General features: G+C 63.6%; 46 protein-coding genes (1 of these 46 running past the window's edge). 27 read left to right on the forward strand and 19 right to left on the reverse strand.

Annotated elements, in window-relative coordinates:
• Window positions 1–85 precede the first annotated feature (85 nt).
• From ABEI27_RS10295 to ABEI27_RS10310, 4 genes are all read left to right on the forward strand, one after another.
• Window positions 86–1,636, forward strand: coding sequence for a class I adenylate-forming enzyme family protein (locus ABEI27_RS10295; protein WP_375799317.1), 1,551 nt, complete (start codon window positions 86–88; stop codon window positions 1,634–1,636).
• A gap of 283 nt (window positions 1,637–1,919) precedes the next feature.
• Window positions 1,920–2,654 (forward strand): DUF2270 domain-containing protein, encoded by a 735-nt coding sequence (locus ABEI27_RS10300; RefSeq protein WP_375799318.1) that lies wholly within the window; start codon window positions 1,920–1,922, stop codon window positions 2,652–2,654.
• 211 nt (window positions 2,655–2,865) lie between these two features.
• The gene (gene katG, locus ABEI27_RS10305; protein ID WP_375799319.1) at window positions 2,866–5,013 is read left to right on the forward strand and encodes a catalase/peroxidase HPI; all 2,148 of its coding nucleotides are present in this window, start codon (window positions 2,866–2,868) and stop codon (window positions 5,011–5,013) included.
• A gap of 243 nt (window positions 5,014–5,256) precedes the next feature.
• Window positions 5,257–7,173 (forward strand): beta-CASP ribonuclease aCPSF1, encoded by a 1,917-nt coding sequence (locus ABEI27_RS10310; RefSeq protein WP_375799320.1) that lies wholly within the window; start codon window positions 5,257–5,259, stop codon window positions 7,171–7,173.
• 48 nt (window positions 7,174–7,221) lie between these two features.
• On the opposite strand, the gene ABEI27_RS10315 is transcribed toward ABEI27_RS10310, so the two are convergent.
• The gene (locus tag ABEI27_RS10315) at window positions 7,222–7,623 is read right to left on the reverse strand and encodes a helix-turn-helix domain-containing protein (protein ID WP_375799321.1); all 402 of its coding nucleotides are present in this window, start codon (window positions 7,621–7,623) and stop codon (window positions 7,222–7,224) included.
• A gap of 460 nt (window positions 7,624–8,083) precedes the next feature.
• Here ABEI27_RS10315 and ABEI27_RS10320 point away from each other — a divergent pair, with 460 nt between their 5' ends.
• Complete coding sequence (locus ABEI27_RS10320; RefSeq protein ID WP_375799322.1) at window positions 8,084–8,233, forward strand: hypothetical protein; 150 nt, start codon at window positions 8,084–8,086, stop codon at window positions 8,231–8,233.
• A 29-nt stretch (window positions 8,234–8,262) separates the two neighbouring features.
• Window positions 8,263–9,273 (forward strand): sulfite exporter TauE/SafE family protein, encoded by a 1,011-nt coding sequence (locus ABEI27_RS10325; protein ID WP_375799379.1) that lies wholly within the window; start codon window positions 8,263–8,265, stop codon window positions 9,271–9,273.
• 103 nt (window positions 9,274–9,376) lie between these two features.
• Here ABEI27_RS10325 and ABEI27_RS10330 read toward each other — a convergent pair whose 3' ends face one another.
• The 3 genes from ABEI27_RS10330 to ABEI27_RS10340 all read right to left on the reverse strand — a co-directional run bounded on the left by ABEI27_RS10330 (window position 9,377) and on the right by ABEI27_RS10340 (window position 11,103).
• Entirely contained in the window at window positions 9,377–9,538 is a 162-nt protein-coding gene (locus ABEI27_RS10330; RefSeq protein WP_375799323.1) for a hypothetical protein, read from the reverse strand.
• Window positions 9,539–9,699: 161 nt separating this feature from the next.
• Window positions 9,700–10,119, reverse strand: coding sequence for a VOC family protein (locus ABEI27_RS10335; RefSeq protein WP_375799324.1), 420 nt, complete (start codon window positions 10,117–10,119; stop codon window positions 9,700–9,702).
• A gap of 75 nt (window positions 10,120–10,194) precedes the next feature.
• On the reverse strand, window positions 10,195–11,103 hold the full coding sequence (locus ABEI27_RS10340) for a bifunctional 5,10-methylenetetrahydrofolate dehydrogenase/5,10-methenyltetrahydrofolate cyclohydrolase (protein WP_375799325.1): 909 nt from the start codon (window positions 11,101–11,103) through the stop codon (window positions 10,195–10,197).
• A 275-nt stretch (window positions 11,104–11,378) separates the two neighbouring features.
• On the opposite strand from ABEI27_RS10340, the gene ABEI27_RS10345 reads away from it, so the two are divergent.
• On the forward strand, window positions 11,379–13,085 hold the full coding sequence (locus ABEI27_RS10345; protein WP_375799326.1) for an anthranilate synthase component I family protein: 1,707 nt from the start codon (window positions 11,379–11,381) through the stop codon (window positions 13,083–13,085).
• A complete protein-coding gene (locus tag ABEI27_RS10350) occupies window positions 13,082–13,648 on the forward strand; it encodes an anthranilate synthase component II (RefSeq protein WP_375799327.1) in 567 nt (188 codons plus the stop codon). The genes ABEI27_RS10345 and ABEI27_RS10350 overlap by 4 nt, the downstream gene beginning before the upstream one ends.
• Before the next feature lie 10 nt (window positions 13,649–13,658).
• On the opposite strand, the gene ABEI27_RS10355 is transcribed toward ABEI27_RS10350, so the two are convergent.
• Both ABEI27_RS10355 and ABEI27_RS10360 read right to left on the reverse strand, forming a co-directional pair.
• Complete coding sequence (locus ABEI27_RS10355; RefSeq protein ID WP_375799328.1) at window positions 13,659–15,524, reverse strand: BCCT family transporter; 1,866 nt, start codon at window positions 15,522–15,524, stop codon at window positions 13,659–13,661.
• Between the two features lie 11 nt (window positions 15,525–15,535).
• Window positions 15,536–16,876: an NAD-binding protein gene (locus tag ABEI27_RS10360; RefSeq protein ID WP_375799329.1), complete on the reverse strand. Its 1,341-nt coding sequence runs from the start codon at window positions 16,874–16,876 to the stop codon at window positions 15,536–15,538.
• A gap of 362 nt (window positions 16,877–17,238) precedes the next feature.
• On the opposite strand from ABEI27_RS10360, the gene ABEI27_RS10365 reads away from it, so the two are divergent.
• Both ABEI27_RS10365 and ABEI27_RS10370 read left to right on the forward strand, forming a co-directional pair.
• Window positions 17,239–17,619, forward strand: coding sequence for a Rid family detoxifying hydrolase (locus tag ABEI27_RS10365; protein ID WP_375799330.1), 381 nt, complete (start codon window positions 17,239–17,241; stop codon window positions 17,617–17,619).
• Between the two features lie 81 nt (window positions 17,620–17,700).
• Window positions 17,701–19,533: an aldehyde ferredoxin oxidoreductase family protein gene (locus ABEI27_RS10370; RefSeq protein WP_375799331.1), complete on the forward strand. Its 1,833-nt coding sequence runs from the start codon at window positions 17,701–17,703 to the stop codon at window positions 19,531–19,533.
• A 43-nt stretch (window positions 19,534–19,576) separates the two neighbouring features.
• On the opposite strand, the gene fdhF is transcribed toward ABEI27_RS10370, so the two are convergent.
• On the reverse strand, window positions 19,577–21,712 hold the full coding sequence (fdhF, locus tag ABEI27_RS10375) for a formate dehydrogenase subunit alpha (protein ID WP_375799332.1): 2,136 nt from the start codon (window positions 21,710–21,712) through the stop codon (window positions 19,577–19,579).
• 228 nt (window positions 21,713–21,940) lie between these two features.
• On the opposite strand from fdhF, the gene ABEI27_RS10380 reads away from it, so the two are divergent.
• Window positions 21,941–22,510 (forward strand): hypothetical protein, encoded by a 570-nt coding sequence (locus ABEI27_RS10380; protein WP_375799333.1) that lies wholly within the window; start codon window positions 21,941–21,943, stop codon window positions 22,508–22,510.
• 106 nt (window positions 22,511–22,616) lie between these two features.
• Here the strand turns inward: ABEI27_RS10380 and ABEI27_RS10385 are convergent, their stop codons facing one another.
• Window positions 22,617–24,338 (reverse strand): formate--tetrahydrofolate ligase, encoded by a 1,722-nt coding sequence (locus ABEI27_RS10385; RefSeq protein ID WP_375799334.1) that lies wholly within the window; start codon window positions 24,336–24,338, stop codon window positions 22,617–22,619.
• A gap of 369 nt (window positions 24,339–24,707) precedes the next feature.
• On the opposite strand from ABEI27_RS10385, the gene folP reads away from it, so the two are divergent.
• Window positions 24,708–27,164 carry a dihydropteroate synthase gene (folP, locus tag ABEI27_RS10390; RefSeq protein ID WP_375799335.1) on the forward strand — a complete coding sequence of 819 codons (2,457 nt, stop codon included), beginning with the start codon at window positions 24,708–24,710 and terminating at the stop codon, window positions 27,162–27,164.
• A gap of 2 nt (window positions 27,165–27,166) precedes the next feature.
• On the opposite strand, the gene ABEI27_RS10395 is transcribed toward folP, so the two are convergent.
• Window positions 27,167–27,586 carry a hypothetical protein gene (locus ABEI27_RS10395; protein WP_375799336.1) on the reverse strand — a complete coding sequence of 140 codons (420 nt, stop codon included), beginning with the start codon at window positions 27,584–27,586 and terminating at the stop codon, window positions 27,167–27,169.
• A 94-nt stretch (window positions 27,587–27,680) separates the two neighbouring features.
• On the opposite strand from ABEI27_RS10395, the gene ABEI27_RS10400 reads away from it, so the two are divergent.
• Both ABEI27_RS10400 and ABEI27_RS10405 read left to right on the forward strand, forming a co-directional pair.
• Window positions 27,681–28,250: a hypothetical protein gene (locus ABEI27_RS10400; RefSeq protein ID WP_375799337.1), complete on the forward strand. Its 570-nt coding sequence runs from the start codon at window positions 27,681–27,683 to the stop codon at window positions 28,248–28,250.
• 59 nt (window positions 28,251–28,309) lie between these two features.
• On the forward strand, window positions 28,310–28,528 hold the full coding sequence (locus ABEI27_RS10405; RefSeq protein ID WP_375799338.1) for a hypothetical protein: 219 nt from the start codon (window positions 28,310–28,312) through the stop codon (window positions 28,526–28,528).
• A gap of 245 nt (window positions 28,529–28,773) precedes the next feature.
• Here the strand turns inward: ABEI27_RS10405 and ABEI27_RS10410 are convergent, their stop codons facing one another.
• Window positions 28,774–30,540: a BCCT family transporter gene (locus ABEI27_RS10410; RefSeq protein WP_375799339.1), complete on the reverse strand. Its 1,767-nt coding sequence runs from the start codon at window positions 30,538–30,540 to the stop codon at window positions 28,774–28,776.
• A 494-nt stretch (window positions 30,541–31,034) separates the two neighbouring features.
• Between ABEI27_RS10410 and ABEI27_RS10415 the strand changes: the two genes are divergently transcribed.
• On the forward strand, window positions 31,035–31,196 hold the full coding sequence (locus ABEI27_RS10415; RefSeq protein WP_375799340.1) for a hypothetical protein: 162 nt from the start codon (window positions 31,035–31,037) through the stop codon (window positions 31,194–31,196).
• Between the two features lie 48 nt (window positions 31,197–31,244).
• On the opposite strand, the gene ABEI27_RS10420 is transcribed toward ABEI27_RS10415, so the two are convergent.
• Together ABEI27_RS10420 and ABEI27_RS10425 are read right to left on the reverse strand one after the other, a co-directional pair.
• Entirely contained in the window at window positions 31,245–31,688 is a 444-nt protein-coding gene (locus ABEI27_RS10420) for a universal stress protein (RefSeq protein WP_375799341.1), read from the reverse strand.
• 147 nt (window positions 31,689–31,835) lie between these two features.
• The gene (locus ABEI27_RS10425; protein WP_375799342.1) at window positions 31,836–34,037 is read right to left on the reverse strand and encodes a (Fe-S)-binding protein; all 2,202 of its coding nucleotides are present in this window, start codon (window positions 34,035–34,037) and stop codon (window positions 31,836–31,838) included.
• Window positions 34,038–34,302: 265 nt separating this feature from the next.
• Between ABEI27_RS10425 and ABEI27_RS10430 the strand changes: the two genes are divergently transcribed.
• From ABEI27_RS10430 to ABEI27_RS10450, 5 genes are all read left to right on the forward strand, one after another.
• On the forward strand, window positions 34,303–34,437 hold the full coding sequence (locus ABEI27_RS10430; RefSeq protein WP_375799343.1) for a hypothetical protein: 135 nt from the start codon (window positions 34,303–34,305) through the stop codon (window positions 34,435–34,437).
• 196 nt (window positions 34,438–34,633) lie between these two features.
• Window positions 34,634–37,168 (forward strand): FAD-dependent oxidoreductase, encoded by a 2,535-nt coding sequence (locus ABEI27_RS10435; RefSeq protein WP_375799344.1) that lies wholly within the window; start codon window positions 34,634–34,636, stop codon window positions 37,166–37,168.
• Between the two features lie 96 nt (window positions 37,169–37,264).
• Window positions 37,265–38,020, forward strand: a complete 756-nt coding sequence (locus ABEI27_RS10440) for an electron transfer flavoprotein subunit beta/FixA family protein (RefSeq protein ID WP_375799345.1) — start codon at window positions 37,265–37,267, stop codon at window positions 38,018–38,020.
• A 2-nt stretch (window positions 38,021–38,022) separates the two neighbouring features.
• On the forward strand, window positions 38,023–38,991 hold the full coding sequence (locus ABEI27_RS10445; protein ID WP_375799346.1) for an electron transfer flavoprotein subunit alpha/FixB family protein: 969 nt from the start codon (window positions 38,023–38,025) through the stop codon (window positions 38,989–38,991).
• A gap of 145 nt (window positions 38,992–39,136) precedes the next feature.
• Complete coding sequence (locus ABEI27_RS10450) at window positions 39,137–39,964, forward strand: bacteriorhodopsin (RefSeq protein ID WP_375799347.1); 828 nt, start codon at window positions 39,137–39,139, stop codon at window positions 39,962–39,964.
• Between the two features lie 215 nt (window positions 39,965–40,179).
• Here ABEI27_RS10450 and ABEI27_RS10455 read toward each other — a convergent pair whose 3' ends face one another.
• The 5 genes from ABEI27_RS10455 to ABEI27_RS10475 all read right to left on the reverse strand — a co-directional run bounded on the left by ABEI27_RS10455 (window position 40,180) and on the right by ABEI27_RS10475 (window position 48,392).
• Window positions 40,180–40,731, reverse strand: coding sequence for a rubrerythrin-like domain-containing protein (locus ABEI27_RS10455; RefSeq protein ID WP_375799348.1), 552 nt, complete (start codon window positions 40,729–40,731; stop codon window positions 40,180–40,182).
• Window positions 40,732–40,840: 109 nt separating this feature from the next.
• Window positions 40,841–42,109, reverse strand: coding sequence for a threonine ammonia-lyase (gene ilvA / locus ABEI27_RS10460; RefSeq protein WP_375799349.1), 1,269 nt, complete (start codon window positions 42,107–42,109; stop codon window positions 40,841–40,843).
• A gap of 64 nt (window positions 42,110–42,173) precedes the next feature.
• Complete coding sequence (locus tag ABEI27_RS10465; RefSeq protein WP_375799350.1) at window positions 42,174–44,723, reverse strand: FAD-dependent oxidoreductase; 2,550 nt, start codon at window positions 44,721–44,723, stop codon at window positions 42,174–42,176.
• Window positions 44,724–44,928: 205 nt separating this feature from the next.
• The gene (locus ABEI27_RS10470; RefSeq protein WP_375799351.1) at window positions 44,929–47,517 is read right to left on the reverse strand and encodes an FAD-dependent oxidoreductase; all 2,589 of its coding nucleotides are present in this window, start codon (window positions 47,515–47,517) and stop codon (window positions 44,929–44,931) included.
• A 137-nt stretch (window positions 47,518–47,654) separates the two neighbouring features.
• The gene (locus ABEI27_RS10475) at window positions 47,655–48,392 is read right to left on the reverse strand and encodes a creatininase family protein (protein ID WP_375799352.1); all 738 of its coding nucleotides are present in this window, start codon (window positions 48,390–48,392) and stop codon (window positions 47,655–47,657) included.
• 285 nt (window positions 48,393–48,677) lie between these two features.
• Between ABEI27_RS10475 and ABEI27_RS10480 the strand changes: the two genes are divergently transcribed.
• From ABEI27_RS10480 to ABEI27_RS10500, 5 genes are all read left to right on the forward strand, one after another.
• On the forward strand, window positions 48,678–49,649 hold the full coding sequence (locus ABEI27_RS10480; RefSeq protein WP_375799353.1) for a succinylglutamate desuccinylase/aspartoacylase family protein: 972 nt from the start codon (window positions 48,678–48,680) through the stop codon (window positions 49,647–49,649).
• A 143-nt stretch (window positions 49,650–49,792) separates the two neighbouring features.
• The gene (locus ABEI27_RS10485) at window positions 49,793–51,256 is read left to right on the forward strand and encodes a hypothetical protein (protein WP_375799354.1); all 1,464 of its coding nucleotides are present in this window, start codon (window positions 49,793–49,795) and stop codon (window positions 51,254–51,256) included.
• A gap of 147 nt (window positions 51,257–51,403) precedes the next feature.
• Window positions 51,404–52,261 carry a methylenetetrahydrofolate reductase gene (locus tag ABEI27_RS10490; RefSeq protein WP_375799355.1) on the forward strand — a complete coding sequence of 286 codons (858 nt, stop codon included), beginning with the start codon at window positions 51,404–51,406 and terminating at the stop codon, window positions 52,259–52,261.
• A 175-nt stretch (window positions 52,262–52,436) separates the two neighbouring features.
• Window positions 52,437–53,684 (forward strand): serine hydroxymethyltransferase, encoded by a 1,248-nt coding sequence (gene glyA / locus ABEI27_RS10495; RefSeq protein WP_375799356.1) that lies wholly within the window; start codon window positions 52,437–52,439, stop codon window positions 53,682–53,684.
• An 84-nt stretch (window positions 53,685–53,768) separates the two neighbouring features.
• Window positions 53,769–54,590, forward strand: a complete 822-nt coding sequence (locus tag ABEI27_RS10500) for a universal stress protein (RefSeq protein WP_375799357.1) — start codon at window positions 53,769–53,771, stop codon at window positions 54,588–54,590.
• 209 nt (window positions 54,591–54,799) lie between these two features.
• Here the strand turns inward: ABEI27_RS10500 and ABEI27_RS10505 are convergent, their stop codons facing one another.
• On the reverse strand, window positions 54,800–56,167 hold the full coding sequence (locus ABEI27_RS10505) for an aminomethyl transferase family protein (RefSeq protein WP_375799358.1): 1,368 nt from the start codon (window positions 56,165–56,167) through the stop codon (window positions 54,800–54,802).
• A 139-nt stretch (window positions 56,168–56,306) separates the two neighbouring features.
• Between ABEI27_RS10505 and ABEI27_RS10510 the strand changes: the two genes are divergently transcribed.
• A complete protein-coding gene (locus ABEI27_RS10510; RefSeq protein WP_375799359.1) occupies window positions 56,307–56,564 on the forward strand; it encodes a hypothetical protein in 258 nt (85 codons plus the stop codon).
• A gap of 86 nt (window positions 56,565–56,650) precedes the next feature.
• Complete coding sequence (locus ABEI27_RS10515) at window positions 56,651–57,460, forward strand: MOSC domain-containing protein (RefSeq protein ID WP_375799360.1); 810 nt, start codon at window positions 56,651–56,653, stop codon at window positions 57,458–57,460.
• A 75-nt stretch (window positions 57,461–57,535) separates the two neighbouring features.
• Here ABEI27_RS10515 and ABEI27_RS10520 read toward each other — a convergent pair whose 3' ends face one another.
• Window positions 57,536–57,671 carry the 3' end of a helix-turn-helix domain-containing protein gene (locus ABEI27_RS10520; protein WP_375799361.1) on the reverse strand. The gene runs 521 nt beyond the window's last position, so the window shows 136 of its 657 coding nt (coding positions 522–657); the start codon falls outside the window, past its right edge; it ends in the stop codon at window positions 57,536–57,538.

The raw sequence follows: 57,671 nt of genomic DNA on the forward strand, positions 1-57,671 counted from the left end.
CGATGGTGCAACTGCACCCATCCCCACGGCCGTTTGGGGCGAGTAGCCATCCGATCGAGACGGCGCGAACATCAGGCCCGAACCGATGAGAGATTTACGCGCATTCCGGCGAGTTGTCGACCGATTCGGTGAGCGCACAGCACTCGTAACGACGGCAGGAACCGAGAGAACGTACGCGGAACTGGGCCGCCGGACAGACGCGCTAGCGAACGCACTCGACTCCCGGGTCAGCGACGCCCGGACAGCATCACTGCTTCGAAACGGTACGGCGGCAATCGAGATGATGCTGGCCGCACAGAAACGCGGACGGGCGAACGCGCAGTTGAGTTTCCGTGGCGCTGTGGGCGAACTGAGACGGATGGTCGAGACCGCGGAGGCTGAGACGCTCGTCTACGACGAGGCGAACGCCGAGATGGCGGAGGCCGTTCTCGACGAGTTGGAGTTCGACGTCGCGCTGTACACTGGCGACGACGTCCCGGAGCGTCCGAACGTCGAGTCATACGAGCAGGCGATCCAATCGGCCGGTCGCGACTACGACGCAGTCGAGGACCCCGACGGAGAGACCGGGGTTCTCTACACTAGCGGGTCGACGAGCGAACCCAAAGCGATCCTCGAAGACCAGAGACGCGTCTGGATGGGGGGAACACAGGCCGTGATGGAGATGAGCCTCGATCCCACCGACGTTGCGCTGGTGACGACGCCGTGGTACCACGACGTCACGACCGTCGCGTGGATCTACCCGCACCTCCAGGTGGGGGCGACGCTCGTTCTTCAACCGGAGTTCATCCCGCCGGAGTCGCTGACGCTGATGGACGAACACGACGTCACGGGGCTACTCGCGGTCCCGGCACAGCTCGAAGCGCTACTTGATCTTTACGATGAGGAATCGTACGATCTCTCGGCGCTGTCGTACGTCCGGACCGGTGGCGCTGTGGTCCCGCCTTCGCTGGTCGAGCGCGTCCGCGATCGGATGACCGAAGGCGTTCACAACACCTACGGACTGACGGAGGGGATCGCAAATCTGACGCACGCGTACCCCGACGAGCAACTCGAAAGTCCGGGCACCGTGGGGAACGCGACGTTTACCTGGGATCTCCGAGTCGTCGAGGCGGCACCCCCCAACGAGGATCCCGACCCGATGGCGACCGTTGGTCGCGGAAAGACCGGCGAACTCATCGGCAAGGGCCCGTCAGCCAGCGGCTATCTCGACAGTCCCGAGGCCGAGGCACGACTCTTCATCGAGGGAGGGTGGCTTCGGACGATGGACGTCGCGTACATCGACGACCACGGCCGACTCCACATCGTCGACCGCGTAGACAATATGCTCGTGAGCGGCGGTGAGAACATCTATCCCCAGGAAGTCGAACTCGCGCTCGAAGACCACACGGACGTTCGGGAAGCGGCGGTGGTCGGTGTTCCGGACGACAAGTGGGGCGAACGCGTCTCTGCCGTCGTCGTCGGCGACGTGAGCGCGGATGCCCTCGACGAGCACTGTCGCGACCACGACGAACTGGCCGATTTCAAGCGGCCCCGGTCGTACGTCGTCACCGACGAACCGCTCCCCCGATCCGATACTGGAACGCTCCTGCGTGATGACATCCGTTCGGCGCACTTCGACGACAAAATTCAAACATAATCAGAATCGTGCTATACTTCTTATCTTTATTGTATTAGGCATCCGTCAAACAGTACCGTCTGAAGTTGACAATCAGATCTGTTCCACTGGTCTCAAATAATATGGATACAGATAAGCCAAATTTTTGTTGTTGAGGAAATTAATCGTATTTCGGATATTATCCAAGCAGACCAATCAGTCGGTGATCCCCAGTGCGCAACCGTTAAACCCGTTTGTAGTAATTCACGAATATGACTCGATTGCACAAAATACGGTTCACGAACGACCGCCGCCTTCGTCACAGATGACGGGAAAACCGGACGACATCTCGGAGGACGAGATCACCGACGGAGGGTCGACAGACTCGGAGGCGGACGCGTCCCCGTTCGTCGGCAGCGGGTTGCTCGACGCGGAGATGGGGCCGAGTTCCGCGCTGGCGCATCTGTACCGCGGGGAGCTCCACCGGATGAAACTCTGGCGGGAACGACTCGACCAGACGACCAACTGGGCGGTCGTGGTGATCGCGGCCATCCTCACCTGGGCGTTCTCCAGTCCCGACAATCCACATTACATCATCCTGATCGGGATGGCGACGCTCAGCGTGTTTCTGGTGATCGAAGCGCGTCGCTATCGCGGTTACGACATCTGGCGGACCCGCGTGCGGACCCTGCAGGAGAACGTGTGGGCCTACGGGCTTGACCCCGACGGCGGCATCGGCGACGAAGACTGGCGGAGCGAACTCGGCAACGACTACCGGGTCCCGACGCTGAAGATCAGCGCCGATGAGGCCATCGCCCACCGATTACGCCGAGTGTATCTCCCACTCTCTTGCGTTCTGCTCGCCGCCTGGTTCGTTCGAATCACCGCGTTCTCCCCGGAGCGATGGCTGGAGACAGCGTCGATCGGGATGGTCCCAGGCGTCGTCGTCGTCGGTGGAGTCGCCGGGGTCTACGTCGCGGCCGCGGTCGTGGCATTTCGGCCGCGGACCTGGCACGCGGAGGGTGAACTCCGTACCGAGGACCTTCGAGGGCGGCAGTAAAGATTATCCGAGCCACGACCGCCTCCAAGCAGAATATATAAATTTTCATTCACGATGTGTCGAGTCCTCGACGCGTCGATACTGTGAGTTCCGCACGGATTTGTCCTCGTAACTGGAAATAATTTCATAAATCCGAAAGAGTGATTGGTCACAGCAGAGGGTACATTCCCGATTAGACAATCTTAACAGCGAAGGTGATATAGCGGCGAATATGGGTAGGACCACTCAGGACTGGTGGCCGGACCAGTTGGACCTGGAACTTCTCGATCAGAACGCTCGGGACGTCGGTCCGATGGACGAGGACTACGACTACGCGGCGGAGTTTGAGAAACTGGACTACGACGAAGTGAAAGCGGATATCGAAGAAGTACTGACTGACTCTCAAGACTGGTGGCCGGCGGACTACGGCACCTACGCGCCGTTTTTCATTCGGATGGCGTGGCACAGCGCGGGCACGTACCGCACGACTGACGGCCGCGGTGGTGCGGCCGGTGGACATCAGCGTCTGCCCCCAATCGACAGTTGGCCGGACAATGTGAATCTCGACAAGGCGCGCCGACTGCTCTGGCCCGTCAAGCAGAAGCACGGCCGGAAACTCTCGTGGGGCGATCTGATCGTGCTGGCCGGCAACGTCGCTCTCGAATCGATGGGATTCGAGACGTTCGGCTTCGCTGGCGGCCGCGAGGACGACTTCACGCCCGACGAGGCCGTCAACTGGGGTCCCGAAGACGAGTGGGAGACGACGTCCGAGGAACGGTTCGACGAGGAGGGTAGTCTCAAAGACCCGCTCGGCAACACCGTGATGGGCCTCATCTACGTGAATCCCGAGGGCCCGAACGGCGAACCGGACGTCGAAGGTTCGGCGAAAAACATCCGTGAATCGTTCGGTCGGATGGCGATGAACGATGAGGAGACGGTCGCGCTCATCGCCGGTGGACACACCTTCGGGAAGGTCCACGGTGCCGCCGACCCCGAGGAGAACGTCGGTCCCGACCCCTCGGACGCACCTATCGACGCACAGGGCTTCGGCTGGGAGAACGAGTTCGGCGAGGGCAACGGCCCCGACACCATCACCAGCGGAATCGAAGGCCCGTGGAACACTACGCCGACCCAGTGGGATATGAGCTACGTCGACAACCTGCTCGGGCACGAGTGGGTCCCCGAGAAGGGTCCCGGTGGCGCGTGGCAGTGGACCACTGAGGAGGGCGAATTACAGGAGGCTGCACCGGGCGTGCAGGATCCGTCGAACAAAGAGGACGTGATGATGCTGACGACGGACGTCGCCCTGAAGAAGGACCCGGACTATCGGGAGGTCCTCGAAACGTTCCAAGAGGACCCCCAGCGCTTCCAGGAGTCCTTCGCGAAGGCCTGGTACAAACTCATCCACCGCGATATGGGCCCGCCGGATCGGTTCCTCGGCCCCGAAGTCCCCGAGGAGACGATGATCTGGCAGGACCCCTTGCCGGACGCCGACTACGACCACATCGACGAGGACGACGTCGCTGAACTCAAAGAGACGGTGCTCGGATCGGACCTGTCAGTTGCCCAGTTGATCAGGACCGCCTGGGCGTCGGCATCGACCTACCGTGACAGCGACAAGCGCGGCGGCGCAAACGGCGCTCGCATCCGTCTGGAGCCCCAGCGAAGTTGGGAAGTCAACAACCCCGAAGAACTCGAAACGGTCCTCTCGACGCTCGAAGAGGTTCAGGCAGAGTTCAACGCCTCCCGCTCTGACGACGTGCGGGTCTCGCTCGCGGACCTCATCGTGCTGGGCGGCAACGCGGCCGTCGAACACGCGGCGGCAGAGGCAGGCTACGACGTGACTATCCCGTTCGATCCGGGCCGGACTGACGCCACGCAGGCACAGACCGACGAGGAGTCTTTCGAGGCGCTCGAACCGAAGGCGGACGGCTTTCGGAACTATCTCGGCGACGGGTACGAGGAGAAGCCCGAAGAACTACTCGTCGACAAGGCCGATCTGCTGGGTCTGTCGGTCTCCGAGATGACGGTGCTTCTCGGCGGAATGCGCGCGCTGGGCGCGAACTACGACGGGTCCGACCTCGGGGTCCTCACCGACCGGCCGGGCACGCTGACGAACGACTTCTTCGTGAACCTACTCGATATGGATTACGAGTGGGAGTCGGTGTCGACCGACGAGGACGTCTTCGAGATTCGCGACCGCGAGACGGGCGACGTCGAGTGGGAGGCGACCCGCTTCGACCTCATCGTCGGATCGAACTCCCGACTCCGGACGACCGCCGACGTCTACGCCAGCGAGGACGGCGAGGAGAAGTTCGTCCACGACTTCGCCGACGCCTGGAGCAAAGTGATGCGGCTCGACCGCTTCGACCTCGACTGAGTCGGCGCGCATCCACCGCCGACGGTTCTCTTTTGCTGGAGCCACGAGCGGCGCGTCTCGACCTGATCAGCCCGCGGACCACCCGCCCACAGCGAAAAACGTTTATATACACTGTCGGATAGGTACGAACGAACGACTTCGTCCGTTCGGTCGCGTCGGTGCAGTCGACGCGACTCATCAACACGATCCGGAGGTACGGGCCACTGGTTTTGGTGGTTCCTGCCCACGGCGTTCCAGATATGTATGAGCACTAACGACACCACGGACCCGCTCGAAGCGGTCAAATCACGACTTGAAGACGAGATCCCCGAGGACCTCGTCGTCTCTCGCGTCGCCTACGAAGGACCGGAACTGGTTGTCTACACTGAAACCCCACGGAAGTTCGCCGAGCGCGACGGCCTGATCCGCCGACTGGCCAGCACGCTCCGCAAGCGGATCACAGTGCGGCCGGCCGCCGGTACCCAGCTGGCCCCTACCGAGGCGAAGCCCCGGATTCTCGAACTCATCCCCGACGAGGCGGGGATCACGAATCTGCAGTTCTATCCCGCGACCGGCGAGGTCCTGATCGAGGCGGAAAAGCCCGGCCTCGCGATCGGCCGACGAGCGAGCACGCTCCGAGAGATCACCCAGGAAGTCGGCTGGACGCCCGAGGTGCTGCGGACGCCCCCGATGGAATCTTCGACGGTCGACAACGTCCGGAATTTCCTGATGCAGGAGCGCGACGACCGCCGCGACTTCTTAGAGCGGGTCGGCCAGCAGATCCATCGCGACCCCGATACCGAGACCGACTGGGTCCGCGTCACGACGCTCGGGTGCTGTCGGGAAGTCGGCCGCGCGAGTTTCGTCCTCAGTACGCCAAACAGTCGCGTCCTGATCGACTGCGGAGACAAACCCGGCGCGGAAGGCGAGGTGCCGTATCTCCAGGTCCCCGAAGCGAATCCGATCGCCGATCTCGACGCTGTCGTCCTGACGCACGCGCACCTCGACCACAGTGCGTTGCTGCCGCTTCTGTTCAAGTACGGATACGACGGCCCAGTGTACACTACCGAACCGACACGGGATCTGATGGGGCTGCTCCAGTTGGACTACCTCGACGTCGCCGCCAAAGAGGGACGGACGCCGCCGTACGAGTCCGAGATGGTCCGCGAGGAACTGAAACACACGATCACACTGGATTACGGCGACGTGACCGACATCGCGCCCGACATCAAACTCACCTTCCACAACGCCGGGCACATTCTGGGCTCTGCGGTATCGCACTTCCACATCGGCGACGGCTTCCACAACGTCGTCTTCTCTGGGGACGTTCACTACACCGACACGCGCCTGTTCAACGGGGCCTCGAACGACTTCCCGCGCGTAGAGACGCTCGTGATGGAGTCTACGTACGGCCAGCGCGACGATTATCAGACCGACCAGGCGGACTCGGAGCGCAACCTGATCGAACTCATTCAGGAGACATACGACCGCGACGGCAAGGTTGTTATCCCTGCGTTCGCGGTCGGACGCTCACAGGAACTGATGCTCGTCCTCGAGGAGGCAATGCGCGAGGGCGACCTGCCGACGGTGCCGATCTACCTCGACGGGATGATCCGCGAGGCGACCGCCATCCACACCGCCTACCCCGAGTTCTTGCGTGACGGCCTCCGCGATCGAATTCTCCACGAGGACGAGAACCCGTTCCTCGCCGAGCAGTTCCAACAGGTCGACGGCGGCCAGGAGATGCGCGAGGAGATCGCCGGTGCGGAGCCCTGTATCGTGCTCTCGACTTCGGGGATGGTCACTGGCGGGCCGATTATGTCGTGGCTCGAACTCCTCGGTGGCGAGGCGGAAAATCGGCTCATCTTCGTCGGCTACCAGGCACAGGGAACGCTCGGGCGACGCATCCAGAGCGGTCGACGAGAGATTCCGTTTAGCGACCGCGGCCGGAGCGAGCAGTTGACGCTGCGGCTCGACGTCAAGTCCGTGAGCGGCTTCTCCGGACACGCCGATCGCAGCGGCTTAGAGAACTTCGTCGGCACGATGAACCCCCGCCCGGAGGAGATCCTCTGTGTCCACGGCGACGAAGCCGCAACGGACCAGCTCTCGTCGGGGCTCTATCAGAAGTACGACGTCAGAACCTACGCGCCGCGAAACTTGGAGACGTTCCGGTTCGACTGACTGCGAGATCCAATCGATTCTCCACAAGCGTCGATTCGACGGCGGAGATCAGCTTTCGACGGCGACTTCGCCGCCTTCCTGCTCGTACTTGTCTTCGAACTCCTGGATGAGTTGCCCCATCTTTGCGTACCAGTCGTTGAGCATCCGCTGCATGTTGTCGGAGATGCGCTCGGCGTCGGTCGGAGAGTACACGTGATAGTAGCCACCCTGCTCGTAGTTGACCTGTTCTTTCTGGATGAACCCCGCCTGGAGCAGTCGCTGGATCGACCGGTAGGCCGTCGACCGTTCGCGTCCAACGATATCGGCGATCTCGTCGACCGTGAGCGGCTCTTCTGCTCGGACCAGCACCTGGAAACACTGTTTGTCGAGTTGCTTGAGGCCGTGGAAGCACTCCAGGAGCCCTTCGCACTCCATATCTCGTCGAAGCTGTTCGGACATCGAATCGGGCATCTTACTGATTCGGCATACGTGCTGTGTGCTTATAAGATTTGTTCAGACACTCCACAATTCTGCTGATCTGTATCCGACTGTGACACGGGACCAGAGATGGTAAGGCCGGGGAGGAGCGGCAGTAACCTGACTTCGGCCGCTCACAGGGATGGACGGCCAGGTTATCGGGATTACACGGGGATAGGGTCCTGACTACGTGTGTAGTATTTTGGTATTATTGCGATATATTTCTCACCGTCTTTTCGCTCCTGATGCCAGCGTAGCACCGGTTGCTACGCACGCAACGCATACCCGTCGGCCCTTCTGGTAGTAAACCAACGCATAACGTATCACCAACCATACGTGAGATATGTGGATATTGTATTGCACTGCAATCCCAATACTAATAAGTGATCGCACCGGCTGTGGCCAGTTACGCAGAAATCCATAATGCACGCAATATTCAGCGAGGAGGAGACCGATGTTCGGGTTTGAACCCGTTTCCGGGCCGGCGGGTGCGGCGACCCTGATCGGGGTGGTACTCGGCGAGGCGCTGGCGTTGTACGTCGGGTACGGACTGATAGAGAGCGCGCTCGGGCCGAAGGTTGCTCGCGTGCTCCGGGGTGAGTGAGTGTGGAAGTCCTCGGCGTCGCCGTGAGTATGCTCGGGATGTTCGCGGGGTTTGGCGTACTGATTGGCCTCCTGTTCGGATTCTTCGGAATGGGCGGCTCATTTCTGGTCACGCCCGCACTTCTCGTAATGGGGTACAAGACTGACGTCGCCGTCGCATCCGGGCTCGCGTTCGTCTTCGGGACCTCAGTCATCGCGACGCTGAAGCACCGCGACCTCGGCCAGGTCGACTACAAACTCGGCGTTTTGATGATCGCTGGCACGACCGCCGGCATCGAAGTCGGAAAGATCGGGTTGCACTGGCTGCAGGACATCGGACTGGCGAACACGGTCGTCAGCGTCGCGTACGTCGCGCTTCTCGGTGGGATCGGCGTTTTCATCACCTACAGTGCACTGACGAGTGATGGCGGCGGCATCGACCACGACACGGAGAGTATGGACGTCGAGGAGGCAGCCGGGGACATTCCCGAGATTGCGAAGAAGATCCAATCGTATCGTATTCCGCCGATGATGTCGATCACGGGCGGGCTCAGGGTGTCTCTCTGGATGATCCTCGGAGTCGCCTTCGCGACGGGGCTACTCTCGGGCTTCCTCGGAGTTGGTGGGGGCTTTATTCGGATGCCCGCCCTGTTCTACCTGATCGGTGTGCCCGTCCCCGTCGCCGTCGGAACCGACCTGTTCGAGATCGTGTTCTCGGGTGGAATCGGAAGTTTCCTCTACGCGATGGACGGCGCCGTCGACCTGGCTATCGTCGTCCCGCTGCTGGCGGGGAGCGCATTCGGGGCTCGTCTCGGTGCGGCCGCCACCAGTCTCGTCGAGGAGGAAGCAATCAAGATCTACTTCGGTGTGATGCTGCTCCTCGGATCGGTGGCCGTCGCTATCCGCGAGATCGGTGGAGCGACTGAGACGCCCCTGCTGAATATGGTGTCGCTCGCGATCATCGTCGGGGCCGCGATGCTCGTGAGTGGGGCTGTCGTGGTGAGTTCTATCCGCGAACTGCGTTTGGAGACACCTTCTGCTGCGCCACCGTCGGATGACTGACGCTCACGCGCCAGTCAACCGGCACAGGTACACCCGGTGCTGTCGATCCGAAGAACCGAATCGGAGAACGAAGTCCGTAGAAAACCCGGAGAAGACAGAGACGTTACTTGTTGTACGACGAGGGGATCAGCACGCGACCGTGGCGGCCGAGGACCGCGATGATCTTGTCGCCCACGCGGTCGTAGATCGTCGAGATAGACGTGCCGGGGAGGTAGAATTCGGTTTCGCTCGTCTGGTTGTTCTCGAAGTTGCTTGCGGTTGCCATTGTATTTGTACGGAGGTACCGGACCCATATGAGGGTTTATTAGGACTGGTTCGGGTATTTTTATTCTTCATTCATATGAACCGATTTCTCTTGCAGAAACGTCCTATGTTCCATCGAATAATCGAAAGACGCTGCCTGACGATCGTTAACGACACTCCGTCTCACGGGGAGAGTATTTCGACGAGATTCTGCTCCGGATCGCGGACGAAGAAGATGGTCGTCCCGCTTTCGGTGGTCTGTGGTTCCGATACCGTCTCGACTGAATCGGGCAGGGCGTCGTAACACGTCTCCACGTCGTCGACCGTGAGGCCGACGTGCGTCGCGCCGGCGGTGTCGATCCGTGGACCGTCCACGCTGTCACCGGTGGAATCGTAGGAGACGAGTTCGAGTCGCACGTCGCCGGCGTCCAAGTGAACGAAGTCCGCGCGCGCGTCTCCGGCGTCGACAGCAGTCGCAAAGGCCTCGCCGCCGACCGAGAATTCAGCAACGACGTCGAGTCCGAGCGCATCACTGTAGAATTCCGCAGTCTCATCGAGATCCGAGACGGTGATGCCAACGTGGTGGGCCGTGATTGCGTCCATACACCCGCTCGTGTGAACGTGATAAAAGAGGTACCGACAGGAGTCGGTGACTTCCGCTCGCCATCGGACTCGGGCCTACGGAAGTTCGACCGATACGTCGGCGCGGCGACTCGCCGCCTTCACCGTGTTGTAGAGGAGCATCGCGACGGTCATCGGCCCTACGCCGCCTGGAACGGGCGTGATGGCGCTCGCCTTCTGCCTCGCGCTCTCGAAGTCCACGTCGCCGACGAACTGGGACTCGTCGCGGGCGGCCGTGTCGACGCGGTTGATCCCGACGTCGATCACCACTACACCCTTCGTGAGCATCCCCGCATCGATCAGTTCAGGCACCCCAGTGGCCGCGATGACGATGTCCGCGTCACGTGTCTTCTCAGCGAGGTTCCTCGACTTTGAGTGACAGACAGTCACGGTCGCGTTACTCCCTGGCGCGCGCTGCAAAAGCAGATTTGCGGCCGGCCGTCCAACGATGTTGGAGCGACCGACGACGACCGCGTCACGACCCTCGATATCGATGTCATACGCGGAGAGCAGCTGTTGGATACCGTGCGGCGTGCACGGTTTGTACCGCGGATCGCCGGCCACTAATCGGCCGACGTTAGCGGGGTGGAAGCCGTCGACGTCCTTCTCGGGATCGATCCGACGAAACGGCTCGCGCTCGTCGATGTGGTCCGGCAGCGGTCGCTGTACCACGATCCCGTCGATGTCGGGATCGGCGTTCAGTTCGTCGATTCGATCGAGGAGCGTCGCGGACGACTCGTCGGTGTCTACTTCGTGATGCTCGCTCTCGATTCCGAGATCCGAACACGCACGCTGTTTTATCGACACGTAGGTTTTACTCGTCCCGTCGTCCCCCATCCGGACCATCGCCAGTCGCGGCGTGACGCCATCGGCCCGCAGCCGTACTACGGCGTCTCGAAGGGTGTCGCGAATTCGGCCGCTGACCTCGTTGCCGTCGATCAGGGTCGTCTGTGATTCTTGCTTCATCGTTCGTGTCTGACCTCGCACCGCCGCGTCCGTTCCAAGGACGACTCTACTGAGTAGCAGTAGGTTATTCCTGATATTCGGTTCCCGGGAATACGCAACCTATTAAAGTTCAACGCAATTACCCGGATGTCTCTCGGCCGGTGAAGCGACGCTCTTACTCCGGGCAAGTATCCCGTGAAATGGCCGTTCACGCAAGCCTTTTGCCGACCTCACTGCTATCTTCGGCAAACCAACGCCGGAGCACTCTGTGCCGCCGGGAGAGGAAATCGTTCCAGATGAATGAGATAACAGTCATTACCCAGAAAGAAGCGTTCGTCCGGACAGCGACGGCGGCCCCAGCAACCGCTCGCGTCCCGGTCGAGGTACGAATCACCGTGTCGGACCCCTTCGAGGCGTACCGTCGCGTCCGCACGTCCGACACCGACGGCGTGTACCTCGAGACCACCGGCGGGCAGTCCGGATGGGGATACTTCGCCGTGGATCCGATCGAGCAGATCCAGGTGGACGAACCCGAGGAGTCAGATCCTCCGGAGACCACCACCGAGAGCGAAGTGAGCGGCGAAGCCGGATCGACACGAACCGGGCCCGGGAGCAACAGTCAGACGCTCGCGGCCATCGACGAACTGCTCGATCGAGAGCAGTTGGTTCGCGGGAACTGCGACGTCCCGTACCCCTGTGGGGCGTTCGGATGGCTCTCCTACGACATCGCGCGGGAACTCGAGGATCTCCCGGACACGACCGAGTCCGACGGCCTCCCGCGGCTCCAACTCGGCGTGTTCGACCGCGTAGTCGCGTGGGAGGAACCGCATACCGCCGCAGAGGGCGAGGCTGACGCGGTCGAACTGCACGTAACTGCGTGCCCGACCGTCGGCAGTTCCTCGGCAGAGGCCGCAGAGGCCTACGAGACTGGACTCTCTCGGGCCAGAGCGCTCGCTGAAACCGTACTGACCGGAACGCCGGCAGACGTGTCGCCGCCGGTCGTATCGGACAGCGCGGTCTTCGAGAGCGAGTGTGGCGAAGACGAGTTCGCAGACCGCGTCCGAACAATCAAACAGTACGTCCGCGACGGCGACACGTTCCAGACGAACGTCTCTCACCGACTGACCGCGCCGGCCGCGGTCCATCCCGTCGAGGCGTTCGACGCAGTTCGCCGTGTCAATCCCGCGCCGTACTCTGGGTTGCTCGAATTCCCCGGCGTCGACCTCGTCAGCGCGAGCCCCGAACTCCTGTTGGCGGTCGAGGGCGACCGGCTACTCACCGAACCGATCGCCGGCACGCGGCCGCGCGGCGACACGACCGGTGAGGATGCCAAGCTCGAGACGGACCTGCTGAGCGACGAGAAAGAGCGGGCAGAACACGCGATGCTGGTCGACCTCGAACGGAACGACCTCGGGAAAGTCAGCGAGTACGGCACCGTCGAGGTGTCCGAGTACCGCCGTGTGGACCGCTACTCGGAGGTGATGCACCTGGTGTCGCTCGTCGAGGGACAACGGCGCGAGGGGACCAGCGTCGCCGACGCCGTCGCAGCAGTCTTCCCGGGCGGGACGATCACCGGCGCGCCCAAGCCGCGGACGATGGAGATCATCGACGAGGTGGAGACCACGCGCCGGGGGCCTTACACCGGAAGCGTCGGCGTCTTCGGCTTCGACGAGCGCGCGACGCTCAACATCACGATCCGGACGCTCGTGCGTCGCGACGACGAGTACCGCCTCCGGGTCGGGGCGGGTATCGTTCACGACTCCGTTCCCGGAGCCGAATATCAGGAAACGCTAGACAAGGCCCGCGCGCTCCTCAACGCCGTCAACGAGGCCCTCGGCGAAACCGCCTCGTTCGCCGTCGGCGACGACGAATCCGACGTCGACACCGGGACCGACATCGAGGCCGATGGCGGTACCGATGACGCGGGCGGGGCGGTGGCTACAGACGTCGACAGGGAGGCGTCCGCTGACGAAATCGAGAGCGGCGAGGTGTCCGAGCGGTGATCCTCATCATCGACAACTACGATTCCTTCGCGTACAACCTCGTCCAGTACGTCGGCGAGTTCGAAGAGGTCGAGGTCCGGCGGAACGACGCGGTCGACGCCGACGACATCCGATCACTCGACCCCGACGGAGTTGTCGTCTCACCCGGTCCCGGGACGCCGTATGAGGCCGGCGTCTCGATCGACGTCTTTGCGGAGACTGACTACCCCGCCCTCGGCGTCTGCCTCGGGCACCAGGCGCTGTGTGCGGCATACGGCTCGGCTGTCGGGCACGCTCCCGAAGTCGTCCACGGGAAGCCCTCGTCGGTCCGTCACGACGGGAGCGCGCTCTACGCGGGCGTGGACGATCCGTTCGAGGTCGGGCGGTACCACTCGTTGGCGGTCGAACGCGGTGAGCTGCCGGACGTACTGACCGAGAGCGCGGCGACCGACGACGAGGGCGTCGTGATGGGTGTCGAACACGAGAGAAAGCCACAGTACGGCGTGCAGTTCCACCCCGAGAGCATCCTGACCGACGCCGGCAAACGGATCGTCGAGAACTTCTGCACGTCGATCGCCGACTGAGCGGCTCGGGTCAGTCGTCGCGGTCCGGCGGTTCGACGTCGTGATGGGTCTCGACTGTCGGCAGCCGATCGATCACGATTCTGATGAGCGACGTGTGTTCGCTGCCCCGGCCCTCCCGGGAGACCCCTATCGCGAGTCCCACAATCGCGAGCATCGACAGGATTGCGAACGGAGCACCGGTGAGGACCGCAAGCGCCTGGAGCGTCTCACCGCCGCCGACGAGCAGCACGGCCAGCGCTACGACAGCCTGGAACGCACCCCAGAGGGCGATTGTTCCACGGGACGGCGCGACGCCGCGCCGGGAAGCCAAGATAGCGGAGATGAGCGTCGCGGTGTCGGCCGACGTCACGATGAACACCACAATGAGTGCCAGGAAGAGAAAGAGCAGCAGGTCTCCGAGCGGGAGCGCTGACAACAGCGGGAAGCCCGCCACTGCCTCCGACCCGCCCCGCGCGGTGATCGCCGAGAGGATGTCGGCGCGGCCGGAGTGCTGTAGCGACAGCGACGTCCCCCCGACGACGAGGAACCACACCCCGGTCGCCAGAGAGGTCGCACCGACGCTCGTGAGGACGACCGTCCGGAGGCGACGACCCCGCGAGAGCGCCGCGATGAACGTCCCCGCGAACGGGGCCCACGAGAACCACCACGCCCAGTTCCAGACGGTCCACTCAGTGACCCACGCGCCACCCGTGTAGAGGCTCATCGGAACGAAGTTCACGACGTAGGCGCTGATGCCATCGACCCCCTCGGTGAAGACGAACCCTCGGGGACCGACCAGAATAATCAGTAGCGTGAACAGTCCGAACAGGACGACAGTGGCTGCGGCGATTCGTCGGATCCCACGATGGAGGCCCGAGACCGCAGAGAGGATGTACACTGCGGCGAGGCCGCCGACGAAGAGTACTGGTCCCAACTCCCCCGGCGCGACTCCCCACTGGAAGGCGACACCTGCGAGGAACTGTTGAGCGACGAGGCCGATCGATGTCGCGATGCCGCCGATAGTGGCGAAGACGGCGAGGGTATCAACCAGTCGGCTCCACGGCGAATCGAGGCCGTCGGCGCCGAGGAACGGCGTCAGAATCGACGAGACGCGGAGCGGCGCGCCGCGCTCGAAGACGAAGTACGCGATCGGGATCCCGATGACCGCGTAGGCGCTCCACGCCGAGATTCCCCAGTGGAAGAGCGCGTAGACCAGCGCAGCGTCGATCGCCGCGGCCGATCGCGGCGCAGCATCGAAAAACGGCGGGGGCGTCTGATAGTGAAAGAGTGCTTCGGCGGGCCCCCAGAACACGATTCCGGCGGCGATGCCGGCGGTGAAGACGAGCGAGAAGTACGTCGGGTAGGTGTAGGTGGGCTCTGTGTCCTCGCCGCCTAATTTCACGCCACCCCAGGAACTGAAGAAAACGAAGGTGCAGAAGGCGACTGCGACCAACATCGCGCCCAGCAGGAACGGACCCATCCCCTGCAGTACTGCCGTCGTCAGGGTGTCGACAGCGGCCGTCGTGGAAGACGGAAAGACGATGTGAAACAGGAAGTAGAGCGCGAAGACGGCGACTGGCAACCCGAGCGTCACGGGGTCGTGGACCGAAACCAGGTTCGACAGAACCGTTCGAACGGAAGTGCGACGGATTCTGACGAGCGAGGACACGCCGGCGTCGTCGGTCCGGATCCGCTCGTAAGGAAGCACGGCGAGGTATCCCAGTCCGGAACCGAAAAAGAGCAGCGACATACCGAGCAGCGCCTGTCCGCCCAGCGCCTGTCCCACGGCCGACGGAAAAAAGAACCCGACTAGAACAATCGCTCCAGATCCGACGAACGTCGCGAGCAACGTGCTAGCGAGGAACTGCTGAGCGCCTGAAACGTCTGCGGTACTCATTGTGTCAAATGTTACCGGGCGTCGGTATTAGACTGTTGACTCTCGGAGTCCGTCTGGGCAGCGTCATCGTCACCGGTCGTCGTCAATTCGGGTTCCGACTGGTCGTCCTCGGCAGACTCCACGTCGCCGTCCGAGAACCCGAGCACGGCGGCCGGGTCGACTTCGTTCGGTTCGCCGTCGAGAATCGACGCACCGAGGAGGCGTCCCCCGATCGATCGAAGGTCGATGACCTCGTCGGCCCCGACGGAGTCGAGTTTGTTGGCGTGCGTTTCCGTGTTCGCGACGGCGACAATCCGAATATCGGGGCTCACGCCGCGCGTGGCAAGGACGGCGAGGACGTTCTCTGCGTCGTCGTCGCCCGCGACTGCGACGCCGCGGGCCGCGTCTACCCGGGCGTCCTTAACTACCGCCTCGTCAGTCGGATCGTCGGTCAGGACCTCATAGCCCGCGTCTGTCAGCCGCGAAGCGGCGTCTGCGTCTTCGGTCACGACGACGAGGTCGGTCCCGTCGCCGACGCGGTCGAGAAACGATTCGGCTACGTCGCCGTATCCGAGCACCACCACGTGGTCCTCGAGGAGTGAGAGTTCTGATGCAGTCATCGTTCCAAAAGCAGCCGCCATTCGCGATTCGATCGCCGGCCCGATGAGCGCCCCGACCGCCACGGTGAACGCGCCGGTCCCGAGCAGGATCACCGACAGCGAGAACAGCTTGGCCTCCAGCGTCGTGGGGGTAATGTCGCCGTAGCCGACGGTCGCAATCGTCACAATCACGTAGTAGATTGCATCGCCCCAACCGTCGAGTTTGAGAAACTGTGACCGGAGGCCGTAGGCCCCGACGGTGCCGTAGAGTCCGACCCCGAGGATCGACGAGAGCGAGGCGATCTGCAGCGACGAGAGCCCGAGCGGCTGATCGAACTCGTCGCGGTTCGCCACCAACAGCGGGGTCGCACAGAGGACGAGCGCCAGTAGCGGGATTTCGGTGGTCCGTCCGGTGGTGAGCGGAAGAATCGCGAGAGCGGGGACGAGTGCCATTGCTACCAGCCACGCGAGGCGCTTGCGGCGACGGAGGCCTACTGTGACGATACCCAGCGGGAATGCCAGGAGTACACCGAGGAAGCGGACGAGGATCTGTGACATTGGGAAGACACCCGCTAGCGGGCCCTCGACGACCGGCTGCGCCCGACTCAGATTCGAGAGCCCGGTCACGAACGCGAGAACGGTGATGGCCGCGACCAGCGCGACGGTCGGCTTCGCCCCGGAGAACTCCCGCCATTCGACGAAAGGCACCCGGTCAGCCGGGTAAAAGACCTCCTCGAACGGCCGCGTTCCGGAGTCCTCCTGTGAGTCAACCACTACCACATACTGACGGACCACCTATAAAAACGGTACTGTAGGATTTCGGATACGCTGTGTTTCGGCACCTCTCGTCCCGCCGTTGAACGCGTCGAGGAATGTGCCCGTAAGAGATTCTATCACGACGACCGGTGTGATCAGCCGCTTGCTGGAGGGAACTAGTGTCATCTCCTCGGTGTACCCTCTCGCTACGCGCGGGATGACGGGTATTCGCGTAGCGCTCATCGTGACAGTCTCCGTCGTTCGGTGAATCGGACCGGAGCCCCCACGCTCTCAACACAGCCTATATTAAATCTGTCACGATGTGCTCACGCGGCCACGCTACCGACTTTTAAGGAATCCCACGGGGTACGATAGTTCGTATGAAGCGAACTATCAGCACCGACGACGCACCCGCGGCGGTCGGCGCATACAGCCAAGCGACGACGAACGGCGATCTGCTCATCACAGCGGGACAACTTCCGTTGACGACCGACGGCGAACTGCTCGACGACGAACCGGTCGGCGACCAGACCAGACAGTGTCTTCGGAACGTCGAAGCGATCCTCAAATCCGAGGGGCTCTCGCTCTCGGACGTCCTGAAGACGACCGTCTTCCTCGACGACATCGACGACTTCGACGCGTTCAACGAGGCCTATAGCGAATTCTTCGACGAGGAGCCGCCCGCCAGAAGTGCAGTCGAAGCCGGTGCCGTCCCGAAGGGCGCCGCCGTCGAGATCGAAGCGATCGCGACGACGGAGTGAGGGCCGGAGACTGCGTTCGAGCCGCGTTCGTCGAACAGAGCGTAACAAACGCTTAATGAATCTGGGCGCGCTATCCCGGGTATGACCGACGCGGCCACCGCCGGCCTCCTCCGGGTCGATCTGACCGATCACACGGTCGAGCGCGAACCGATCCCGGAGCGGTGGCTGGCCGAATACGTGGGCGGCAAGGGCCTCGGCGCGCGGTACCTCTACGATCGGCTCGAACCCGGCACCGACCCGCTGGGCCCCGGCAACTATCTGCTGTTTATGCTGGGACCGCTCAGCGGGCTGCTCCCCGGCGAGACGCAGTTCGCGGCGATTACCCGGTCACCGCTGACCGGAACCTTCCTCGACTCCTACAGCGGCGGCGAGTTCGCAGACGGGCTCGTGGCTGCGCTCGACGGGGCACTCGGGATCGCCGTCACCGGACAGTCCGACGAGCCGGTCGTCCTCGAACTCAACGACGGTGAGGCGTCGCTCACGCCGGCGGCCGACCTCTGGGGACGTGACGTGGTCGAAATCTGCGACGCCCTCGACGGCAGGGTCGCCTGCGTCGGGCCAGCGGGCGAGAACCGGGTAACCTACGCGACGATCGCCTCCGACGGCGGCGACCACCACGCCGGCCGCGGGGGTGCGGGGGCAGTGATGGGCGCGAAGCGACTGAAGGCAATCGTCGCGCGGGGCTCCGCGCCGGAGCCCGCACCCGAGGTCGCGGCGCTCCGGGAGGCCTACGAGCGCCGGTACCACGAGACCGACGTGGGGCGGTGGCACGCCGCGAGCGCGACCTTGGAGACCGTCGACTTCGCCGACGAGGTGGGCGTACTCTCCACTCGCGGGTGGCAGGAGGGCACGTTCGACGGCGCCGACGACATCGGGATCGAGGCGGTGAAAGACGCCGCAGTCGACCGCGAGCGCGACGAGGCGAGGATCGCGGGCGGGTTCCGCGTCGAGACCGACGCCGGGGAGTCGGTGCCGCGGGGCGGCACCCCGATGTCGCTGGGCGCGGGGCTCGGGATCGACGACTTCGACGCGGTGGCGGCGCTGGGGAAGACCTGCGACCGACTAGGGCTCGACGTCATCAGCGCAGGCAATGCCGTCGCGTGGGCGATCCGCGCGGCAGAGGAGGGCGTCGTCGACGTGGATCCCGCGAGTCTGGGGCTCGACGCCGGAACGGACCTCTCGTTCGGCGATCACGACACCGCCCGGGCGACAATCGAAGCGATCGCAGCGCGCGAGTCGGGCGTCCCCGACGCGCTCGCCGACGGCGTCGAGGCCGCCGCCGACCGTCTTGGAGGGCGCGACCTCGTCCCCACCATCAAGTCGATGGAGGTGCCAGCCTACGACCCGCGGGGGTCGCCCACGATGGCGCTGGCGTACGCCACGAGCGACCGCGGCGCGTGTCACCGCCGGTCGCTGCCGGCCGAGACCGAGGTGTTCGGCGACGACTGGACCGACGCCGACCGCGTCCGGGTGGTGATCCGCGAACAGACCATCACCGCGACGCTCTGGAGCCTGATCACCGACGACTTCGCTGGGGCCGTCCTGGAAGACGACCTCGGCGCCGGGTGGCTCCGGACCGTCGACGCCGCCGCGCCCACCGACCCGGCGGAACTCCTCCGCGTCGGCGAGCGGGCCTGGACGCTCACGCGACTGTTCAACGTCCGCGAGGGGTTCGACGCCGGCGACGAGACGTTACCGGCGGCGTTCGAGCGGCCCGTCAGCGGCGGCCCCGCGGACGGTCGCGGGATCGACACGGGGTGGTTCGATCGGCTCCGGCGGCGCTACTACGCGGCGCGGGAGTGGGACGCGAGTGGTGTCCCGACCCGGGGGCTGCTCGACCGGCTGGACCTGCTCGACGTCGTCGACGACGACACGCCCGTGAGTCGCGAACCGGTGGCTCACCGGGAGAGATAACGGAGCGGTCCTCAGGAGGCGACCGTGCGAGAGCCGGTCCGGATCAGTCGTCCGCGGGCGCGTCGGCGGCGTCGGTGTCGTCGGTCGTGACGCTGACCTCGATTTCCACGGCTGCAGCCTTGTACTCGGGTATCTTCGCGCGTTCGTCGAGGACGTCGTTGGTGAGGCGGTTGCCCGCAGCGTCGGCGAAGTGCGGCGTCGTCCAGACAGTACCCTCCTTCGTGTCCTCGGTGACCCGCGCCTCGACCTCGATCTCGCCGCGCCGGGATTTGAGCGTCACGTACTCGCCGTCCTCGATGCCGTAGCGGTCGGCGTCGTTCGGGTGGACGTCGACGAAGTTCTCCGGTTCGACGTGGTTGAGCGTCTCGGAGCGTCGGCTCATCGTCCCCGTGTTGTAGTGTTCGATGATGCGGCCCGTCGTGAGGATGAGCGGGTACTCCTCGTCGGGGGTCTCTTTGGGCGGCTGGTGTCTAACGCCTTCGATCTGGCCGAGACCGCTCTCGGTAGTGAAGCCGTCGCTGTAGAGGTACGCGTCGCCCTCGTCGCCGGGTTCGTAGCAGGGCCAGTGGATCCCCTCCTCGCCGATGCGATCGTAGGTCATACCGTAAAAGATGGGGGCTACCTGCCGGAGTTCCTCGAAGACTTCCTCGGGCCCGTCGAAGTCGAAGGAGCCGTCACCGAACAGGCGGTTGCCGACGTCACAGAGGATCTCGAGGTCGTCTTTGGTGTTCGGGTGGACCTTGTCGACGCCGCGCATCCGCTGGGTCCGGCGGTCCGTGTTGACCACCGTCCCGTCGCGTTCCGCCCACGAGGTTGCGGGAAGGATCACGTCGGCGTACTCGGCGGTCTCGGTCTTGTAGATGTCCTGTACCACCATAAAGTCGAGTTCTTCAAGCCGCTCCTCGACCCGATTGGTGTCGGGTTCGCTCATCACGGGGTTTTCACCCATAATGTAGAGTCCGTGGATCGTGTCGCCGATCTCGTGGGAGACCTCGACGTTCGTCAGGCCGGGTTCGGATGGGATCTCGAAGTCCCAGACCTCCTCGACGTCTGCACGAACCTCGGGATCGGAGACGTCACGGTACCCCGGGAGGACGTTCGGCATCGCACCGACGTCCGACGCGCCCTGTACGTTGTTCTGGCCGCGCAGGGGGTTGACGCCCGTCCCCGGTCGGCCCAGGTTACCCGTGACCAGCGCGAGGTTGATCTCGTTCTGGACGTTGTCGACACCGCAGGTGTGCTGGCTCATCCCCATCCCGGTGAAGATGGCCGCGTTGTTCGCCATCGCGTACTTCTCGGCGGCGAGTTCGATGTCCTCGAGCGGGACGCCGGCTTCCTCGGCCGCCGCTTCCTTGTCGAAGTCCTCAAGCGTCTCCTTGAGATGCTCGAACCCCTCCGTGCGCTCGGCGACGAACTCCTCGTCGACCCAGTCGTTCTCGAGGATCGTCTTGAGGACGACGTTGAGCAGGGGGATGTCGGTCCCGGGTTCGGGTTGGAGGTGCATATGGCGGTCGGTCTCGGTGATCTCGAACGACCGCGTCGTCTTGTTCGCGTGCGGGTCGACCTGGATGACGGTCGCTCCTTCGAGTACCGCCTGCCGGAAGTACTGACTGTTGGCGATGGGATGCTGCTCGCCGGGGTTTGCGCCCTGGATCCAGAACACGTCCGCCGCCTCTTCGAGGTCGGCCATACTGTTTGTCATCGCACCCTCGCCGAGACTGTTCTTGAGGGCGTACACCGTCGAGGAGTGGCACATCCGGGTACAGGTATCGACGCTGTTGGTGCCGTAGCGTCGGGCCAGTTTCTGGATGAGGTAATTCTCCTCGTTCATCGCCTTCGAACACCCGTAGAAGCCCACTCCCTGCGCGGAGTGGTCCTCGCGGATGCGCTCCATATTCTCGACGATCATATCGTAGGCCTCGTCCCACGTCGCCTTCCGGAGTTCACCGTCGTCGTCGCGGACCAGGGGGTCTGTCAAGCGGTCCTCGTGGTTGACCGATTGCGTCGCCGCGCCGCCCTTGATGCAGATGCTACCGTCGTTGACCGGCGCATCGCCCCACGGACGGAACGAGACCTCGCCCTCGTCGTCCTGTGCGATCTGGATCCCGCAACCCACACCGCAGTACGGGCAGATCGTCTTTGTCGGCCCGTCGGATTCGCCGTCTGATTCAGTAGACATTATTGATTGGATAATGGTGGCGAAGTATGAATGTTGTCATGCCGGACCGAAACAGCCGGTCAGTCCCTCTCACACGCCGCGAGCGCACAGGTTCCCACTTGTTGTCCCCGAACGTGTCAGCGTAACTGACAGTCGAGTCGTCTCGCCAAAGAGTCAGAGGGTGGGCGGCCCCACGCGGACATACCGCCGATGGGAAACGTTCAGGCAGCCGGCGTGAGTACCCCGAGTATGAACCTCACTGCCGACGTCGTCACCGAACACACCCGAACCTATCCCGAGGTACAGCCGTTCTCGATGGTGGAAGACGAACACCGCGAGCTCCTCCCGAAGATGTTCGAGAGGGGCGACTACGGGTGGCGCGACGCCGAGTGGGTCGTCCAGTGGTACGGCCGCCGGTTTATCGGCGGGTTTCCGAAAAGCGACCGCCGGACGCTCGAAGACGCCTACGACGACAACGACTACGAGGACGTCCACGACGCCATCTCCGCCGCCGTCGACGCCGAGGACGCCGCGGAGATGCTGGCACACCTCACGGACCTCGCCGGCGTCGACGTGGCGATCGGGTCGGCGTTCTGCCAGTTCATCCACCCCGACCAGTACGTCGTGATCGACAGCCGCCAGTGGGGCGTCCTCTCCGCGCTCGGCGAAGTCGACGACGACTACCCCGATCCGCCGACTGTCGAGGACTACGAGCGGTATCTCGAAACCTATCGGGCGGTCGCAGAGCGGTGTGAGTGCTCACTGTGGGACCTCTACCGGGCGCTGTGGGTCCTTGCTGAGAACGACCCCTCTGCGTAGCCGTCGAGAAGACGGCGTGAGGGTGCCGAAAACGCGGTAAGAACTCTGTCTGAAGGCAACGGAAACGAGAGAAAAGGAACCGAAGAGAGCAGCGACGGCGGCGGCCTCAGAACAGGCCGCTGATGTTGCCGTCCGCGTCGATGTCCATCCCGGCGGCCGCAGGTTCGGCCGGGAGACCGGGCATATCGAGCACGTCACCCGTCAGCGCGACGATGAAGCCCGCACCCGCCGAGGGGTACAGTTCGCGGACTTCCAGTTCCCAGCCGTCGGGCGCGCCCTTCTTCGAGGGGTCGTCGCTGAGCGAGTGGAACGTCTTCGAGAGACAGACCGGCACGTCGTCGAAGCCGAGGTCTTCGAGCCGTTCGATGTCATCTTCAGCGTCGCTGGTGAAGTTGACGTCTTCAGCGCCGTAGATCTCGGTCGCAACCGTCTGGATCTTCTCCTTGATCGGCGCGTCGTCGGCGTAGAGGTGCTGGAAGTCCTCTGGGTCGTTCTCCTCGACGGCGTCGACGACGTGGTTCGCGAGGTCGACACCGCCTTCGCTGCCCTCCGCGAAGACGTTCGATTCGGCGATTTCGACGCCGAGGTCATCGCGGCAGTGATCGAGCACCGTCTGGACTTCCTCGTCGGTGTCGTCAGGGAAGCGGTTGAGCGCGACGACGACCGGGACACCGAACTTCTGGAGGTTCCGAACGTGCTTGTCGAGGTTCGCGAAGCCGGCTTCCAGTTCCTCGACGCCGGCCTGCTTGACCGCGTCGAGATCGGCGGGCCACATACCCATTCCGTGGTACTTCAGGGCACGCACCGTCGAGACCAGGACGACGGCGTTCGGCGTCATATCGCCGAGGCGGCAGACGATGTTCATAAACTTCTCGGCGCCGAGATCGGAGCCGAAGCCAGCTTCGGTGACGAGATAATCGCCCATCCCGAACGCCGCCTTGTCGGCGATCAGGGAGTTCGTCCCGTGGGCGATGTTTGCGAAGGGGCCACCGTGGACGAAAGCGGGCGTGCCCTCGATTGTCTGGACGAGGTTCGGCCGGATCGCGTCCTTCAGCAGCATCGAGGCCGGACCGGTCGCGTCAATGTCGTCGACGGTGACCGGATCGCCGTCCTCAGTGTACGCGAGGATGATGCGGCCGACGCGCTCTTTCAGGTCCGCAAGGTCCTCAGCGAGACAGAGCACGGCCATCATTTCGGACGCTGCCGTGAGGAGGAACCGTCCTTCGCGCGGCGTCCCGCCGGAGGAGCCGCCGAGACCGACGACGATGTCCCGGAGCGCTCGCTCGTTCATATCCATCGCACGCGGCCAGGTAACTTCGTTGACGTCGATGTCGAACTCGTCGCTCTGAGAGATCTTCGCGTCGAGCATCGCCGCGATGAGGTTGTGCGCGGAGGTGAGTGCGTGGAGGTCGCCTGTGAAGTGGAGGTTGATGTCCTCCATCGGAAGGACCTGCGAGTAACCGCCACCGGCTGCCCCGCCTTTCACGCCGAAGACCGGCCCGAGCGACGGTTCGCGGATCGCGATCATCGCGTCCTCGCCGACGTGGTTGAGGGTCTGCCCGAGGCCGACCGTCGTCACGGTCTTGCCCTCACCCATCGGCGTCGGCGTCATCCCCGTTACGAGTACGAGGTTGCCAGCTTTCTCGTCCGCTTGGGCACGGAACCGGGTGACTGCATCGTGTGAGAGTTTCGCTTTGTAATCGCCATAGAGTTCGAGATCGTCCTCTGCGACGTCCCACGAGTCGAGGACGTCCACGATTGGTTCCTTCTCTGCGTTCTGTGCGATTTCGTAATCTGTCGGAAAGCCGCCGTCTTCGTCTGACGTCATAGCTCACGATGCCCGGGGAGGCCACGTAAGCGTACCGAAAAAAACCTAACCGTTCGCCGATATGTCGTGTTTCAGCGTCCCCGGAACCGGTTTTTGAGTGCTCCGATAAGATCGGATTACATCTTTATGACTACTGGAATCAAATTACACCGAAAACAGTGATATACGCACGTAAGCGCCTCAAATGGCCCGTTTCGTGAATATATTCGACCGTCTTATGTGTGTACTTTCTTACGTTTTGTGTCCCGATTTCATCCGATATATCCGGATGAAGACTCCCTGTCGAATAATACGAGATATGATACGATCAGGGACCGCGCGTGTTCGCGCTGCGATAGCTTAATCAGGCGACCGGTGCCGATACGTGGTATGAAGTATCGCGAGGCCGCCGACTACCTCACCTCGTTTCAGCAGCGCCGGCCGAAGTTGGGCATCGACACGACGGCTCGGATGCTTGCACATTTCGACGATCCGCATCTCGACGTGGACTGCGTGCAGATCGCCGGATCCAACGGCAAAGGCAGCACCGCCCGGATGCTCGATAGCGTTCTCCGCCGCGCCGGCGTGAGCGTCGGGCTCTTCACCTCGCCGGGGCTGAACGATTTCCGCGAACAGGTCCGCGTAGACGGGCGCCAGGTTCCGAAATCGAACGTTGCAGAGTACACCGAAGAGATTGGTCCCTGCATCGATCGCCTCCGAGCGGACGACGACGAACCGACCCACTTCGAGGTACTGACCGCAGTCGCGCTCCGGCATTTCAGCGAAATGGACGTCGACGTCGCGGTTCTCGAAGTCGGAATCGGGGGCCGATACGACGCCACGAGCGCGGTGGACCCCGTTGCCAGCGCCGTCACGAGTGTCAGCCTCGAACACACCGAGTTGCTGGGCGAGACGGTCGAGGAGATTGCGACCGACAAGGCACAGGTCGCCCCGGCGGACCGACCGCTCGTCACCGGTGCGGCCGGCGACGCGCTCGAGGCAATCCGGGGGGTGTCCGACGCGGTTTCCGTCGGTCCGAGCGAATCAGACCCGGACGTCGTGGCCACCGAGACGGGGATGCACTCGAAGGTCGAGAGCACGGTGACGGTCGAAGGCTCGGACTGGTCAGTCGAGGCGAAACTCCCGCTTTTGGGGTCTCATCAGGCCACGAACGCCGGTGTCGCGGCCGCACTTGCGCGCCAACTGACCGACGTCGACGCGGCGACAATCGCCGAGGGACTGCGCGCTGTCACTTGGCCCGGTCGCTTCGAGGTGATGTCCACCGACCCGATGACGGTTCTCGATGGGTCGCACAACCCCGGCGCGACTGCGACACTGTCGGATCTGCTGGGTCGTTACGACTATGAGGACCTCTATCTCGTCTTCGGCGCGATGGCCGACAAGGATTACGACGCGATGGTGGACTCGCTCCCCGAGGTGGATACCGCGTACGCTGCGCAGCCCAAGGTCGGTCGTGCCGAGTCCGCCGAGACTCTCGCAGAGGCGCTCGAAGCACAAACGGAGTCAGTCGAGGTCGCTCCGTCGGTCCCGGAGGCGACCGAGAAAGCGATCGACGCCGCCGACCCATCGGACTTCGTTCTGATCACTGGCTCGCTGTACACGGTTGCGGAGGCGCGCGACCGCTGGGCGCGGACGGTCGTCCCGGTCTCACAGACGCCCGAAACGCACGCCGACGCGGCGTTCGTCGACGCCGACTTCCAGTCCGAGACTGAGACAACAGGGACGGTCCGGAATGCGTCCACGACGTCCCGGGAGCACGCCGATCGACGACTCTTCCGAACGCTCCTCCGCCCAAGACAGGCGTCGGTGGTCGCCGACCGACTTGCCGAAATCGGCGGCGAGTGTCACCGCTCGCGCGCGGGGAGCCCGGAGAAACTGGTCGCGACGGTGCTCGCGGGGACGAGTGCGCAGTTCCGCGAGTTGGCGTCGACGCTCGACGGGGAGGGCCACGGACTCCGACGCGTAGCGGCCCAACTCCGCGACCGACTGGCACCCGTCAGTGCGCCGGAGGGGTCGGGGCTGGAGGCCATCGCCGCGGACAGGACCGCGGTGATGGGAATTCTCAACGTGACGCCCGACAGTTTCCACGATGGCGGCGAGTACGAGGCGTTCGAGGCGGCCGTCGAACAGGCAGCGGCGCTCGTCGATGAAGGGGCCGATATCCTCGACGTCGGCGGCGAGAGCACCCGTCCGGGAGCCGAACCGGTCCCCGTCGACACGGAGATCGACCGCGTCGTCCCGGTCGTAGAGGCGGTCGCCGATCTGGGCGTTCCGATCTCCGTCGATACGCGGAAGGCCGCCGTCGCCGACGCGGCGCTCGAGGCCGGTGCCGACATCATCAACGACGTCTCGGGGCTCGGCGATCCGGCGATGCCGTACGTCGTCGCCGAACACGACGCCTCGCTCGTGCTGATGCACAGTCTCACCGTCCCCGTCGATCCCGATCAAGATCCGATCTACGACGACGTCGTCAACGATGTCGTTGGCGAACTCCGCGAACAGGTGCTTCGCGCCGAGCGGGCCGGGATCGACGGCGAGCAGATCGTCGTCGATCCGGGGTGTGGGTTCGGCAAATCGCCCACGGAGTCACACGCGCTGATCGACCGACTCACCGAACTCCGGGGCCTCGGCTGTCCGGTGTTGATCGGTCACTCGCGGAAGTCGATGTACAAAGCGGCCGATCACGCGGACGATGATCGACTCGCCCCGACCGTCGCTGGAACAGCGCTCGCGGCTGACAGGGGAGCAGACGTCGTTCGCGTTCACGACGTGGCCGAAAACGTCGCCGCAATCGACGCTGCAACGGGTCAACTGGATCCGGAGTAACGTTACGAGTAGGAGTGTTTGAACTCCCAGTGGTACCGACAGGCGTTGCACGTCGCCCATTCGACGATGTCGAACGATTCTGGATGTCGCTGTCCGTGAGTCATCTCGTTCCGACACACCGGGCAGGTGAGGTGTTTTAGTTCCAGGTCAGGGAACTCCTGATAATCGAACTCGGCGACGCAGTGTGGGCAGTCGATGTCGTCACGAGAGTTGTGCTGGGGAATGTCGCCGCCACAGCGTGGACACTCGAGGATCGCTGGTGGTCGCTTTGCCCACCCGTCGTCCCCATCGTACGTCGTCGTCGCCGTGTCCATCGCCGACAGACGGAATTTGTTCGGTCCATCCCCCCGACGGAGCGGTTTGGCGACCTGTTCGCCGATGTGCTTCGTCACCCGGATCAACGCCTGAATCCGCCCTGCCATACTGGCATATAGGTTCTGTTAGATAAAAATGGACCGGCAGAAGTGTGAGGGCGGTTGTCGATAGATTTTCCCCTGGTTCTCCCGAGGATACGGTATGACACCTCTTACGGCCGTGACCTTCACCGCCACCGCCCAGATCGGTGGTCCGTCGCTGATCTTCGGACTGTCCGGGCGGGTCTATGCAGGGCTTTCGTTCTTGACCGTGTTGCTGACCGGGATTGGATTACTTGTCGGTCGCGACGGATTCGTCGGGCGAGCGGTCGACAGCGCAATCGAGGGCTCGCCGCTCGCGGTCCTGTACGGAGTGCTCCCGTTCGTGTTCGTCGCGTTCGTCGGCGGCTACGCAATGAGTCAGTTGGCTCGGGCCGGGATCGTCAGTCCGCTGCTGTCGCGGGGATGGTCTCTGCTCACCGTACTGGTTGGCGTGGGATTCGGCGGACTCGGATATCTGGTGGTCGGTACGTACCTCACGGAGATCGAGGGCGAGCGGCGGCCGTGGCACGGAGCAGTGGTGGGCGCGGTCCTCAGCGCCCTCCCGTGGCTGTTCATTCCGACGTTGCCTGCGCTGCTGCTGTGGTTTTTGGGCGCCGCCGCGGGCCTCGGGGCGTCGACCCGGCGGTGGGTACACGGCGAACGGACCGTCGAAGCAGAGACTGGTGGATGAGTCCGCGAGAGCGACAAAACGGGAGTAAGACTCTTTCAGTTCGCCGCGCTACGTAAGCTATGGCGAGTTTCGTACTCCAGGTACTCGGCGGCCCGTTCGAATCTGTCGCACAGGTCGCCGGCATCGCGGGGACGCTGGTGCTGGCGCTGATGATCGTCGCGCTCGGGACGATAGCCTACAAGCAGTACAGCGGTGAGGGTATCGAGTGGCCAGAGGATACGAACGACGACGACAGCGTCAGTTCTGGTAACAGCGACGACGAGTGGGACTACTACTGATACTGACAGACGCGTGTCTGTGAAGGCTGTCGCTGCCGGGACGGCGACCATCTCGGCCTCTGACAGTGTGAGGGGATTCCTCGACGTGTGTGGCAGAGACGGACTGAGCGACCGCTCAGTTTTCGGTACTCTAACCAGAGAAGAAGAATCGCAGCCGAATTGGTTCGAGGTATTCGATCGAATCGACACAGGTGTCGGGCCCCACCGACCGTCAGGCCGTAGCGGGAACCGGATCGCGGACGCGTTCAGTCTCCGCTGACCGTGTCGTCACCTCCTTCCACATTCGTGACGGCTTCGTCGCCAGTAGTGACGACGTCGACGTCGCCTTCTGCAGTCATATCCTGGATACGCTCTGCGAACTCCTCGGACTCGAGAATCTGATACTCGTTGTCGAGGCCGAGATAGACGGTGTAACACATCAGGCACAGGATCACCGCGAATGGGAGCCCGGTCGTGATGGCTGCCGTCTGCAGCGCGCTGAGGCCACCACCCCACAGGAGGATGGCGGCGACGCCGCCCTCAGTGAGCGCCCAGAAGATCCGCTGCGCCTTCGGGATGTCGTGCTTACCGCCCGAGGTCAGGTGATCGATGACCAGCGACCCCGAGTCGGAAGACGTCACGAAGAACGTGATGACGAGCAGCGTCGCAAGCGACGCCGTGATGGCGCCGAGCGGGTACTGCTGGAGCATCACGAACATCCCGAGCGTCTCGAAGCCGCCGTATCCGAGCGACTGGTACGCTTGAATGACGCCGTTAGTGCCCTCGCCGATTGCGCCGTGCAGGGCGCTCCCGCCGAAGGTCGACAGCCAGATGGTGGAGAACATCGAGGGCAGGAAGAGGACCCCGAGGACGAACTCGCGGACCGTCCGGCCCTTCGAGATACGCGCGATGAACATCCCAACGAAGGGGGACCACGCGATCCACCAACCCCAGTAGAACACGGTCCAAGCAGTGACGGTGCCGCCGCCGGCACCCATCGCGCCGCGGAAGAACCCGAGGCTGAGGATGTTTCCGAAGTACGCGCCGAGGCCTTCCACCCACGCGCCCAGGATAAAGATGGTCGGGCCGACGATGAGCAGGAAGCCAAGCAGCGTGAACATCAGATACAGGTTGATGGTACTGAGACGCTTGACACCGCCGTCAAGACCCGCAGCGACCGAGAGGGTCGCGATGCCGGTAATGCCCCCAATCAAGAGGATCTGCGTGAGCGTGGTGTTGGGGAAGCTGCCAAAGACGCCCAGTATATCGGTCAAGACGTACTGCATTCCGCGGTTCACCTGCGCGACACCGAGCCCTAGCGAGGTCGCCAGACCGAACAGCGTCGCGAAGACGGTCACGAGGTCGATCAGGTGGCCGGGCCACCCGTAGATCCGATCTCCGAGCAGCGGCCAGAAGACCGACCGGAAGGTGAGCGGTAGCCCACGGTTGAATGAGAAGAAGGCCAGTCCGAGGCCGACAAGGCCGTATATGGCCCAGGGGTGGAAGCCCCAGTGGAAGAACGTCTGTGCCATTGCGGCGGACGCTGCGGCACCACTGCCGGCCTCAGCGCCCCAGAAGCCCGGAACGCTCTGGAAGTAGAAGACGGGCTCGAGGACGCTGAAGAACATCAGGCCGATACCCATTCCGGCACTGAACAGCATCGCCATCCACGAGAAGTCGCTGAACTCCTTCTCTGCTTCGACGCCGCCGATCTTGATGTTGCCGAACTTCCCGAATGCAAAGTACAGCAACACGATAATGAAGATGTTGACTGCAAGCAGGTAGAACCAACCGAAGTTCTCCCCGATGAAATTGAACAGCCACGAGTACGCGGCCGCAGCGCTGTCACCAAGGAAGATGGTCACCGCGATCACGAGCGCGATGACCGCGAGCGCGACCGGGAAGACAACCGGATGGATGTCGAACCCAAACTTCTGAATGTTCGTGTCACCGGGCTCGCGGTCGGACTCTGGATGGAAGAGTTCGACTTGAAGTCCGTCGGACATCTCGCCGGTTTGATCACTATCTGACATACGATACCCCCGCTGTGTTGGAACGCTGTTTTTCGTTCGTTATCATAGTGCGGTCGTGGAACCGAGCGCCGGATCGGATCGTCATCGGTACTCGGTCTGTTCCGCGCCTGTCTCGGTTACTGGACGGTACGACTTTGATGGATGCCCACTACCAACGTGGTTGTCATTCTCTCCGTTAGCGGAGTGCTACACAACCTCATAGATCCGAAATTGTTCTATTGTAATAAAGGTTAGGCAGTATCAACCCACAAGCCGAAGAGATCGCAGGAGCAATGTGCGTGCGACTGAGGGGTACCGACAGCATTCTAATTTGTCCTTCAGGCGTTTTAGAGCCTATAAACGCCTCTCGGTACCGTACGCGTGCGAAGACTGGCTTCGGGATCTTGAAAGGTTATTTACTACTTGTGGATCTGATCGGCTCGGCGCGCGGGTGGCGACTGCGCCGCGTTGAAGCCAACGCTACGTTTATCCTATGTGGCCCGACTGCTTTCTATATGAGAACGCTGCTTGCGAACGCGGCTATCGTCGTCGTCCTCGCCCTCTTCGGCGCGGCGCTGTACGCGATGACGCTGCCTGACTACGCTTTGGCTGGAGTGATGTTTCTCAGTGCCAGTATCGTCATCTACTACCGAGAAAACAAACTGGTGGCGGACTGACACCGGGCGTCTCCGGCGCCCCGACGTCCGCTCGCACGGCACCCAACTTCAGACGTCTTCCATCTTCATTCGCTGCGTCACTACCGGCACGCGGGAGGTTCTGACGACCCTGTCGGTCGTCCCGCCAAGTATCGTCCCAATCCTGCCTCGGTAGGCCGACCCCATCACGATTGCGTCCATATCCTCCTCGTCAGCGAAGTCGGTGATCTCCTCTGCGGGAGTGCCGGTCCGGAAGGCGGTCTCGCAGTCGACACCGTTGTCGCTGGCGACGGCACAGATCTCGTCGAGCACACTCTCGCCGTAATCGCGGTACTGCTCACGAATATCTTCTTCATCGTCGCGAATGGAGAGCGCCCGCGGTGCTCCCGGCAGGTCGATGACGTAGAGGGCGGTCACGCTCGATCCCAGGGCTGCCGCCAGTTCGATTCCGTGCTCTGCACCCTTTCGCGCTTCGTCGCTCCCGTCGTACGGTATTAGTATCTGATCGTACATCGCTCCGACCCAACCGACACGACGCGTTATCAAATAACTTTCCGCGACAACTGCCGTGATGGGTTGTCGAGAAGCGAGCGATCCGTGCGCCACACACCAATCTGGCGACCCGAGCCGTGAGCGAAAACCGGACGGCCCGAACGACTCTCAGTCGGCCTGACCGGTCGCCCGTCCATCGGCATCGGCGTCGGTTCCGACACCGACTTCGATTCCGGGACCGCTTTCGATGGCCTCGACGAGCAGTTCGGCGACGTCGACGATCTCGATGTCGTCCTCGTAACCGCCGGTCTTCATTCCGTCTTCGTACATCGTCATACACATCGGACAGGCCACGACGAACTTCTCGACGTCGCTGCCGGCGGGCGTGTCCTCGAGCGCTTCCCGCATCCGCTCCTCGCTGGGCTTTGTCTCCTCGTCGATGTCCATCCAGAGTCCGCCGCCGCCGCCCCCACAGCAGAACGAGTTCGCGCGGTTACGCGGCATCTCCGAGAGGGTCGCGCCGGTTGCGCGGATGAGTTCCCGCGGCGCCTCGTACTCGTCGTTGTACCGGCCGAGGTGACAGGGGTCGTGGTAGGTGACGGTGTAATCGAGTTCGCCGCCGCGGAGGTCGAGACGGCCTCGATCGACGAGTTCCTCGATGGCCTGTGTCCAGTGAAGCACGTCGGTTTCTCCGTCGGCGTTCCACTCGCCGTCGAACTCGAACTGCATCAGCGGTTCGTCGGCGAAGTCCGCGTAATCCACGTCCGGATACTCGTTCTTGAACGTGTTGTACGAGTGCGGGTCGGTACAGATGATCGTCTCGGGGTCGACGGCCTCGAACTGCTCGACGTGGTGGCCCGCGAGGTCAACGTAGAGGAACTCCTCTCCCAGCCGGCGGATGTCGTTGCCGTCGTACTTTTCATCCTCGAAGAGGATGCCGTACTCGATGTCGGCGTGTTCGAGGATCTTCGCCAGCGAGCGGGCGACCTTCTTGTTCCGCTCGTCGTAACTCGGGTAGTCGCCGACGTACCAGAGGTACTCGACGTCCTCCTCGCGTGCGTCGGCGACGTCGAACTCCAGTTCGTCGGTCCAGTCGGCCCGCGCGTCCGGCGGGTCGCCGAAGGTGTTGCCCATCCCCATGATGTTGTCGAAGGTATCCTGCACGTTGGAATCGACCTGCCCCGTGTCGGTGAGCTGTCGGTTCAGCCGGGTGAAGGACTTGAGATGCTCGATGTCCACGGGACACGCATCCATACACGCCATACACGCCATACAGGACTCCATCGTCTCGGCGGCGATCACGCTCTCGCCGCCGTCGGTCACGATGTCGATCTCCTCGGTCTCGCCGGAATCGAGGCTCTCACGGTACTGTTTGAGATCGAGGATCACGTCTCGGGGATCGAGTGGGCGGCCCGACGCCTTCGCGGGACAGGCCGACGAGCAGCGGCCGCACTTGGTACAGGCGTCTTGATCGAGCATCTCCTTCCAGGAGAAGTCGTCGATAGACTCGGCCCCCGTGTCGGCGTCGAGATTGGCTGGGATGCCCGGGAGGCGCGCGCCGGCCTTCTCGTCTCGCGCGACGATGTTGATGTACGACGAGAGCATATGGAACGGCTTTCCGTACGGGATGGCGGCGATGAAGGCGAACGCGAGCAGCGAGTGCGACCACCAGATGGCCGGGTAGACCGTGGCGGCGAGCGACTCGTTCATCCCGGCGGCGGCGAACGCTTCCGCGAGAAACCACCCGACGAAGCTGACCGTCTCGAAGTCGGGGAACCCCGTGCCGACAATGCGGACGCCCTCGGTGACGTACCCGCCGACGCCGAGCAGGAACAGCGCCCAGATGAAGAAGTCGTCCTCGAGGCTCGTGTGCTTCCCCCACAGTCGCTCCTCACGGACGGCGTAGCGCCGGTATAGCGCCACGCCGACACCGACGACGAAGAGCAGACCCATCGCGTCCATCACGAAGGAGTACGAGAGGTAGAAGTCGTCGACGAAGAACGACTGCTCGGTTCCGACGAACCCCGTCACTGGCTGATAGACGTCCATATCGATCGCCAGAATCGTCGTCCCGATCAGGAGGGTGAGAAAACCCCACATAATCAGAGCGTGCATCACGCCGCCGGCGGTGTCGCGGTCGAACAACTTCCGGTTCGAGAGGACGATCCGCGTCGCCTCGAGGATGCGGGTCGGTAGGTCGTCCAGCCTGTCGAACCAGTCTTCCTGCCCCGTGGTGTAGCGCTCGATGTTTCTGTACAGTCCGTACGCAAAGATCGCGATCGCGACCGCGGCGAGGAGGTAGAATATGAGCTCGCCGACGTGCCCGATCTGCCAGAACGTCGGTCTGGTTGTTGCTCCTTCTGCGACCATACCGGTGGATAATTCTTCAATTTGGGCTTAAAACTTGGTGCAGCCAGGTGGCAGCGCGTCGCTGATACGGCGACACGAACTTCCGATTCGGAAGCCGTCACGGCCCTCGTCGGTGGAGGGAGAAATTATTCTCATCTCGTCGCCGAGGAGGCCGAGGGCAGGGTCTAAGCGACGAGCCCAAAACTCAACATACCGATAATCCTATACTTTGTGGAAACGACCGGAGGAGCCCAGTATTTTGTCACGCTGGTTCCAGAGATGAAGTATGAACGTACCTGCCCGATTCGATCACCCGGCGTGGAGCGCACTGATCGCGAGTCTGGTCAGTTACGGGCTCGGACTGCTGGGGCTGTTCGTCCTGTTGTTCGTCGTCCCGTTTCTGCTCTTCTTGCTGCTGTAATTCAGCGGCGGAGCGGACCGTCTACCGGTAGTGTATAAAACGAGGTTCAATAATCCGGGCGTATTTAATTGACGATTGGTGCAATTATCTTCTATCCAGCATCAGGAACGCAATATGGGGATCACAACCTAACCTCGGTGGCCGTACTGGTGGTACAGGCACTAAACTGACCGCTAAACATAGATAGACTACCAAAATGAGTACGAACGAACTCCCACAGAGCGCAGGCACAGTCATCATCGGCGCTGGAATCGTCGGCAGTTCCCTCGCGGGCGAACTGGCCGAGCGCGGCCGAGACGATATTCTGCTCATCGACAAGGGACCGCTGTCGGATCCCGGCGGTTCGACCGGCCACGCGTCAAACTTCATCTTCCCGGTCGACCACAGCAAGGATATGACCCAGCTGACCTCCGACAGCCGGGACATCTACCGCGAGTTCGACACCTTCACCAACTCCGGCGGGATCGAGGTCGCCCGGACCGAAGCGCGGATGGAGGAGCTGAAGCGACGCGTCGTCTCCGCGAAGTCCTTCGGCGAGGAGGCCGAACTCCTCACGCCCGAGGAAGTCGAGGAACTCGTCCCCTATCTCAACACCGACATCATCAAGGGCGGCTTCTACAGTCCGGGCGCGGGCACGTGTGATCCGCTCCGCGCCGGCGAACTCTATCGGCAGCAGGCGGAGGACAGAGACGCGCTGAGCACAGCCGCCAATACCGAGGTTACCGACCTCCACGTCGAAGGCGGCGAAATCCGGGCCGTCGAAACCGACGCCGGCACGGTCCAGGCCGGCGAAGTCATCATCGCCGCCGGGCTGTGGAGCCCCAAGATTGCGGATATGGCCGGCGTCGACATCCCGCTGTCGCCGGCAGTCCACCAGATGGTCTCAGTCGGCCCCATCGAGCGCTTCGAGGACGGTGAGGGCGAGATCAACTATCCGGTCGTCCGCGATATGGACACCCAGATGTACGAGCGCCAGCATGGCAACGACATCGAGGTCGGCTCCTACGAGCACCGGCCGATCCTCTGGGACGTCGAGGACGTGCCCTCCATCGAGGAGGCGCCGCTCTCGCCGACCCAGCCGCCGCTGACCGAGGACGCCTTCGAGCAGTCGATGGAGCACGCGCTCGAAATCATCCCGGACGTGCTCGACGACCCGGACGCCGGGATCCGTCACTCCATCGACGGACTCCTCTCTGTCACCCCTGACGGCCACCCGCTTCTGGGTCCGATCCCGGAGGTCGACGGCCTGTGGTCGTGCGCCGCTATCTGGATCAAAGAGGCGCCCGCGATCGCCCGTGAGGTCTCGAAGTGGATGACCAAGGGGCACCCCGACATCGACATCGTCGCCCACGACCACGTCGCCCGCTTCGACGAGTACGGCGAGACCAGAGCGTTCGTCAAGACCCGCGGGGCCGAAGGCTTCGAGAAGACCTACGGTATCGTCCACCCGCGCGAGCAGTGGCAGTCCACCCGTCCCCTGCGGACGAGCGCGTTCTACAACCGGCAGGAGGATCTCGACGCGGAGTTCTTCGAGGCCGGCGGCTGGGAGCGCCCGCGGTGGTACGAATCGAACGCGGACCTCGTGGAGAAGTACAGCGACGAGATCGAAGACCTGCAGCGCCCCAACGAGTGGGACAGCCGCTGGTGGTCCGACATCATCCTCGCCGAGCACCTCCATATGCGCGACAACGTCGGGATGATCGGCGACACCGGCTTCGGGATCTTCGACATCGTCGGCGACGACGCAATGGAGAATATGCAGCAGATCTGCGTCGCGGAGATGAACGTCGACGTTGGCGAGTCCGCCTACACGCCGGTGCTGGCACCGAACGCCGGCTTCGTGTCAGACCTCACGGTCGCCCGACTCGGGAAGAATCACTACCGCGTCATCACCGGCGGCGCACACGCCGGCCAGGACAAGACGTGGTTCCAGAACCACCTCGATGGCGACGTCGAGCTTATCGGTCGTTCCTCGGAGCTGTCCACGCTCGGCGTCTGGGGGCCCAACGCCCAGGAACTGCTGAACGATCTCGCCGAAGAGGAGATGTCGACGGACACCTTCGACTTCGCGGAGATGAAGGAGGTCACCATCGGTCCGGTGCGAGTCCAGGCCTTCCGGATCTCCTACGTCGGCGAGTACGGCTGGGAACTGTACGTCTCGATGGACCAGGGTCAGAAGCTCTGGGACACCATCTACGAGGCCGGGCAAGAGTACGACATCCGTCCGGTCGGGACCGGCGTCTACGGTGAGACCGGTCGGATGGAGAAGAGTTACCGGCTGATGGGTGCGGAACTCGAAATCGACTACAACCCCGCCGAGGCCGGTCTGACGTTCCACGGCGTCAAGGACGCCGACTTCGTCGGCAAGGAGGCGTACGCCGAAGCCATCGAAGCGGAGAACGCGGCCACGCTGTGTACCCTTTCGGTGACGGACCACGCACCGGACGGCGGCGAACCGCGGTTCATGACGGGTGGGGAACCGATCCTCGACCAGAATGGCGACGTCCTGATCGACGACGAGGGTCGGCGCTCGTACGTCACCTCCGCCGGGACGGGCCCGTCGGTCGGCAAGCACCTCCTGCTCTCGTACCTGCCACAGGAGTACGCGAGCGAGGGCGAGGAACTGCAGGTCGAGTACTTCGGCCAGCACTACCCCGTCGAGGTCGAGGTCGTCGGACACGGCGGCGTCTTCGACCCCGAGGGCGACCGCCTGTTCCGTAACGACTACTGAACGGCGTCCGGACGCGGATCCGGACACGCGGCGGGCGACGAACCGATCCACCGGTCGCCCGTCCGAACCATCACGCGACACAGGATTCACACACGTATGGAAGTACTCACAGCTATCAAGCGCGTGCCCGAGACGGGCGCAAAGATCGTATTGACCGATGATAAGCGGGACATCGACACCAGTTCGCTGGGGTTCACGTTCAGCCCGCACGAGGAGTGCGCCGTCGAGGAGGGCGTGCAGTTGGTCGAAGAGCACGGCGGCACGATGACCGCACTCACCCTCGGAGAGGAGGACGCGACCGAGCAACTTCGTTCGGCCATCGCGATGGGGGCCGACGACGGGTTGCTGCTCCCGACAGACGGCGGCGAGTGGGGTCCGAAAGCGACCGCCACCGCCATCGCGACCGCCGTCGAATCGCAGAAGCCCGACTTCGACCTGTTCCTCTTCGGGAACGAGTCCGCCGACACGGCCAACCACCAGGTGGGCGTGCGCGTCGCAGAGCAACTGGACGTGCCGTGTGTCACCGGGATCAAAGATCTCGAAGTCGACGGCGACACCGTCGTCGCGAAGCGTGAGATCCCCGGTGGGGCCGAAGTTTATGAGGTCGATCTTCCGGCCGTGATAACGGTCAAGGAAGGCCTCAACGAGCCGCGATACCCCTCGATGCGAGCGAAGATGCAGGCCCGGAAAGCCTCCGTCGACCAGGTCGAACCGGCGTCCACCGAAGAGGGTCTCGAACTGATCGAACTCGAAGTCCCCGAAGCCGACGACAGTCCCGCCGAGATTCTCGGTGACAGCCCCGAGGCGGCGGGCGAAGTCGTCGATGTCCTTGAGGAACTGGAGGTGCTATAACATTGGTACTCACGTTAGTCGAACACGATAGCGGTGCTGTCGACGACAATTCGCTCGAAGCGCTCACCCTGGCCCGCGAGGTCGCGGCCGACGCAGGCGAAGCGCTGGAAGTCATCGCTTTCGGCCCCGAGGCTGGGGGCATCGCGGACGAAGTCGGTGCCCACGGCGCGGAGGTCGTCAACGTGGTCGACCACGTCGACCTCGACGACTACGCGCCCGAGGCGTACGCCCGGGCTGTGATCCAGTGCGCAAAGGAGACTGGCACGGAAGCGGTTATGGCACCCGGCACGGACCGCGGATCGGAAATCCTCGCTCACGCCGGCGCGAAACTCGGCGAGACGATGGCCGCGGAGGTTACTGCGGTCGACGTCGGCGACACCTACGAACTGACGCGGCAGCGCTGGGGCGGTACGCTCATCGAGCATTCGGACCTCGATGCCGACACCAACCTGCTCACGGTCGCGCCCAACGAGGTTTCGGCGAGCGAGACCGGCGACGGTCCGGCCGCCGTCAGCGAGTTCACGCCCGAACTCGAGGACAGCGACCTCCGCGTCCAGTTGACGGAGGTGGAAGAATCCGACGTCGAGGGCGTTCCGCTCGCGGAAGCGCGGGTCGTCGTCTCCGGCGGCCGCGGGACCGACGGCGACTTCTCGGAGATCGAGGCGTTCGCCGACTACCTCCCCAACACAGCCGTCGGGTCCTCACGCGCTGCGGTCAACGAGGGCTGGCGGCCGCACGACGATCAGATCGGTCAGACGGGGAACAAGATCGCCCCAGAGATCTACATCGCCTGTGGCATCAGCGGTGCCGTCCAGCATATGGTCGGCTGTAAGGGCGCCGAGAACATCCTCGCGGTCAACACCGACCCCGAGGCGGCGATCATCCAGAAGGCCGACTGGGCCGTCACGGCCGATCTCCACGAGGTTCTGCCGGCCGTCACCGACGAACTCGAGAACCGCGGCCACAGTTAACGGGGCAACCCCCCGTACAGTTTCCCACCAGATTACGTATCGGTCCCGAAAGTAACTTTTGGCTGATTCGCTGTCGTATGTTGATATAATCGACGGATCGTTATCCTACTTATTAGTACCTCGAACACGTACAGTAGAGCGCACTATGACATTACCTGGTACGATCGACCTAAGTACCGTGCTCTTGCAGGCGACACAGAGCGACGCGTTCACACAAATCCAAAACGATGTGCTGTTGAACTCGTCGCTGTGGATCAACATCGCGCTCGCCGGAGTGTCGATCCTCCTCTTCGTGTATATGGGTCGGAACGTTTCGGCGGGCCGCGCCCGCCTGATCTGGGCGGCGACGCTCCTGATCCCGCTGGTATCGATATCGAGTTACCTGGGACTCGCCTCCGGACTGACCGTCGGATTCATCGAGATGCCCGCGGGTCACGCCCTGGCTGGTGAGGAAGTGATGAGCCAGTGGGGCCGCTATCTCACGTGGGCGCTCTCGACGCCGATGATCCTCCTCGCACTCGGATTGTTGGCTGACGTCGACACCGGGAGCATCTTCACCGTCATCGCGGCCGACATCGGGATGTGTGTCACCGGCCTCGCCGCCGCGCTGATCACCTCCTCGTACCTGTTCCGTTGGCTGTTCTACGCGGTCAGTTGTGCGTTCTTCGTCGTGGTCCTCTACGCCCTCGTGGCGGAGTGGCCCGACTCGGCCGAGAACGCAGGGACCGGCGAAATCTTCAGTACACTGCGCGCACTGACGATCGTGCTGTGGCTCGGCTACCCGATTATCTGGGCCATCGGTGTCGAGGGACTCGCCGTCGTCCAGTCGGTGGGCCTCACCTCGTGGGGGTACTCGGCGCTCGATGTCCTCGCGAAGTACGTGTTCTCGTTCCTGCTCCTGCGGTGGGTGGCGGCCAACGAGCGAGTGGTCTCCGCCACCAGTGGAATGAGTTCGACGCTCGGCGACGACTGACCGAGGCAGGTTCGGCCGCTCCGCGGCCATTCGGCCGAGATCCGCTCTCGCTGTGATATTTTGTCACTGCATCGACAATAGTGAGGGCGTAGTCTGCGCTGCGGGTGAATAACTGGACGGGTTGGACAACCTCTGAGCGACCGTCAGGCCGCCGAGCAGTAGCCACGCGGCAACACGTCTCAGCGGACGCTTCCCGTCCGGACCCGCCGGACGGGTCACTCCTGGGTGACGCTGATATTCCGGACCTTGTTGCCGCAGTTGGGACAGGATCCGGGATGATCGTTCGCAGAGAGGCGACTGCCGCAGCCGTAACACTCGTAGATACTGTCTTCCTGGGTGCCGAACAGTTCGGTGAACACCCCGACGACGGTTTCGACCTCACGGTCCAGTTCTCCGGCGAGGGCCTCGACGAGATCGGTCGTCGTAATGATGCCGTCGATACGTCCGTCCGCCGTCACCGGAAGCCGTTTGACGCTGTGCTCGTTCATCGCCTCGACGGCCTTTCGGATCGGCTCAGTGCCGTCGATAGCCACGGGCCGTGTCGTCATCAGTTCGCTGATCGGTGTCTCCTCGACGTCGACTCCCTGGCGGATCCCCTCGACGAGATCGGTCTTTGTCACGATCCCTGGCGGTTGGTCCTCGACGACCACCGATCCGATCCCCTCCGACCGCAGGGTGTCAGCAGCCTCGCGTACAGTACACGCCGGGTCTACGGTCGTCACCTCCGAGGACATCGCCGTTCGTGTCTCACTGCCGAGATCGACCATACACTACGATAACAGAGAGCACAGTATTAACGCTACGGGCACAGTAACGTCGAATTTGATCGTCGAGTCCCGTCAGGTCGGACTCATTCCCGGTGCGTTGATAGAGCCATCAGTCGTCTGCGGCCCGCGTCACGTCTTCGACTTCGTATCCGCCGTCCTCGATCGCGTTCACGATGCCCGCGGCGTGCTCTGCCCCGCTCGTCATCACGGTGAACACCAGATACGCCTCGCCGACCTCCAGGTCTGCGACCGACCGGTCGTGGCGAACATTGTGGATGTTCGCTCCCTGATCGGCGATGATCCCGGAGATCTCCTCCATCTTGCCCGGCCGGTCGTCGATCCGGACGCGGAGACGGATCCGCTGTTTCCGCTGGGTCAGCGCGTGGACGAGCACGGTCTGAAGTTGTTCCATATCGAGGTTCCCGCCGCAGAGCAGCGGCATCACCGTCTCGCCACTCACGTCGAGATCGTCGCTCAGCATCGCCGCCACCGAGGCCGCACCCGCGCCCTCGACGACCTGCTTCGCGCGCTTCATTAACAGGAGGATCGCGCGGGCGATCTCAGTATCGGTAACGGTGACAACCTGGTCGACGTTCGCCCGAATGCAGCGGAACGTTTTCTCTGAGATGCCCCCGGTCGCGATACCGTCGGCGATGGTATCGACCTCGTCGAGGGTGACTGGCATCCCTTTGTCGAGGCTCTCGTGGACCGTCTCTGCCCCAGTCGCCTGAACGCCCACGACGCGCGTCCCCGGCGAGAGGTGTTTCAACGCCGTCGAGATTCCGCTGATCAGTCCCCCGCCACCGATAGGGACGATCACCGTGTCGGCGTCCGGGAGGTCGTGGTACATCTCCGTGCCTAAGGTGCCCTGACCCGCGATGATGTCGGCGTCGTCGTAGGCGTGGACGAATTCGGCGTCGGTCTCCTCAACAGCGGCCTGCGCGTGCGACATCGTCTCCTGAAAATCTTTGCCCACCAGTTCGACGGTCGCCCCGTAGCTCCGCGTGGCGTCGACTTTCGCCTGCGGCGCGTCGGTCGGCATATAGATCGTCGAGTTCGCGCCACACTTCGTGGCAGCCAGCGCGACGCCCTGCGCGTGGTTGCCGGCGCTGGCGGCGACGAAGTCGGTGACGCCGTTTTGGACCTCCTGACTGATCTTGTTGTAGGCACCACGGGTCTTGAACGACCCTGTCCACTGGAGATGCTCCATCTTCAGGTGGACCTCGGCGTCGACGAGTTTGCCGAGCGACGTGCTCTCTTCGACCGGCGTCTGCTTGACGACGGTCTCGTCGTCGAGTCGTTCGCGTGCACGTTCGATGTCAACGTACTGCACGGCCAGTTCGTCCGCGTCGGGGTCGGTGGATTCAGATTCTGTCATCGTCCTGGTGGGTGGATCGGCCCGTTGGTCAGTGATCGAACGGGAATCGTGGGGGTCGGTCTCGCTATCGGATGATCTTCTCGCGGCCGGGGTCGAACAGCGGTTCGTCCCGGACGGTCGCGTCGTACAGTTCGCCCTCACATCGGACCTGCACGTCCGTTCCGGCCTCGGTGTACTCAGACGGGAGGTACGTGTAGGCGATCGATTCACCGATCGTGTAGCCGAAGTCGGCGGCCTGGACGTACCCCTGCGGTTCGCCGTCGACGAAAACGGGGCGACCCGACAGGAGGATGTCCGTGGAGTCGTCAAGCGTGATCGGCGTGATCTCGGTGTCGACGCCCTCGGCCTTCGCCGCTTCGAGTGCGTCCTTGCCGACGAAGTCGGTGTCGAGATCGACCGCGAAACCGAGGCCCGCCTCGTAGGGGTTGGAGTCGGTGTCGATGTCGGTGCCCCAGAGTCGGTAGCCCTTCTCCAGGCGCATCGATTCCAGCGCGCCGCCGCCCATCGGTCGAACGTCCAGGTCCCTACCGGCCTCCCGAAGCGTCTTCCAGAGGCGCTGGCCGTATTCGGACGGTGCCCACAGTTCCCAGCCCAGTTCGCCGACGTAGGAGACGCGGAGTGCGATCACGGGCACCTCTCCGACGTAGATCTGCTTGGCACTAAAGAACGGGAAGGCCTCGTTAGAGAGATCGACGTCGGTACAGCGCTGGAGCAGGAGTCGGGATTTCGGCCCCCACAGGCCGATGGTGCTCTTTGCACCCTCTTCAACGGTCACGGAGACAGTCTCGGGGGCGTGATCCTCGAGCCAACCGCCGTGGATGCCGGGCGAGTTGCCGCCACCGGTGGTGACCATATACTCCTCCTCGTCGAGTCTGACGACGGTCACGTCGGCGAGAATGCCGCCGCCCTCGTTCAGCAGGAGGGAGTAGCGCACGTCACCGACGTCGATGTCGATGTCGTTGCTGCACATCCGCTGGAGGAAGTTGCCGGCGTCTGCGCCCTCGATCATAATCGAACTAAACGAGGTCATATCGAACATCGAGACCGCGTCGCGGGTGTGAAGATGCTCGGCGGCCTCGATCTCCGAGCGGTTGATCGACTGCCAGCCGTCCTGGTCGGGGATCTGAGCCTCGTACTCCTCGACGAGGTCGGCGTTCGAGTCGTACCACTGCGCGGACTCCCAGCCGCCGGACTGGTAGAACTCCGCGCCCAGTTCCTTCTGCTGGTGGTAGAACGGACTCGTCCGGAGACCGCGGTGCGTGTCAGGCTGCCACCGCGGTTCGACGATGCTGTAGACCTGGCGGTAGCGCGTCGCACCCTTGTCGACGAAGTAGTCCTTCTCGCCCGCGTGAGGACTGAACCGGCGGACGTGGACGCCGCCGGTGTCGACCGGCCCGGACGGGAGCCGCGGCACGCCGTTCTCCATCCACTCGGCGAGGATCTTCCCATAGCCGCCGGAGTGCGTCCACCAGATGGCGAGCGCGCTCCAGAGGCCGTCGACGTGGGTCGGCCCGATGGCGGGCATCCCGTCGGGAGTGAACACGAAGATGCCGTTCTCGGTCGCCTCGTACTCGACATCTTTCGTGGCGGGCAGCAGTTCGTCGAACGCCTGCTTCGGGGACTTCTCGCGGTCCGGGTGGGTGGCTTTCTCCCAGTGTTCGCTAGTGAAACTGTGAACTGACGCCTGGCTGTCCTCGGTGTTTTTGCCCATCGCGTCGGGGTCGACCGAGAGGGTCTCGTGGTTGTACGATCCGAGCCCGATCGAGTCCCCGTGGGTCCGGAAGTACAGCGAGTTGTCCTGGTCGCGGCCGACCGGTCGGTGCGGTCCCTCGCTCATATACTCCTGGATGTCGCTGTTCCCCGGAACCTCCAGCCCCTCAGTGTTGTTGCCGACGTTGGAGTCGGCTCCCGCGAGTTCTTCGAGGGCTTCGGTGACGACGTACTGGTGCTCGACCGGCGCAATCGGGAGGTCGAGATCGGCCATCTGCGCCGTCTGGTAGCCCCAGTTGTTAGTTGCGATAACGCAACGGTCGCAGTCGATCGTTCCGCGGTCGGTCTCGACCGCGCCGACAGACCCGCCGCTGACGTCGAGGTCGGTCACCTCGACGTTGCCGTAGAAGTCGGCGGCATCGCTCTTGGCGATGTACCACTGTAGGGCCGCGATGCCGTCCACACGGCCGTCGGTCGGCGAGTAATATCCGCCGAGGATCTCGTCCTCGTTGACGAGGGGAAGATGCTCGGTGACTTCCTCCGGCGAGAGCAGTTGCGGCTCCGGAAGGCCGTAGGACTCCGCCCACTCGACCCGGCGGCGGAGGAAGTCCATCCGGTCTTCGCTGCGGGCGAGTTCGATCCCGCCCACTTCGGCGTAAACGCCCGCGTCCGAGAGAAGACGGCTGGTGTAGTAGGCCGCTTTGGTCTGGATCTTCGAGGGCGACGTCTGAAACATAATCCCCGGGGCGTGAACCGACGACCCGCCGGTGACGGGAAGTGGGCCCTGATCAACGACGACGACGTCCTCGGCACCAACTTCGCTGAGATGATACGCGACGCTACAGCCGACCGCGCCGGCTCCAATGACGACGGTTTCCGCCTGTGATGGGAGGTCTGCACTCATTGTTCCTGTCTCTCGGTGACTCTGTCACGGGCATAAAGACAACGGTGGCCGTTCGCCTCCCGACAACAAAGAGGCGTTTACCGGAGCAAAAGCGGGAGATAGCCTCTTCTTGTCGGTCAGCCAAAAACTAGTCTCGCGCCCTCGTGTGCGCGAACCACAGTCTGACAGTCTGGCGATACGACGGGGCAGCAGCGGTCCCTGCTCGTTACGTGAGCGGTTCCTCACGCACGGTCGCAGCGTACCGCTCGCCCTCGTACAGGATCTCCACTTTGGTCCCCGGTTCGGCGTGCTGGGGCGGGAGGTAGGTGTAGGCGACACACGCGCCCACCGTGTAGCCGTACTCCGCGCTGTGGACGTATCCGAGTGCGTCCCCGCCGTCAGGCGCGAACACCGGGCGGTGTGGCAGGATCGTCTCGCTCTCGTCGTCGAGCGTCAGGCAGGCGACTTCCTGGCTCGGTTCGCCGCCGTCGGCGACCGCCGCCACCGAGTCCGAGAGGGCGTCCTTGCCGATGAAGTCGGTGTCGGTGTCGACGGCCCAACCGAGGCCCGCCTCGTATGGGTCGTGCTCGGTGTGGAGATCCTGCCCCCACAGCCGGAAGCCCTTCTCGATGCGGAGCGCGTTGAGCGCGCCGTTTCCGTACGGGCGCAGCCCGTACGCTTCGCCGGCTTCGAGGAGATACTCCCAGAGGCGCTCGCCGTACTCCGAGGGCGTGTACAGTTCCCAGCCGAGTTCGCCGGCGTAGGACACGCGGAGCGCACGGACAGGAATGTTCTTCACGAAGAACTCCTGGCTGCTGAAGAACGGGAAGGCCTCGTCGGAGAGGTCGACGTCAGTGACCTCCGAGAGCACCTTCCGAGCGTTGGGGCCCGTGCACACCATCGCGGCGAGACTGGAGGTCACGTCGTTGACGACGACGTCGTCGGGCGAGTGCGCTCGAACCCAGGCGACGTGGTTGTTTCCGACCTCTCGGCCCGTCGTCAGGAGGAGGTAGCGGTCCTCGTCGGTGCGGGTGACCGTAATGTCGGCCCGGACGCCGCCGGCGTCGTTACACATCAGCGTGTACTTCACGTCGCCGACCGCGAGGTCCATATCGTTCGTACAGAGCCGCTGGACGAACGCACCGGCGTCGCTCCCGACGACCTCGATCTTGTTGAACGAGGTCATATCGTGGAGGCCGACGTTCTCGCGGACGTTCAGCGCCTCCGCGCCCTCGATCGGTGACCAGTACTTGCCGGTCCACTCGTCGCGGTCGGGGATCTGATCCTCGTACTTCTCGACGAGGTCTGCGTTGGACTCGAACCACTGCGGTTCTTCCCAGCCCGCTTCGGCCCACAGTTCGGCATCGAGTTCCTTGTGGGAGTGATACATCGGCGTCCGGCGGACGTCCCGCTGGTTCTCCGTCCAGACCCACTTGGGGTGCATCACGTTGTAGACGATGCGGTACTCCTCCGCGCCGATGTCGCGGGTGAAGTCCCAACTGCCCTCGTGTTCGTCGAAGCGGTTGACGTCGCAGTGCGCCAGGTCCATCGGCTCGCCGTCGAGTTGCGGGACGCCGGTCTCCATCCACTGGGCGAGGGCGCGCATCGCCCCGCCTGCGTGTGTAACCCAGATTGCCGTCGCGGTCCAGAGGCCGTCGTACTGCTCGACGGGACCGAGGATCGGCAACCCGTTCGGCGACTCCGAGAACATCCCGTTGTACTTGAAGTCCAGATTCGCGCCGTCGGTGGCGGGCAGGAGTTCGTCGCTGGCCTGTCGCGGCGCCTTGTCCGGCCGGTCCGGGTGCGTCGCAGTGTTCATATGCTGCTCGGTGAACTCGTGGACGGAACCCTGCTCGCCGTCGGGGTCGTTGCCGCCGAGTTCCTGCGGATCGGGGACGATCGGCTCGTGGTTGTACGAACCGATCCCGTAAGAATCGCCGTGGGTGCGGAAGTACATCGCGTTGTCTTGGTCCCGGAGGATCGGTCGGTCCGGGCCCACGAGCAGTCGCGTTGCCTTCTCGCCGGAGACGTTCTCGTAGTTCTCGAAGAGGGGGTGGTCGGTGACGTCGACCGCGCTCTCTGCGAGTTCCGGGAGCGACTCGGTCATCGTGTACTGGTGCTCGACCGGTGCGACCGGGAGGTGAACACCGAGTTTCTCGCCCAACTGCCGCGCCCAGATGTTCGTGGCGACCACGACTTCGTCGCACTCGATCTCCCCGCGCTCCGTGACGACGCTCTGGACCGCGCCACCGGTGGTCTCGACGTCTTCCGTGCGCGTGTGCGGCACGAACGTCGCGCCGCGGTCGATTGCTTCCCGGGCGAGGGCGTCGCAGGCGACGACGCCAGAGACCTGTCCGTCGGACGGCGAGTAGTACCCGCCGAGGATCTGCTCGTCGTCAACCAGCGGCAGATGCTCGGTGACTTCTTCGGGCGAGAGCAACTGTGGGTCATCGATACCCCACGCTTCAGCGTGCTCGACGCGCCGTTGAAGGAAGTCCATCCGCTCTTCGGACCGCGCGACTTCGATGCCGCCGACTTCGTTGTAGGCCTGCTGGCCGTCGGCCCCTTCGAGATCCGAGTAAACGCGACGGCTGTAATCGGCGAACTGCGAGAGTTCCTTCGATTCCGCGGTCTGGAACATAATCCCCGGTGCGTGCGTCGAGGACCCGCCAGTCGTGGGCATCGGCCCCTGGTCCACGACGACGACGTCCTCACGCCCCAGTTGCGTCAACTGGTACGCGAGGTTACAGCCGACGATGCCAGCGCCGACGATGACAGTTCCCGCTTGCTCCGGTAAGTCTTCAGTTGCATCCATAGGTTATATCGCCTCTTGGCGTGGACGACAAAATACGTGTCGCGGCAAGACGGTGAGCGACCCCATTGACGAAATAAATCAGGACGTGCGGCCTCGAATAATCAATTTTCTAATATTTCGTGGATTACCCCGGCGGATCACTCCGTCGCGCGAGGTCCCGGATCGCGGTCGCGGATCGCATCGAGAAGGTCACACAGCGCGGTCGCCGAGCGATCGAGCAGTTCCTCGCCCAGGTCCGCGCTGGACTCGCTGGGGTCGCCGACGACGCCGTTGTCGGTGAATTCGTGAGAGTCGACCGCGAGGTTGACTCGTCCTTGCCACTCGCCCCAGCCGTCGCTTCCGTCCGCGGCGGCGGCTCCCAGTCGGTCCTCGTGAACCGTCTCGGGAGCCGCGTGGCGAAGCATCGAGGTTTCGAGCGGGCCGGCGTGGCCCATCTCGGCGCTGTGGTCGCCGACTTCGTCGAACCAGGTGAACGGGATCGCGAAGGCGTCGTCGTGGCGGACAATCCGCGCCGTCACCTCCCGGAGCGCGGCGATGTTTCCGCCGTGGCCGTTGACGACGGCCACCCGATCCCACCCGTGAGAGGCGAGACTGCCGACTACGTCGCGGACGTACGAGCGGAACGTGTCCTCGCTCGTCCAGAGCGTTCCCGCGAACTGGCGGTGTTCCTCGGCGATGCCCACGGGGATGGCGGGCGCGACGACGACCGGATCCGCGTACTGCCCGGCGGCGGCCTCGGCGACGGCCTCCGCGTCCAGTGTGTCGGTTCCGAGCGGCGCGTGCGGGCCGTGCTGTTCGGTGCTGCCGACCGGCAGGAGGGCGAGATGCGTCTCTGCGGCCTCGGCGTCGGTCCACGTGGTCTCTTCGAGGTGCATACCGGATGCGTGGCTCAGGGAACTGATAAACGTACGGACCGACCGGAGTGAGGGTTTATATCCGAAGACGGGGCCAGGGTCGCCGTGCAGTGAGACCCACCCCGCGTCGGGCCGCGCTTGCTCGGCACGCCGATGCGGGTTCGACGACGCGTGCCGACTGTCCGCCTCATCCACGGCCCTACCGGTCGACGCGTCGCTGCTTCGGCGACCGGCAACCCGGGAGCCAGCCCTCGGGCCGACGACCCGATGCCCGGGATTTTTGTCTCGCCGACACCCCCTCCAGGTATGGAGCACGCCTCCGCGAGTCACACCACCGCCAGCCGCCACCTCGGGCGCTTCCCCTCCGGTCGCGACGTCTCCGTGACCGTTCACCGCTACGAGGGCGGCCCCGGGCCGACGATCTTCGTGCAAGCGGCCCAACACGGGATCGAACTCAACGGCCCGGCGGCGCTGCGACGCCTGCACCGGCGACTCGTCGACGCCGAAATCGCCGGTACCGTCGTCGTCGTGCCGGTCGTGAATCCGATCGCGTTCGATCACCGCTCGTATCTGACGCCGGAGGCCCTCGACGCCTTCAACGCGAACTTCAACCGCATCTGGCCGGGCGACGATGACGGAAGTCTCCAAGAGCGGCTGGTCGCGAACGTCTGGCCGCTCGTCGAGGACGCAGACGCCGCCATCGACCTCCATACGGGGATGCCTGAGATGCTGGAACACGTCCGGTTCAGAGAGTCGGACTTCGAGGCACGCGCGCTCGCCTCAGCGTTCGGAACCGACGACGTGCTCGTCAACGAGGATCCGATCGACCCCGAGAGCGACGGCGACGCCGAGGAGTTTTCCGGGAAGTTCCGGCTGGCGGCGGCGCGGGCGGGCGTCCCAGCGATCACCGCCGAACTGTACAATAGCCGGACGGTGAGCCGCGAGGCGGCCCAGTCCGGTGCCGACGGCGTCTGGAACGTGCTTCGCGAGTGCGACGTGCTCGAAGCGGCACCCGAGCCGAGCCCCGAGCAGCGGTTGCTCCGCGACGACGTCCCACGCGTCGTCGCACAGACGTCCGGGCTCTTCGAACTCCGCGACGACCTCGCGATCGGGGCGATGGTGGCGAGCGGCGAGGAGGTCGGTGCGGTGTACGACCCCGCTACGTTCGAGCGGCTCGAGACCATCGAAGCGACCGGAGAGGGGATCATCTTCTCTGTGGCTCGTGGCCGCGTCGTCGTCACCGGCGAGCGCCTCGCGAGCATCGCCAGCGTCGCGTAGCCATCTCGCGGACAGGCCGAGAGCGGGTAATTCTCACCGGGGAGAACGACTCGAACCGGGGTCGCTGATCGGTCGAGTATTTGAATCCCCTCATCATTCCACATTGATCGTTAACCAGTCACAGTGTGTCGTATCACGCAGATATGGCGAAGCAGCCGTACTCCTCGTTCGACGTGCTCGCGTCCGTCATCGAACAGCTCGGTGCTGACGGTCGGTCCGTCGACCGGGTTGAGGCGGCCGCAGACGGGGAGGACGGCGAACTCCGTGCCACAGTCGAGATCGACGTTCCACTGGACGGCGACGACTGCGTCACGCTCGAACCGTCGGACGCCACAGACGACGGCTTGCAGTTCGACCTCCGGCTCTCCGGAGTTCGACCGAGTGCCGAGACGTGCGGTACCGACGCGGATCTCGCCGTCAGCCCCGTCGAGGCGACACTGGACGGAGCGACAGTGGAGGCGACGCTCGAAGTCGTGATCTGCGCCCCGACGGAGAGTCGCTCGGAGGAAGGGCGAGGCTGCGCCCCAGCAGACGGTCGCTCCGGCGAACCGCGAAGTTGGGGCGCCGAGCGAACCGAAGCGGCCGCACCGACGCCGTCGGGCGCGTCAGAATCTACAGCACAGGACTCCCTGTCGCTGCAGTCCTCGGACTCCGCTGACGGGATCTCGGCGTCAGTCGAGAGTAACGACCGGCCCAAAGAGTACGAGGAGACCGTTTCTCCCGACGAACCCAGGCAGAGTCTCACGGACGGTCGCGGGGAGCTGCGGTCGGACCAATCGACCCGAGAGTCGGACTCTTCGGACGCGGCGGGCGACGAGGCGACGGCAGTTCGCGACGAGTCGATTCCGCCCTACGAGGACACCGCGTATCTCCGGCGACTGTACGAGACCTGCGAGACGTTTGACGAGATGAGCGAACGGATCGAGATGGACGTCTCCGCGGAGACGGTGCGGCGATATATGATCGATGCGGGAGTCCACTCGCCGAGGTCCTACACGCTCGACGAGGCCGGGATGTCCCGGGCCGACAGCGAGGATGTCGAAAAGGAACCGTCGTCTGAGAGCGTCGAAGCCACCGCTGACTCGGAATCGTCGGACGACGACGAGGAGGAGACCGACGTGGCGGGCACGACGATGAAGTCGGACGCGAACGACACAGCGCCAGAGACGACCGCTGCAACGGCAACGTCAGAGTCCCCGGCAGAAACAGTATCAGAGCGCGCGCCACAGGCTGAAACGAAATCCCCCTCCGGATCCGAAGACTCGCCAGACTCCCACGCGGACGGCGACGACTCCCGGGCCACGCTGGAGGACTCGGAGAATCTGCTGACCCCGGAGACGCTTCCGGACGAACAGTTGATCGCCGACGGCATCGGCCTGCCGGAGACGCTCACGTTGCCCGACGTGATTGAAGCCATCGTCGATTCACGCACCGTTCACGAAGTCGGGCGAGAACTCGGCCTGGATCACGACCGGACGCGCCGTCTCCTGCGGCAACTCAACGTCCTCGACCTCGTGTTGTGTCGCGTCTCGAACGCGTCAACGGAGCGCTGCACCGTCGAGACTGTGACCGGGCGGATCAGGCAGTGTACGATCGAGCGCGCGTAGCGCTCGGTCGTCGGCTCACTCTCGGAAGTGCGGCGTCGAATCAGTCACAGCGGGCGACGCTCAATAGTAACTACATTCCGGTACGTGCGACTAGGTTCGGGATCATTGCCCATAGACAAAAGTGGGTTCAGCCCCTGTATACATAGTATGGCACTAGGTACCCAACGAGACGCCGAGTCCGGCGTGGAGTTCCTCTTGACTGAGGCGCGGTTCGAGTTGATGCCATTCGACAGTTTCGATGAGGAGATCCAGGAACTGCCGGATGGAGCGAGCATCGCGATCACCACCTCGCCGAAGCTCGGTATCGAACGCACAATCGAGCGATCCGAGGACGCTGCCGCCGATGGCTACGAGGTCGTCCCGCACATCGCGGCCCGCTACATCGAGGGACCAGAGCAACTCGAAGAGATCTGTCGACGCCTCAGGGAGGCTGGCGTCACCGATATCTTCGTTCCAGGCGGCGACAGGGAAGAACCGGCCGGCGAGTTCGAGTCCGCTTACGACCTCCTCGTTGCGCTCGACGATCTGGAGTACGAGTTCGATGAAGTCGGCATCACGGGCTACCCGGAGGGCCACGACTTCATCGACGAGGAGGAACTCGCGGCGTCGATGGAAAAGAAGGCCCCGTATGCGACCTACATCGTGACGCAGTTGTGTTACGATCCTGACGCGATCCTGGAGTGGATCGAAGACATTCGTGCCCGCGGCGTGGACCTCCCGGTCGAGGTCGGCATCCCGGGCGTGATGAACTATCAGCGCCTCCTGAGCATCTCACAGAAGGTCGGCGTCGGCGACTCGGTGAAGTTCCTGCGGAAGACGACTGGAATCTTCGGGTTCGTCAAGCAACTGGTCGGCTCGCGCGGACGCTACCGGCCCGACGACCTGATCGAAGGACTCGCGCCGTACGTGAACGACGACGAGTACAGGATCCGCGGCGTGCACATCTACACGTTCAATCAGACCCCGGATCTCGAGAACTGGCGACAGAGCCAACTGCAGAGCTAACCGATCACCAACCGAGACGACGCCGATGCAGTGCCGATACGGCGCGTCCATCACACGAACCTCCCACACTAATGAATACTTACGACACCGACGAGCCGAGTTACTCAGCCTTTCGAAAGTCAGGTAAATTGTGCCAAACAGAGAGTTATTGCCCATCCAGCCCCGAGGGTGAAGTATGACATATGAGACTGTCGCGTCGGTCGATCCGGACGTCGCCGAGGCGCTCAGAGGCGAGCGTCAGAGACAGAACGATACGTTGTCGATGATCGCCAGCGAGAATCACGTCTCGCAAGCCGTGATGGAAGCGCAGAGTTCTGAACTCACGAACAACTACGCCGAAGGCTACCCGGGCGAGCGCTACTACGCGGGCTGTGAGTACGCCGACGACGTCGAGCAGTTGGCGATCGATCGAGCGAAAGAACTGTGGGGTGCCGACCACGTCAACGTCCAGCCGCACTCGGGATCCCAGGCGAATATGGCGGTCTATCTGGCGATGCTCGATCCGGGCGACAAGATCCTCTCGCTGGATCTGACGCACGGCGGGCACCTCTCGCACGGCCACCCCGCGAACTTCGCCGGCAAGACCTACGAGGTCGAGCAGTACGAAGTCGACGAGGAGACGGGGTACATCGACTACGAAGGGTTGGCCGAGAAGGCGGAGTCGTTCGATCCGGACATTATCGTCTCGGGCTACTCCGCGTACCCACGCGAAGTCGAGTGGAAGCGGATTCAGGAAGCCGCCGACTCGGTTGACGCCTACCACCTCGCGGACATCGCCCACATCACCGGACTCGTCGCCGCTGGCGTCCACGCCTCACCGGTCGGAGTCGTAGACTTCGTCACGGGGTCGACACACAAGACCATCCGCGCCGGACGCGGCGGGATCATAATGTGCGACGACGAGTACGCCGACGCAATCGACAACGCGGTCTTCCCCGGCGCACAGGGCGGCCCCGCGATGCACAGCATCGCCGGCAAAGCCGTCGGATTCGGTGAGGCGCTCACCGACGACTTCCAAGCGTACTCCGAACAGACGGTCGCGAACGCACAGGCGATGGCCGACCGCCTGCAGGAACACGGTTTCACGCTGGTCTCGGGCGGCACCGACAACCACCTGCTGCTCGTGGACCTACGTCCGTCGCACCCGGACACGACGGGCAAGACCGTCGAGTCGGCGCTCGAATCCGTTGGCGTCGTGCTGAACGCGAACACGGTGCCCGGCGAGACGCGGTCGGCATTCGATCCCAGCGGGATCCGCATCGGCACGCCCGGCGTGACCACTCGCGGATTCACCGAATCGACGTGCCGTGAGGTCGCAGATCTCATCGCCCGCATCATCGACGATCCGGAGGACGAGGAGACGCTCTCGGAGGTCGCGACGCGGGTCGACGAACTGACAGACGAGTACACCCTCTACGAGTAACGAGGATCTCGGCGCCCGCGATTACAGGTTTCTGGGATTCGACGATCATTTTACTATATCTGATGTTATCGTTTGTAGTGGACTATGTTCCGAGTTCTCGTGCCAGTCGACGCGGACGAAAAGCGGGCGCTCGCGCAAGCAGACCACGCGTTAGCGCTGACTGAATCGGCTTCGGAAGCCGAAGTAACGGTGCTGTACGTCGTCCCGCCCGACTCGCTTCAGACCGACGAGGGCATCGACTTCTCGGACATAGACTCCGTGGTCGGGGCCGCGGAGTACCTGGAGACGAACGATGTCGCCGTCGAGCGGCGAGTGGAGGGCGGGAAAACGATCGCGAGAGAGATCATCGACGTCGCCGACGACATCGCTGCCGACGAACTAGTGATGGGCGGTCGCAAGCGCTCGGGCGTCGCACGGTTGCTCATCGGGAGCGTCGTCAACGACGTGTTCGTCTCGACCGACCGGCCGGTGACGATGACCGGGACAGAGATGTCGTTCCACCGGGGGACACGACAGTTGCTGCTCCCGGTAGACGCGAACGCTGACCGGGTCCAGCACCAGGTGAACTACGTCACGAGTCTCCCGGCCGCCCCAGACGACGTAGAGGCGACTGTTCTCTACGTGTTCCCCGGGCAGGATTACAGGGGCGCGCCGGATCACGAGTTCGGCGACATCGACGCCGCTGTCGAGGCCGCCGACGCACTCGAAGCGCACGGCATCGACACCGAACGCGTCGCGGTGGGTGGCGGTGTCACAGAGTCGATCGTCGACGAGGCGGAATCGCGGAGTGCGACCGGGATTGTGATGGGCGGCCGCAAGCGCTCGGGCGTGCAGCAGGTGCTGCTCGGAAGCACCGTTCGGGACGTGATGCTCTCGGCCGATCGGCCGGTCACGCTCACTGGGTAGTGCACCGTTACACTCCCGGCGTCGTCGGTTGCGTCCACACCGTTCGCGGGCAGAGACGACCACGAGTCGAGAATACATTTCTGAAGCCGAACTGCGCTGCGGCGGCGCTCACCGTAGCGAGTGCACCACAGAAGAGGGGAGAATCGAAGTCGGAGTCGACTGGACCCTCCGAGCGAATCAGGCCCGGCAGAACCGGGGCCGTTCGGGCGTTACTCGGATTCGGCGTCTGCGCGCGCGTTCAGTTTCGCCTGCTCGCGGGCGCTCGGGTTCACGGATTCCTTGAACGGGACTTCCGCGACAGTCGCGAACACCGGCTCGCCTTCCTCTTCGGCGTACTCGTCGGGGAGGTACACCTCGAACTCGAGGTCGAGGTCATCCTCGTAGATCTCGTCGTCGAGGGTCGCCTGCGCAGCGTCCTGAAGCTGATCGGCGGGAACGAAGCCGAGACCGATGTTGGTCTCCAGGTCGGGGTTCCACCACGGCGACGTCATATAACCGCACTCCTCGCCGGACTCCGGATCGGAGATGAGCCAGAAGTCAGGCGCGTAGTCGCGGATCGGCTCGCCGGCCATCTTGAGGCCGACCATCTTGAGGTTGAACGGGTACTCGCCGTTCTCGATGAGTTCCTGCTGGCGCTCGAGTTCTTCTTTGCCGATGTAGTCGCCCTCCTTGTTGTCGGGGACCTGGTAGCCGAGGTTGACCTGGAACGGCGAGGTCTCGTGGTCCATATCCTGGCCCCACGAGAGGATCCCCGCAGCGATGCGGCGGTGGTGTCCCGGCGCGATCTGACGGCCGCCGTGGTCTTTGACGGTCTCGATCACGGGGTCCCACACGCGCTCAGCGTTCTTGGTCGCGTCGCGGACGTAGATCTCGAAGCCCTTCTCGCCGGAGAACCCGGTCTGGCTCACGAGCACGGACGCGCCGTTGATTTCGGCCTCCATCAGGCCGTAGTACGGAATCTCGCTGACTTCCTCGCCGACGACTTCGACCATCACGTCCTCGGAGAGCGGGCCCTGGATCTGCATCGGAGCGACGTCGATCTCGTCGATCTCGACGTCGAAGTCCATTCCCACGTTGACGCCCTGCAGCCACTGCATCAGGGTCGAGTCCGAGATGGAGAACCAAAACTCGTCGTCTTCGACTCGGAGAAGGATCGGGTCGTTGAGGATGCCGCCGTCCTCGTTGCAGAGGATGACGTACTTGCCGTGCATCGTCTCGATCTCGGTGGCGTCACGAGTGATGACGTAGTCGGTGAGCGCTTCCGCGTCGGGGCCCTTCACGCGGATCTGTCGTTCCACGGAAACGTCCCACAGCGTCACCTTCTCGGTCAGCGCTTCGTACTCGGCCATCGCTCCGCCGTCCTCGGGTTCGACGAGGCCGCGGGGGTGGTAGATCCGGTTATATACTGTTGCTCGCCAGGCGCCTTCCTCGTTGAACGACTTGTCGAAGAACGGCGACTTGCGGACGCGCGTCGAAACCAGCATCCGAATCCCGGGGTCACCAGTCTGCCGAAGATTACGCGGGAGGGTGCGGTCGGATTGATCGATACTTGGGTGGTTCGGGTGGTCCCCTGACATCCCCTGAACACACACAATAGAACTCAATAAAAGATGACGTTGATAGTACCGCACATTTATCCCAGCCGCGGAGGACCCCACCGTGATATACCAGTCCATACCGCGCATCACTTATTTTCTCGCGCCTCGAAACGCGCGTATGCAATCGTCTCGTCCCGCTCCGGGCCCGGACGCGGCACGCGCGTTTCGGCTCGGGATGTTCGCGGGTGCACTGGTCGGACTGACGGGTATCGGGGTACTGTACTGGAGCGGCGCGCTGACGCTACTGCTCTTTGCGTACACGCTCGTACTGCTGTTCCCCGTCTATCTCGTGTTCGTCGCCGTCGGTCTCAGTCTCTGGCTCGGCTACGACAAAGACGCAACCGCGCTCCGGCCGGTCTACCGCACTGAACGCTGAGAGCGACATCTGGTGCGGGCAGCGCGCCACGTTCTCCCAACGCGACCACAAACGCTACCACACTCGTGGCCGACCACACAGGAACGATGACCCGACTGGAACGACTCCGCGTCTATCCGGTGAAGGGACTCGACGGGGTCGACGTCGACGCGGCACGGACTCTCGACGGCGGGACGCTCGCCCACGACCGCGAATTCGCCCTTTTGCATTCTAGCGGGAAGGTCCTCAACGGAAAGCGCACGGATCGCGTTCACGATCTTCGGACTGATTTCGGCCCGGAGACGGGCGCGTTCGTCGTCGAAACGCCCGCCGGCGAGACCGAGCGATTCGTGCTCCCCGACGACCGCGAACGGGCCGAAACGTGGTTCAGCGAGTTCTTCGAGGTGGATCTCACGCTCGAACGCGACGACAGTCGCGGGTTCGTCGACCGCCGAGAGATGGGGCTCTCGGTTTTGAGCACCGGTAGCGTCGAGGAGATCGCGTCGTGGTTCGAGGGGATGACGCCCGAGAGTGGCCGCCGACGGATGCGCGCGAACGTCGAGGTTTCGGGCGTGCCGGCGTTCTGGGAGGACCGCTTCGTGAGCGATGAGGCACCGCGGTTCGAGATCGGGAGTGTCGAATTCGAGGGGCTCGACTCCTGCGGCCGGTGTATCGTTCCCGCGCGCGACCCGGAGACGGGGACCGAGACACCGGGATTCCGCGAGCGGTTCGTCGAACAGCGCGCGGAGACGTTTCCGGAGTGGGCCGACCCGGCGGCCTTCGATCACCACTACGCGGCGATGATTCTGGCACGGGTCGTCGAAGGGGACAACGGCTCCGAGTCGGGGATCGGGTTTCCGTTCTGGAATGACGGTAGTGCTCCCGCTGTGGCGATTGCAGTGCGTGCACCGGAGTGAGAGGTGGGGCGACGAGGACTTTCCCGACTGCGAGAGCGACCGGCGTCGGGGTATCTCGCTCGTCGGCAGTCCCGGTCAGTCGCTCTCTCGCTCGGCGATCGTCGCACCAATCAGGTTCCGCATTCCACGACGGAGTCGACCGCTCATCGCCGTCGACGAGAGATCCATCTGCTCGGCGACCTCGCTGAGAGAGATGTCCCGGGGTTCGTTG

The sequence above is a fragment of the Halobellus sp. genome (genome assembly GCF_042218505.1).
GTDB lineage: Archaea > Halobacteriota > Halobacteria > Halobacteriales > Haloferacaceae > Haloquadratum.

Coding starts and splice junctions, on each gene's coding strand:
- ABEI27_RS10315 (WP_375799321.1), bottom strand. CDS start 7,623: ATGCCCGATTCGATGTCCGAACAGCTTCGACGAGATATGGAGTGCGAA.
- ABEI27_RS10300 (WP_375799318.1), top strand. CDS start 1,920: ATGACGGGAAAACCGGACGACATCTCGGAGGACGAGATCACCGACGGA.
- ABEI27_RS10435 (WP_375799344.1), top strand. CDS start 34,634: ATGAGTACGAACGAACTCCCACAGAGCGCAGGCACAGTCATCATCGGC.
- ABEI27_RS10410 (WP_375799339.1), bottom strand. CDS start 30,540: ATGTCAGATAGTGATCAAACCGGCGAGATGTCCGACGGACTTCAAGTC.
- ABEI27_RS10380 (WP_375799333.1), top strand. CDS start 21,941: ATGAACCTCACTGCCGACGTCGTCACCGAACACACCCGAACCTATCCC.
- ABEI27_RS10470 (WP_375799351.1), bottom strand. CDS start 47,517: ATGGATGCAACTGAAGACTTACCGGAGCAAGCGGGAACTGTCATCGTC.
- ABEI27_RS10355 (WP_375799328.1), bottom strand. CDS start 15,524: ATGAGTACCGCAGACGTTTCAGGCGCTCAGCAGTTCCTCGCTAGCACG.
- ABEI27_RS10395 (WP_375799336.1), bottom strand. CDS start 27,586: ATGGCAGGGCGGATTCAGGCGTTGATCCGGGTGACGAAGCACATCGGC.
- ABEI27_RS10400 (WP_375799337.1), top strand. CDS start 27,681: ATGACACCTCTTACGGCCGTGACCTTCACCGCCACCGCCCAGATCGGT.
- fdhF (WP_375799332.1), bottom strand. CDS start 21,712: ATGTCTACTGAATCAGACGGCGAATCCGACGGGCCGACAAAGACGATC.
- ABEI27_RS10325 (WP_375799379.1), top strand. CDS start 8,263: ATGCTCGGGATGTTCGCGGGGTTTGGCGTACTGATTGGCCTCCTGTTC.
- ABEI27_RS10510 (WP_375799359.1), top strand. CDS start 56,307: ATGCAATCGTCTCGTCCCGCTCCGGGCCCGGACGCGGCACGCGCGTTT.
- ABEI27_RS10425 (WP_375799342.1), bottom strand. CDS start 34,037: ATGGTCGCAGAAGGAGCAACAACCAGACCGACGTTCTGGCAGATCGGG.
- ilvA (WP_375799349.1), bottom strand. CDS start 42,109: ATGACAGAATCTGAATCCACCGACCCCGACGCGGACGAACTGGCCGTG.
- ABEI27_RS10450 (WP_375799347.1), top strand. CDS start 39,137: ATGACATTACCTGGTACGATCGACCTAAGTACCGTGCTCTTGCAGGCG.
- ABEI27_RS10490 (WP_375799355.1), top strand. CDS start 51,404: ATGGCACTAGGTACCCAACGAGACGCCGAGTCCGGCGTGGAGTTCCTC.
- ABEI27_RS10455 (WP_375799348.1), bottom strand. CDS start 40,731: ATGGTCGATCTCGGCAGTGAGACACGAACGGCGATGTCCTCGGAGGTG.
- ABEI27_RS10310 (WP_375799320.1), top strand. CDS start 5,257: ATGAGCACTAACGACACCACGGACCCGCTCGAAGCGGTCAAATCACGA.
- ABEI27_RS10430 (WP_375799343.1), top strand. CDS start 34,303: ATGAACGTACCTGCCCGATTCGATCACCCGGCGTGGAGCGCACTGATC.
- ABEI27_RS10485 (WP_375799354.1), top strand. CDS start 49,793: ATGGCGAAGCAGCCGTACTCCTCGTTCGACGTGCTCGCGTCCGTCATC.
- ABEI27_RS10365 (WP_375799330.1), top strand. CDS start 17,239: ATGAAGCGAACTATCAGCACCGACGACGCACCCGCGGCGGTCGGCGCA.
- ABEI27_RS10500 (WP_375799357.1), top strand. CDS start 53,769: ATGTTCCGAGTTCTCGTGCCAGTCGACGCGGACGAAAAGCGGGCGCTC.
- ABEI27_RS10335 (WP_375799324.1), bottom strand. CDS start 10,119: ATGGACGCAATCACGGCCCACCACGTTGGCATCACCGTCTCGGATCTC.
- ABEI27_RS10385 (WP_375799334.1), bottom strand. CDS start 24,338: ATGACGTCAGACGAAGACGGCGGCTTTCCGACAGATTACGAAATCGCA.
- ABEI27_RS10415 (WP_375799340.1), top strand. CDS start 31,035: ATGAGAACGCTGCTTGCGAACGCGGCTATCGTCGTCGTCCTCGCCCTC.
- ABEI27_RS10515 (WP_375799360.1), top strand. CDS start 56,651: ATGACCCGACTGGAACGACTCCGCGTCTATCCGGTGAAGGGACTCGAC.
- folP (WP_375799335.1), top strand. CDS start 24,708: ATGAAGTATCGCGAGGCCGCCGACTACCTCACCTCGTTTCAGCAGCGC.
- ABEI27_RS10480 (WP_375799353.1), top strand. CDS start 48,678: ATGGAGCACGCCTCCGCGAGTCACACCACCGCCAGCCGCCACCTCGGG.
- ABEI27_RS10330 (WP_375799323.1), bottom strand. CDS start 9,538: ATGGCAACCGCAAGCAACTTCGAGAACAACCAGACGAGCGAAACCGAA.
- ABEI27_RS10475 (WP_375799352.1), bottom strand. CDS start 48,392: ATGCACCTCGAAGAGACCACGTGGACCGACGCCGAGGCCGCAGAGACG.
- ABEI27_RS10440 (WP_375799345.1), top strand. CDS start 37,265: ATGGAAGTACTCACAGCTATCAAGCGCGTGCCCGAGACGGGCGCAAAG.
- ABEI27_RS10420 (WP_375799341.1), bottom strand. CDS start 31,688: ATGTACGATCAGATACTAATACCGTACGACGGGAGCGACGAAGCGCGA.
- glyA (WP_375799356.1), top strand. CDS start 52,437: ATGACATATGAGACTGTCGCGTCGGTCGATCCGGACGTCGCCGAGGCG.
- ABEI27_RS10320 (WP_375799322.1), top strand. CDS start 8,084: ATGTTCGGGTTTGAACCCGTTTCCGGGCCGGCGGGTGCGGCGACCCTG.
- ABEI27_RS10405 (WP_375799338.1), top strand. CDS start 28,310: ATGGCGAGTTTCGTACTCCAGGTACTCGGCGGCCCGTTCGAATCTGTC.
- ABEI27_RS10340 (WP_375799325.1), bottom strand. CDS start 11,103: ATGAAGCAAGAATCACAGACGACCCTGATCGACGGCAACGAGGTCAGC.
- ABEI27_RS10370 (WP_375799331.1), top strand. CDS start 17,701: ATGACCGACGCGGCCACCGCCGGCCTCCTCCGGGTCGATCTGACCGAT.
- ABEI27_RS10345 (WP_375799326.1), top strand. CDS start 11,379: ATGAATGAGATAACAGTCATTACCCAGAAAGAAGCGTTCGTCCGGACA.
- ABEI27_RS10295 (WP_375799317.1), top strand. CDS start 86: ATGAGAGATTTACGCGCATTCCGGCGAGTTGTCGACCGATTCGGTGAG.
- ABEI27_RS10505 (WP_375799358.1), bottom strand. CDS start 56,167: ATGTCAGGGGACCACCCGAACCACCCAAGTATCGATCAATCCGACCGC.
- katG (WP_375799319.1), top strand. CDS start 2,866: ATGGGTAGGACCACTCAGGACTGGTGGCCGGACCAGTTGGACCTGGAA.
- ABEI27_RS10465 (WP_375799350.1), bottom strand. CDS start 44,723: ATGAGTGCAGACCTCCCATCACAGGCGGAAACCGTCGTCATTGGAGCC.